Raw genomic sequence first — 57,671 nt, 5'->3', positions numbered from 1 at the left:
GTGCGTATTCGAATCATATAGCGGCTACAGCGGCAGCTGGAAAAATTGGCGGTTTCAAAACAATAGGCATTATTAGAGGAGATGAATTGGCGAATGATTTGGATAATGTTTTAGAAAACAACAAAACCTTAAAGTTTGCGAATAGTCAAGGAATGGATTTTAAGTTTGTTTCTAGAGAAGACTATAGAAATAAAAAGGAAGAGGTGTTTCTAAAGAAACTAAAAGAAGAATACGGTAATTTTTATTTGATCCCGGAAGGAGGAACTAATGAATTAGCCGTTAAAGGTTGTCAAGAGATTTTAACAGCTGAAGATGAAAAATTCGATTATATTTGCTCAGCTGTTGGTACTGGAGGAACTATTGCAGGTCTAATAAATGCGACCACAAAGGCGCAAAAAGTTATTGGTTTTCCTGCACTGAAAGGAAATTTTTTAGAAGGAGAAATAAGGAAATTTTCGAAGGAAAATAACTTTTGGCACTTGGAAAATGAATATCATTTTGGAGGTTATGGAAAGTTTAATGAGGAATTAATTTCTTTCATCAATAGTTTTAAGGAAAAAACGACAATTCCTTTAGACCCTATTTATACTGGTAAAATGGTATATGGAATTATTAATATGGTTTCAAACGATAAATTTCAAAGAGGATCCAAAATATTAATAATTCATACTGGAGGATTACAAGGAATAGAAGGAATCAATCAAAAATTGAAGCGAAGAAATATGGATTTGATTCAATAAAAAACATAAGAGTTTAATACCGGTGTCATAAAGATAACAACCTGAAAAGATAAAGAGTTTACGAAATGAAGCTTAAATTAAGTATAGCAATTATTTTAACGTCCCTATTGTTTGTAAGTTGTGGGTCAAAAAAGAAAGTAGTTACTTCTAATAGAAAGGTCGTAGTAGAGCAAAAGGAAGAAATGCCGGAGATACCTCAGTTAGAGCAAATCAAAAAAAGGTCAATCACAACTCCCAAAAATACGAATGAATATATTTTAAAGTTTGCCCTTATCGCGGTAAAGAAAATGCATGAACATAATATTCCAGCTAGTATAACCTTGGCTCAAGGAATTTTAGAATCAGGAAGTGGTCGAAGTGCTTTGGCAATTAGATCAAACAATCATTTTGGAATAAAATGTCATAGAGGTTGGAAGGGTAAAAGTGTAACTCATGATGATGACGAAAAAGGAGAATGTTTTAGAAAATACAAATATCCAGAGTCATCTTATGAAGATCATTCTCAGTTTCTACTAACTAGAAAACGATATTCAAATTTATTTCGATTAAAACGTACTGATTATAAAGGTTGGGCTTATGGCTTGAAAAGAGCGGGTTATGCAACGGATAAGAGATATCCTCAAAAATTAATTAGTCTTATTCATAAGTATGATTTAATGAAGTACGATAGAGTAAGGGCTTCTAAAAAGAAACAGAAAGGAAAAGGTAGCTATTACGAAGTTAAAAAGGGAGATACTCTATATTCTATTGCTAGAAGACATAAGATTTCCGTGAAATTATTAAAAGAAATTAATGGAATACAAAGTAATCAAATAAGTATAGGACAGGAATTATTGGTTCAATAACTATGAATAACCAAGTTGAAATTGTTGTTTTAAGAGCTCTTTAATTTCCAGTTTACAACTTCTGTAACCTAAAGCAGTACCGGTCTGTTTGTTTAGTTTTTTAAGCTTATTGTTTTTGTCTTCAATTGTTGACTTGTTGTATTATTTAATTTACTTCATCAGAAAAATAAGTTTTAACAGCTGTTTTTTCTGGATGTATTGTTGAGGCATTATTAGTGAGGGGTTTTTAGAATAAACAACTATTATTCATAGGAAATGCAAGTATTTTTATAAGCCCGAGCGTTCTTTAGCTTCACAGTATAATTCCTTTTATATTTTCCTTATTTAAAAAGAACATAACAGAAGTCATGTTCTCTTTAAATCTTCCTAATTAGAGGTGTTTAGCTACACTTTTTTTGAAGTTCGGCAATATTGTTACCAAATATAGTTTTTCTTCTTAGCTTGTTTTTTAATTGAATTGATAATAACACTTTCTAATTCATTCTTTTTAGAACTACCTTTTTTCTTTTGAGTTACGAAAGCATTCCTTTTTTTATTTAGTTCTTGAATTTTTTGCTGTATCACTTCCCTTTCATTTTTTTTCTCTTCAACATAACTTTTAATTTCTTCAGAAGACTTGTTTTTAAGATGACTAGGTAATTGTTCTTTTTTTAATGTTTTATAAGAAAAGTTCTTTTTATCAGAGGCATCAACTAAATCCCATGAAGAGTTTTTGTATAAGTTAGAACTTTTGGTAACAGCTCTCTTTACGGCAACAACTTCGTCTAACTCCTCAGCATTACTGTCTTGAAGTGCTTGTTTCTCGTACTTTGATTTACCAATACTTCCATAGTATAAATAAGTTTTGTTTAGTTTTTTATTCAGTATAATAATATCATTGTCATAAGGAGTAACAATATGAACAATGTTTTTGTTGTGATTTATAGTCATATAATCACCATTTCCATAATAGGCCCCTTCTTGCCAACTTCCAGAAATACCTTGGTTATAATCTCCGCAGAAAATAGTATTGATAACAATTTCTTTTTCTTTGGCATCTGAAATAGCATCTTTAAAATGAATCTTTCCTTGAGTGAAAGGCTCATTTCCAGCAATGAATATTAATTTTAAATCGTTTTTATTTTTACCCCATTCTAATTCTTTGATAGAAGTGAAAATAACCTCACCACAATATTCGCTTCCTCCATTAGTTTTAAGAGCGAAAAGACGTTCAGAAATATCATCCAAATCACTTGTAAAAGAGGTAACCTGTCTAATAAACCCTTTTTTTGAAGATAAACCGTCGTTACCATATTCATAAAGAGCAATCTTTAAGTTAGGTGTTTTTCCATGGCACTTGGCATATGAGAGTTCATTGACAATTTCCCATAATTGAGCTTTTGCTTGATTAATAAGTCCATCCATGCTATTACTTGTATCCAATAATAGCGCAACTTTAATAGTTTGTTGCTTATAGTTTTCAGAATGTTTTTTTTCATTAGCATAACCCTTTCCAAAGAAAAGTATACTTAATGTTATAAATGTTAAGATGTTTTTTTTCATGATTTTATGTTTTTAAATTGAACTTTTATGTAGTTTGGAATTGAATTATTTTATTTCGAAAATGACATGAATGCTTGACGTTAATGTGATGTTTTCAAACTGAACTTGCTCATTTTTATGACTTCTTGATTTAGAAAAACCAGATTCGTACATTTTAGAATTACTTACGTAATTAATTTGAGCGAAGTCGTTAACTTGATGTTCTATTTCATTTACACGTAGAGGTTTTCCCGTATCAGCATTGATAGCATTTAGCAAATAGTCAGACTTTTCTTTGGCTGCTTTTATTGCATTTATTCTGTTTTTCTTTTTGAATTCAGTAAGTTTAGAATGCGTAGCTTTAATTATAGATGTTCTTGTGATTTTTAGTTTTTTGAAAGTTTCGAAAACTTTTTTAATTTTTTCTGAAGATTTGATTAGCAAGGAATATTTTCCTGTAGAAAGAATCTCTTTGCTCCACCAACCAGTTTTTGATAAAACTGAATTAATATCAGAAATAAATAAATTCTCAGTAGGAACTTTTATAAGGTTTAGCTCTTTTTTTAATTCATCTTCCAGTTGTTCTAAGGTAAGTTTTTTACCTTTTTCCATTCTTTCCTCTAAAAAAATATCAATATAAATTTCATTAGGAGTTATTTCCATTTCTGATTTTCCTATGACATCAATTTGGGCTTTATCACTTAATGATTGTTGAGCAAAGGACAGCGTTGAAATAAATAAAGCCATCGTTATATAAAAGTTTTTCATTTTTTCATTTTTTGATCAGATTAACCGTTTTAGTAATAATTGTATCTGTGGTATTCTCTCGATTAATTATGAAGTAAAATTATAGGCAACTTTCTTTAAATAAAATTCAGAATGAGTGAAACGCGGTTTTTATTTAGTATACGAGTATTTTTTATGAGTAAACAAGGAGAGATTTGGGTGCAAAAAGCCTTCAATAGAGAAAGTCAATTTTTTTTATCCATTTTTTGATAATAAGTTTACACTTACAAGAAAATATCAAAAATGTTTAGATATATATTTATAATATGCCTTTTCATCATGTCCTCAACTTTAAAAGCTCAGGAGGAAAAATCTGTTAAATTTTCAATTAAAGTCAAAGTCATAGATAAAGAGACAAGAGAATCAATTGAAAATGCTGAGGTTACAGTTGCGGGTATTCAATATAATTATTCGAAAATAAATGAGAATTATAAAATCAACGCAAGATATAATGATGAATTAATAGTTCGTCATTTTGATTTTGAAACGGTGTATTATACGATCAAAGGAAATGATGAAATCATAATAAAGGTAGAGAAAGAAAATAAGTTAAAGGTGTTTAATAAGATATCTAAAAGTTCACGTTCTTTAAAAAAAAGAAAGTTCAAAAGTTACTTCAGCGAATATATCGACTCTGCTAAATTGTATAAAGAAAAAAGTCTGGATAAAAGTTTGTCGTTTATAGAGTTAACACTAAAAGAAGAATTAACACGTGGTAGAAAAGCGGAAGCCTTTAAAGTAATGGGTGATATTTACTTTTTTTGGAGGCAATATGATTTAGCTTCTCAAAACTACGATACTTCTTTAAAACAAAAGGATAATGTTGCTGTTCGTTTGTTATTAGCAAAATCACAATTTTTATCAAAGAAATATAAAGAAAGTGAGAAGACTTACATTTCTACAATGAACCAAATTGTTTCTAACTTTGACAAACTTACCTTATTTGAAGGCTTAGGAGATGTTTCAAGAGTCTTAAGAGAATGGTCAAAAGCGGAAACTAATTATAAAACTGCTTTATCAATCGCTCAGAACCTTCGGAATGCTTCTAAAATAACAGATTTAAATTCGAAGTTAGCCGAGGTATTTGCAAATTTAGGACAAAGAAAGAAAGCTGATTTGTTATTTCAAAATTCATTAGAATTGGCAACTCAAGAGAATGTGAAGAGGTCACTCGAGCAAGAGGAAAAAGTAGCCGATTATTTGAATTCTTCACAACGATATGATGAAGAAATACAGTTAAGAAAAGAAAGCTTGAAAAAGGCGGAAGAAATTACGGTTGAAGCAGATGATGCTGAAACTTTGGTAGATTCTATTACTTCTCAAAAGATTAGTTATAAAATAGGAAACGCCTACCTTCAAAAGGAAGAGTATGATGAAGCCATTCCTTTTTTTGAAAAGAGTATTAGTGATGCCGATAAAAATGAAGATTTAATTATAAAGAAGGATGCTACGAGAAAATTGTCGGAAGTATATGCCACTGTTGGTGATTATACAAAGGCATTTGAAAGTTACCGGGATTATGTAAAGTTGGTTGATACTCTATACGCGAAAAGAGAACAAGAAATACAGCAGGTAAAAAGATTTAGCAAACGGATTTCTGATAATCAGAATAGAATAGCAAGTTTAGAAAAAGATAAAGAGTTAGCGGATAGTAAAATTGATTTAGCCTACAAAGATCAACAGTTAGTTCAAGAGAGTAATAAACGGCAGGAAATTATAATTTATTCATTGATTACTGGAATGGTACTTATTTCTTTATTGATGTATTATATGTATCGTAATATTAGACAACAGAAATTGGCGAATAACCTGTTGGCACTAAAATCGATGCGTTCTCAAATGAATCCTCATTTTATTTTCAATGCATTGAACTCGGTAAATAGTTTTATAGCGGTTAATGATGAACGAAGTGCCAATAGATATTTATCAGAATTTTCAGTATTAATGCGTTCTGTTTTGGAAAATTCGGATGAGGATTTTATTCCTTTATCAAAAGAAACAGAATTGTTGCAGCTGTACGTAAAACTAGAGCATAATAGATTTCAAGATAAGTTTGATTATGAAATTAAGATAGACGATAAAATTCCTTTAGATACTTATATTATTCCTCCAATGTTGTTACAACCTTATATTGAAAATGCTATTTGGCATGGATTACGCTATAAGAAAGAGAAAGGATATTTATGCATATCAATGGAGCAAATAGATAATGATGTAGTGCGTGTTTTAATTGAAGACAACGGTATTGGAAGAAAGAGATCTATGGAAATGAAAACAAAAAATCAATTAAAGCAGAAGTCAAAAGGAATGAGTACTATCAAAAAAAGAATAGGAATTTTGAATGATATGTATCAAGATAAAATAGAAGTGAAAGTAGCAGATGCAACGGAAGCTGGAGAAGGAACCAAAGTAGAATTATTATTAAAAAAAATTAAACTATGAATATAAAAGCTATTATTGTTGAAGATGAAGCCATAAGCAGAGATATACTTAGAAATTATATTAAAAAGTATTGCCCAAACGTAACTGTTTTAGGAGAAGCTGGAGATATTGAGGAAGGGTATAATTTGATTAAAGAGTATAACCCCGATTTAGTCTTTCTTGATGTTGAAATGCCCTATGGTAATGCTTTTGATTTATTAGAAAGAATAGAAGACCGAACCTTTGAGGCTATTTTTGTAACGGCTTATGATCACTATGCAATTGAAGCTTTAAATAATCAAGCTTCCTATTATTTACTAAAACCAATTTCAATTGACGATTTAATAGTGGCAGTAAATCATGTTACTCAAATTAAAGAGAAAGAAACAGAATTGGAGAATACAATATTAACTCCAAAAGAGATAAAAACAGGTAAAATAACCATTCCTACACAAGACGGTTTCGAGGTTATTGATGTAAACGATATTTTTTATTGTAAAGCAGATGATAACTATACCGAAATTTATTTAGAAAACACGAAAAAGGTGGTGAGTAAAACGTTAAAGTTTATAGAGGAAACCTTGAAAGAATATTCCTTCGCTCGAATTCATAAATCTTATTTAGTGAATGTAAATGCTGTCTTAAAATATAAAAAAGGAAAAGGAGGAAGTGTGGTATTGAGTAATGGAAAGGAATTGTCAATTTCATCAACTAAAAAAGCGAATTTACTGTCTTATTTTAAGTAGTTTTAAAGTCGAAAGGCGATCGTATATAGGGAAAGATTTGTATAACTAACTATATCAATTGTTTTTAAATAAATTAAAATCACACCTTACAAACTGATAACTGATAACTGATAACTGATATATGAAAATAATAAAACCTGTTAACGGAAAACACCCTCAAATTCCTGAAGATTGTTATGTAGCCGAAAATGCTACGATTGTAGGAGATGTAAAAATAGGAGAAAAATGTAGCGTTTGGTTTAACGCAGTAATTAGAGGAGATGTTCATTATATCCATATTGGTAATAAAGTGAACATTCAAGATGGAGCAGTAATTCATGCTACGTATCAAAAGTCTCCAACCAATATAGGTAATAATGTTTCTATTGGTCATAATGCTATTGTTCACGGCTGTACAATTCATGATAATGTTTTAGTTGGAATGGGAAGTATAATAATGGACGACTGCGTTATAGAGTCAAACTCCATTATTGCAGCAGGAGCAGTCGTTACTAAAAATACGCATGTTGAAAGTGGAAGTATTTACGCAGGAGTTCCAGCAAAAAAAGTGAAAAATATTTCACAAGAACTGATTTCAGGAGAAATAGATAGAATAGCCAATAATTATGTGAAATACTCCAGTTGGTTTGAAGAATAACTAATCAAATTATATGAATCCCCCAAAATGAAAAAAAAAAGAATCAAACTTAATCATGAACTAACTACAAAATTTAAAAAATCCTTCACTTATAAGAACAAAAACAGCCCAAGAGGAATTGGTATTGAGTGTGAAATACCAATTGTTACTTTAAATGGAAATGCAGCTCCTTTTTCAACTATTAAAAAAATGTTTAGTTATCTTGAAAAAGTAGGGTTTGAGCTAATAATAGATCAACAAAGTAAAGAAGTTGAGTCCGCTAGGAAAATGAACCCTGATAGCGAAGAAAATTTTAGTTGTTGTTTTGATTCCATTACTACAGACGTTGGATATAGCATTATTGAAATAGTACTATCGCCTCAAATAAATTTATGGATACTTGAAAAGCATTTATCGAAACTAATAGATATTTTGAAAGTGTTTTTTAAGAGACATAATTGTTTAATGCTTGGATACGGAATTCAACCTTTGGGATATCCATCACTAGATTTAATGATGCCGAAAGAAAGGTATTTCTTCTTTAACAAATTTTCAGGAAATAAAATAATACCTGAAAATGAAGGATCGGATGCATGCCTTTTGACGATAACAGCTTCCAATCAATGTCATGTTGAAATAGAATCAGAAAATACGATTCCAGCAATGAATACTTTAAATGCATTATCGGGATTGCAAATAGCACTATGTGCTAATTCCCCCATATGGTTGGGGAAAGTGGAAAAAGGAATTAAAGCAAATCGCGAGGATTTATGGGAACATTGTTTTCCAAATAGAATAGAGCAAATAGGAATTCCTCCTAAGTTTCAAGATGAAGCTCATTATGTGAATTATCTACTTGGTTTTAAACCTTTTTTAATAGAAAGAGAAGGAAGGTTTTATAGAATTCTAAATAAAGAAACTTATGCAGAATATTTAGAAGATGATACCTCCTGTTTTGTAGAATCTCTGAATGGAGATATTGTAAAAGTAACTCCAAAAATAGAAGATGCTGATCAATTGTTTTCCTGCACTTGGTTTAACACACGGTTAGTACCAAAGTATGGTACAATCGAAAGTAGAATGTGTTGTCAACAGCCGCCTTCCGATACATTGTCTACAAGTGCACTTACCTTAGGTTTAATTGAAAATTTGGAAGTTGCTAAGAGATTTGAAGAACAATATCCATTGAGTTTTTGGAAAGAATTAAGGGTAACTACAATTAAAAACTCACTAAATGTTTTTATCGGTAGAGTGAGCATCGTTCCTCTAATAAAAGAATTATTAGACATAGCCAGAGATGGTCTTTTAAGGAGAAATATGAATGAAGAAGAATTTTTAAAACCTTTATACGATAGACTTAACAAAAGGGAATCACCAGCCGATTTTGCCATTGAAGTTTTTGAAGAAAGAGGAATAAATGCCTTCTTAAAAGAATTGTCTTTTTAATAAATGAAATGAATATGATTAAAACGAGTATAAAAGAAAAGGTGTTTTCTGAAAAAATCAATATAAATGAAGGCGTGAAATTGGAAAGGATTTCTGAAGCTACTTATCATAGAATCTTAAAATATTTTGAATCTGAGTATAAATTCAAAAACGGAGAAGAAATGCAAATAGGAAACTATTATGTAAAACTCGATAAAAGAATTTCAGATAGTTTCGTATTGTTTATAGAAGAAGTTTTAAGAGAAAAGTATCCGAGTATCTCTGCTATTCCTGGGTTTATGCCATCAAAAGAAACTCTTAGTGATACTGAGAAAAATGAAGGGTTTACTTTTGGTAGTTTTGACATGGCAGTTACAGAAATGGGCTTGCGAAATATTGAGTTTCAAGCGGTGGCCACCTATCCAATAAGCGCAGCTAAAATGAATACAATGGTACTTGATTCTATCTCAGATTCTAACACATTCGCTTTTGCTGATAACGCAAATACTAATTGGGATAAATTTATAGAAGTATATAATGAAATATTTCAAGTTAATGAAAAAGATCAGGTTGTATTGGTAGATAGGGAAGTTGAAAAACAAAAAACAAAATTCGAATTTTTTGCAACCAAAAAAGAATTAAATGTACCTATCAGAATAGTTGACGTAAAAGATGTTTTTGAAAACAACAATTCCTTGTATTATAGAGAAGAAAACTCTACTGTGAAAATAAATGCTTTTTACAATAGAGTATTAATAACGGAAGCATTATATCAGGATAACTATCCAGAAGATTTAGGACGTTGGAAATTTAGATTCGATAAAAAATACAAGGACTTAAAATATATAAATCACCCGATAAAGCAATTTGATATTTCAAAAAGACTGTGCCCTTTTATAAAACATGAGTACAATCCAAATTGTTATGAATTATCAAATACCGAACATCTTTTCAAACAGAAAGAGTTAAGTTATAAAGATTTTGTTTGGAAGCATAAATGGGGTGCAGCGGGAAACGATTTAATTTTAGAACCAAATGAAGAGGTTTTAGATGGTTTAAAAGAAGAAACATCCAATTATATAGCTCAAGAAAAAATCGCATATAAAGTATTTAAAACTGATGATCAACTTGAGAAAATAGTGGAACTAAGGTTTATGACGGCAATTCATAAAGGGCAGTTGGTTATTGTACCTATGGCCAGAGTAGGTCGTATTGAAAAAACAAAAGAAGGATCTATTAATTATAAAATTCATTTTTCAGACAATAATAAAAAAGGATATGGTTTTAGCCCAGTTATTATAAGCGATAATAATGTAGATTAAGTAAAAAAGCTCGGTTGTAAAACCGAGCTTTTACAAAACTAATTCCGAGGATATTATTTTCCTCATCTACTACTATTTATTTTCATCATGCTCCATCTTCCTATGCTTATCTCCTTTTTTATGCATTTTCTTCTTTATCCTTTGCATTTTACGATTAGACATTTTTTCAAACCTATCATATTGTTGAGTGTCTAAAATGTGCTTCATCTCTGATTTAAAAGCAATCTGCTTATCCAGTTTTGCCGTCATCATTTTATAGTGCTCGTCAGAGGAAGGTTTTTGCTTCTTTTTCCTCATTTCTTTTCTCTTAGCTTTTGCAGCCTTTCTTTCTGTGATTTGTTCAGCTAAAAGAGGTTTTATTTTTTCCTGTTGAGAAGCTGTTAAATCGAGTTTTAAGGTCATTTTTTTAACGGCTAACTCAGTTTGCTGATCTACAGTTAAAGTTTCCTCTAATTTTTCTTTCCTATGTTCTTGAGCTATGGTTGTTGATGTGAACCCTAAGGCTACTATTAAAATTGCTGCTATTTTTTTCATATGTAATACGTTATAAATTATATTTCTTTGTTGGGTATATTTTTGTTTTACCCGTTACATTGTGCCTGTATCAAATAATTTCTGTTAACAATAAATTACTTAAATTCTTTAAAAAATAAATTTGTTGTAATTTTTAATCTTTAAAATTTAATTACACTACTTTGACATTACTAAATCAAAAAGGTTTAAATTTGATGTAAATATTAACATTTTTTTAAGGTATTAATTAAAAATGTTATACGCTGAGACTTTAGTTTTAATGAGAAGAAAGGGGTACGAAATATGCCGACAGGGATCTTTATACTACTTAAGGCTATTCTTAGCGAACTAAACCTGATCTATTAAAAATTACCAGGTGAAACTAAACCAAAATTTATTTCGTAATGAAGCGATTTTTTAAAATTCTTATTAAATTAATAATTTTATTATTTGTAGCCATATTGGCTTTTTTCTTTTGGGCGTCTTCGCCAACTTTAGATAAATCAAACTATGCTCAGTTGTCAAAAAACAAGTATTCTGTATCCATTGATAACGATTCGGTGTATAGTATTGTAACTTATAATATTGGATACTTGAGTGGTATGACCAATAATAAAGCAGTAGATAAATCAAAAGAACTATTTGATGGGAATTTAGAAAAAGTACTTACTGAAATAAAAAAAGTGAATCCAGATATTATTGCCTTTCAAGAAATTGATTACGATGCTTCACGTTCATACAATGTAGATCAGGAGGAAGAAATTTTGAAATTGGGATATCCATATACAGCAAAGGGAATTAATTGGGATGAACACTACCTTCCTTTCCCTTATTGGCCGCCAAAAATGCATTTTGGGAAAGTAATTTCTGGACAATCAATTATAAGTAAATACCCTTTGAAAGATTATGAAAGAATTGTTTTAGAAAGAGTTTCTGATAATCCTTTTTATAGAGAAGCTTTTTATTTAGATAGATTATTGCAAATTGTAAAAGTGGTAATTGAAGGAAAAGAAGTAGTTGTGATGAATGTGCATTTAGAAGCTTTCGATAAAACAACAAGAATTAAACAATTAGATAAGGTTGTAAAACTGTTTAAATACTATGCTGAAAAGAACCCAACTATTTTATTGGGTGATTTTAATAGTGATCCAACTTATAAAGATGCGGGGATTAAAAAAGTATTTGATTTACCTAATATAGGAAACGCTGCTTATTCCGAATCGAACTATGATTTGACCTTTAACTCTGAAAAGCCTTTTGAAAGGTTAGATTATATTTTCTACACTAAAAATACAATCAAATATATTAAAGGGGAAGTATTAAAAAGTTTTGGGCAAGCTTCTGATCATCTGCCTGTTGAGATGGAGTTTTCTTTGAAGTAAAACCTTTTAGAAAATATTTCGAGAAAAAAACAGTAAAAATATTTGGATATTAAAACTTATTTTTAAAATATTTGCACTCGGAAAAGTTCAAAGACTTATTGACGATGTTATCAAGAAAGGTGGAGGGATTAGACCCGTTGAAACCTTAGCAACCCTTTGCTCTATGCAAAGAAGGTGCTAAATTCTACCTAAACATTGCTTTTAACCATAAAGTGAGTATAGGATAGATAACCCCAAAGAAGATTCATGAAATCTATAAGAATCTCTTTAAAATTTCTTAATAACATTTTTCTAGTAAGCAACATCTAATAAAGATGTGTTTTGACTTTTGGTTTAATTTAATATTAACTCAAAAAACAAGAAAAATGAGTACACAAAAATTTGCAACAAACGCATTGCACGCAGGACATGATGTAAAACAAACAGGAGGAACTAGAGCGGTACCTATTTATCAAACGACCTCGTATGTTTTTAATGATTCGGATCATGCAGCGAATTTGTTTTCGCTAAAGGAATTAGGATTTATTTATACGAGATTAAATAATCCTACAAACCAAATTTTACAAGAACGCTTGGCTGCCTTAGAAGGAGGAGTAGGAGCTGTGGTTTTTGCTTCAGGTACAGCTGCAATTTCAACGGGGTTATTAACCTTGTTAAAGGCAGGAGATCATATTGTTGCTTCTAGCAGTTTGTATGGAGGTACGTATAACTTATTGAAAGTTACTTTACCAAGATTAGGAATTACGACTACTTTTGTTGATGCTTCTGATCCTGAAAACTTTGGAAAAGCAGTTCAAGAAAACACAAGAGCGTTTTTCGTTGAATCTTTAGGGAATCCAAAATTAGATGTTCTCGATTTAAAAGCAATTTCTGCGCATGCAAAAAAAGCACAAGTTCCTTTTATAGTTGATAATACCGTAGCTACTCCAGCATTATTAAATCCGATTGAGCATGGAGCAAATATTGTAATTCATTCGTTAACAAAATACATTGGAGGGCAAGGTAATTCTCTAGGAGGTGTAATTGTTGATGGAGGAAATTTTGATTGGTCAAACGGAAAATTCCCTGAGTTTACGGAGCCTTCAGCTGGATACCATGGATTGGTGTATCATGAAGCTCTTGGAGCAGCTTCTTATACTTTTAAATTAATATTAGAAGGATTGCGTGATTTTGGTGGAGCCTTAAGCCCAACAAACGCTTTCCAAATAATTCAAGGATTAGAAACTTTAGAGGTAAGAATAAAAAAACATAGTGAAAATGCTTTAGCCATAGCCAAATGGTTGGAAGAACAGGAAGAGGTAGCTTGGGTAAATTATCCAGGATTAGAAAGTAGTAATTATAAATCGTTGGCTGATGAGTATTTGCCAAAAGGCCAAAGTGGTATTGTTACTTTTGGAGCTAAAGAAGGCTATGAGGCAGCGAAAACTATTGCTGATTCAACACAGTTGTTTTCACTTCTGGCAAATATAGGAGATACCAAATCGTTAATTATTCACCCAGCAAGTACAACCCATCAACAATTATCTGATGATGAGCAAGAAAGCACGGGAGTTACAAAAGATTTAATACGTTTATCTGTCGGAATTGAAAATGTAGAGGATTTAAAAGCAGACCTTAAAGAAGCATTTGCTAAAATATCGAAAGAAACATTAGCCTAACAAATTGTTTACTAAATACAATCAATGAGTTTAAGTAAAAATTTAAATCACGTAACCATTGAAAGTTACGTTACAGAAAGTGGTGCCCAGTTCAGTAATTTACCATTAAGTTATCAGTTGTTTGGTGAAGCACTGGGTACTGCACCTGTAATATTAATAAATCATGCATTAACGGGAGACAGTAATGTTGCTGGCGCAGACGGTTGGTGGAAAGATTTAATAGGGGAAAATAAAGTAATTGATACCAACGAGTATACGGTACTTTGTTTTAATATTCCTGGAAATGGTTATGATGATTTTTTAATTGATGATTATAAAAGTTTTATAGCTAGAGATATCGCAAAGATTTTTTTGCTAGGATTAGAAAAACTCAGTATTAAAAAATTGTTTGCTCTAATCGGAGGTTCCCTAGGAGGAGGTATTGCTTGGGAAATGGTGGTGTTGCAACCCAAAATTACTGAGCATTTAATAGCGGTGGCTACCGATTGGAAATCAACTGATTGGTTAATTGCTAATTGTCAGATTCAAGAGTTGTTTTTAACCAACTCAAACAATCCTGTACATGATGCGCGAATCCATGCGATGTTATGCTATAGAACGCCAGAATCGTTTAAGAAAAGATTTCAACGAACTAAAAACGAAGAATTACAAATTTTTAATGTTGAAAGTTGGTTATTACATCATGGAAAAAAGCTTCAAGAACGATACCAATTGGCTTCATATAAATTAATGAATCAATTATTAAAAACCATTGATGTAACAAAAGGTAGGGAAGGACTTAATGTATTAGAAACCATAGAGGCCGACATTCATATTGTCGGAGTCGATTCAGATCTGTTTTTTACTGCAGAAGAAAACAGAGAAACTCAAAAAGAATTAGCAGCGGTGCATCCAAATGTAACTTATGATGAAATTAATTCTGATCATGGACATGATGCATTTCTAATAGAATACGAACAACTAAAAAAAATTGTTGAACCTATATTCAATAAAAACAGCACGAATAAAAAAATGAAGGTTTTAAAGTTTGGAGGGAAGTCATTATCGAATGATGGAATCCTTAATGTAGTGTCTATCATAGAACAAAAAGTTAACGAAGGAGAAAAAATAACAGTGGTCGTTTCCGCAAGAGGAAATGCTACAGATTCTTTGGAGAACATATTAGAAAAGGCAGCTAAAAATGAAGTGTATAGCGAGCAATTTGAAGCCTTCAAAAGAGAACAGTCTTTAGTAACTCCATTAATTGATTTTTCTAAAGAGTTTGATCGTTTAGAAAGACTATTTGAAGGGGTGAGTTTATTGGGCGATTATAGTTCAAAAATAAAAGATGAGGTTTTAGCACAAGGAGAGTTATTATCGATTAAAACAGTTTCTGAACTATTAGAACAAAAAGGGATCAACGCTAATCCAACGGATGCGAGAACCTTGTTAAAAACAGATGAAAATTTTGGAAATGCGCAACCCATTAATGAAGTTTCAAAAGAAAAGGTAAATAAGTATTTTGAAACCCATAATGGAGATACCGTTAATGTGGTTACAGGTTTTATAGCATCTACTTTAAATAATGAAACAACTACCTTAGGAAGAAACGGAAGTAATTATACCGCTTCGCTATTGGCAAATTATTTGAATGCAGGAGAGTTACAAAACTATACACATGTAGACGGAATATTTACTGCAAATCCTGATTTAGTAGCCGATGCAAAGAAAATTGAAGAGTTATCGTTTTCAGAGGCAAATGAGCTGGCTAATTTTGGAGCTAATATTTTACATGCAAAAACAATCATTCCTTTATTAGAAAAGAACATCAATTTAAGAATATTAAATACGTTCAAACCGAATGATAAAGGAACCTTAATTACATCGAAATCTCGATTAAAAGGAATTAAATCATTATCAATTTTAGATAATGTAGCCTTATTGAATTTTGAAGGAAGAGGATTATTAGGAAAAGTTGGTGTTGATGCCCGAATCTTTAGAGCCCTAAGTACACAGGGTATAAGTGTAAGTATTATTTCACAAGGTTCTTCGGAAAGAGGAATTGGGTTGGTTGTAGATAAAGAAAATGCTGAAAATGCAGTAAAAGCTTTGGAACTTGAGTTTGAAAACGATTTTTATACTAAGGATGTAAATAAAATCTCAATTCTTGATGATGTGTCGGTAATTTCAATTGTTGGTCAAGATTTAAGTGAATTCCACCACCCATATAATGCCTTGATTAAAAACCAAATTGTTCCGTTACTTTTTAACAATACAATTACGGGTAAAAACGTAAGTTTAATTGTAAAGAAGAGTCAACTTCATAAAGCTTTGAACGTAATTCACGGGCAGGTTTTTGGAGTGGCTAAAAAGATTAATATAGCGGTATTTGGAAAAGGATTAGTTGGAGGTACATTAATTGACCAGATTTTGGGTAGTGCAAAGAATATTTTAGAAAGAAAGAAAATACAGTTAAATGTATTTTCAATTGCAAATTCAAAGCAAGTATTATTATCAACTAAAGGAGTTAATGAAGAATGGAGAGAAGCACTTGATGAAAGTGAAAAGAATAGCGATATTGTACAGAATGTTATAGAGTATGCTAAAGAGCATCATTTAGAAAATTTAATAGCTGTTGATAATACTGCAAGTTTAGATTTTACGACGAATTATATTCCTTTAGTAAAGGCAGGTTTCGATTTGGTTTCTTCAAACAAAATAGCGAACACCGTGTCTTTTGATTTTTATCAGGAATTACGTAGAACTTTAGAAGCTAATAATAAGAGTTATTTATATGAAACTAATGTTGGAGCTGGACTACCATTAATTGATACTATTAAATTATTACACGATTCAGGAGAGAATATTACCAAAATACGTGGCGTTTTCTCTGGGTCTTTAAGTTATATATTTAATAGATTTTCGGCAGATGATGTTGAGTTTTCGACAGTACTTCAAGAAGCCATTGATAAAGGGTTTACAGAGCCAGATCCGCGTGAAGATCTTTGCGGAAATGATGTTGCTAGAAAATTGTTAATATTGGCTCGTGAATTAGATTTGGAGAACGAATTTGAAGATATCACCATTGAAAATTTAATTCCAGAAGCCTATAGAGATATTACTTCAAATGAATTTTTATCAGACTTAACCAAACTAAATACGTTCTTCCAAGAAGCTAAAGAAAAACAAGAAGAGGGACATGTTTTGAGATATATCGGTGATTTACATGGAGATTTACAACAAACAAAAGGTCAGCTAGATGTTAAATTAGTTTCTGTACCTCAAAATTCTCCATTAGGAAGTTTAAAAGGTTCTGATGCAATTTTCGAAATCTACACAGAATCTTACGGAGAACAACCAATTGTAATTCAAGGAGCAGGAGCAGGAGCACAAGTAACAGCGAGAGGCGTTTTTGGTGATATTTTAAGACTAGCTAAAAGTGGAAATTAGGGAGTTGATAGTATAAATGTAATACCAGTAATTTTAACTGGTTAATTGTATAAGTACCAATAGAAGATATAAATTATATAAAATTACACCTCACAAGTTTTTAAAATCTTGTGAGGTCTTAAAGTTTAAAATACATAGATAATCTTGCGTTTTAAAAACGAACACGATACAAAACCTAAAAAATAATATGAGCAAAAATTTTGAAACAAAAGCAATACGAACGCAGACAGAAAGAACACAGTTTTCTGAGCATTCTGTTCCTTTATATCTGACATCTAGTTTTACATTTGATGATGCAGAAGATATGAGAGCTTCTTTTGCTGAAGAAAAAGAGAAAAATTTATATAGTAGATTTTCGAATCCTAATACAACAGAGTTTGTTAATAAAATAGTGGATATGGAAGGAGCTGAAGCTGGATATGCTTTTGCTACTGGAATGGCTGCTGTATTCTCTACTTTTGCAGCACTTTTAAATTCAGGTGACCATATTGTTTCTTCTCGATCGGTTTTTGGATCAACACATAGTTTGTTTACGAAGTATTTCCCAAAATGGAATATTGAAACAAGCTATTTTAAAATAAATGAACCCGAAAAAATAGAAAGTCTAATTCAACCGAATACAAAAATATTATATGCGGAAACTCCAACGAATCCTGCTGTTGATATTATAGATTTAGAGGTATTAGGTGAAATAGCAAAAAAGCATAATCTTTTGTTAGTTATAGACAATTGTTTTGCTACTCCTTATTTACAAAACCCGATTAAGTACGGAGCGGATTTGGTAATTCATTCTGCAACTAAGTTAATTGATGGGCAAGGAAGAGTACTTGGTGGAGTCACTGTAGGAAAATCTGATCTTATTAGAGAGATTTATTTATTCTCAAGAAATACTGGACCAGCAATGTCTCCTTTTAATGCTTGGGTACTATCGAAGAGTTTAGAAACCCTTTCGATACGTGTAGAAAAACATTGTGAAAACGCTTCGAAAGTTGCAGAGTTTTTAGAAGGACATGATCAAGTGAATTTTGTGAAGTATCCTTTCTTAAAATCACATCCACAATATGAAGTAGCTAAGAAGCAAATGCGTTTAGGTGGGAATATCGTAGCTTTTGAAGTTAAAGGAGGAATTGAAGCAGGTAGAGCATTTTTAAACAGAATTAAAATGTGTTCATTATCTGCAAATTTAGGAGATACAAGAACTATTGCAACGCATCCGGCATCAACTACGCATAGTAAGTTAAGTGAAGCTGACAGATTAGAAGTTGGAATAACTGATGGATTAGTACGTTGCTCTATTGGTTTAGAGAACGTAGAAGATATTATTGAAGATTTAAATCAAGCTTTAAACGGATAAGATGTAAGTTTTAGATATAGTTAAAGCAAGCCTTTTGGCTTGCTTTATTATTTTAATTAGTATGGGGCACACGTTCTAATTTAATTTCAGTATCGCTGATTTTTATCGCGAAATAGATACCTAAATCATGGTTTAGTTTTAGAGTTTCACTTTTACAAAATCCAAATTGTTGAAACTTTTTAACAAATAGTTTGAGGTGTTCTTTATCAACAATTTCATAAGTACCTGTCGATTGAGAAAAACAATCGTTACCACATTGAGCAGAATAATAACACGAAAAAGTACCATTCTTTTCAAAATAAATACGATGTCCTTCTGAACCTTTATTAATGTCAATTTGAGTTAAGATATAGCTGTTGATATCATTTAAATTTTGTCCAATTATTTTATCAATACTCCAATGATCATTAACTAAATCTTGAGCGAATGAAAAATTAGAAATTAATATTAATGTGATAAAAAGTTTTTTCATAGTTATTCGTTTAATTTCTATCAATAAATATTTTAATTTCTCTGACATCTATTCTTTTACCAAAAAAATATCCTAAAGGAAAACCATGTTTTTTTAAAATGAGAGAGTTCTTATTTTTAAATTGAACCCTATACTCTCCTCCTTTGTCAACAACAAAAGAAAGTACTTTCTTTACACGTTTATTTTTATAGAAATCTTGTACTTTTAGTGCTACTTTCTTAGGGATTACTTCGGTATTTTTATCTGTGTTTTTCAATAAAACTTCAAATTTTCCAAGCTCAATATACCAACCTCCAATAATGTAAATATCGTAGATTCCCATTCCTAAATAGATTTTCGGATTGTCTTCAATGAGGTCGATTGGTTCGTTCAAATACTTCAAATTTTGTTTTTATAAAAAAGGAATGAATATTATACAAAACCTTCTAAATTCGTTGGATTGATTTTTGAAAGTAGTGTGATTTGTGATACAACATATTTATGACGATCTAGAAAGTCGTTTGTAACTTGGGAATTATACTTTTCCTTTTTTCTTTAAAATGATAATTATATATAGAAAGATAAGAGTAATATAACCACCGATTAGCAGTGTTAATACGTACGATTTATTTCTCTGCATAACTACATAATCGGCAATACCTGCTTTCCAAAATATCCATTCATCAGCGATAGCAGATGCTATACTCCAATTTCCAGTTTCCAAAACAATGATCCCAGATTTTGAATTAACATCAATTCTAGCGGCGGTATTAATAGCGTTATTTCCACTACCATCATGCCCAATAATATGGGAGTTAGTATCGTTTTGACTATACAAATGAGGGCCTAATCCATAAACAGGAGTATTATTAATAAATGTTTCTGCTTTTTGCATAGTGTTCATTGTTTCTTTTGAGAGCACAGGGTTTTCAGAAACATTTGCCAATAAGAATTTTGATAAATCATTAGTACTGGTGTAAAGACCTGCAGCGGCAAGTGCAGTAAATTTATTCATAACTCTTGTAGCACCATCAGTTTTGTAAACCTTAGCAACTTCAAGATTCTGTCCTTGGTAACTGAACGTGGATTGTTGCATATTTAAAGGGAGTAACACTTCATTTTTAATGTATTCCTGAAACGATTTACCACTAACCTCTTCAATCAATAGTTGTAACAAAGTATAGCCAGCGCCTGAATACATATATTTACTTCCAGGTTCATAACCAACGATTGCTTTTCCTTCAGAGTTTCCTGAATCTTTCGCTTTTGTTAACGATTCTTCAATAGTTTGAATAGCTTCATTTGGAGGAAAACCTCCATAACCCAAATCATCAACTAATCCAGAAGAGTGTGAGAGTAGTTTCCTAACGGTAACTTTACTATTATCGTATTCACTTTCGGGTAAATGCCATCGAGTAAGATATTGATCAATAGGAGTATCTAAATTTACCTTTCCTTCTTCAACGAGTTTCATAACAGCAAAAGAACTCACCCATTTACTAATGGAAGCAACAGGAAATAGCGTGTTTTTAGTAACCTCATTACCTTCAGAAAAGTACCATTGTTCAGATACGTTTCCATTCTCAATTAAGGACATAGCGAAATTCCCTAAGTATTCATCATTGACTTTTTGTTTTACTGCTTCTTTAAAAGCCTCAGGAGTATTCTCATTAGTTAATGGTTTTAAAAGGAAACCATCCATAAAGCCATAACCTATTAATGCTGTCCAAAGTAATAAAATAACGATAATTACTGCAATGTGTTTAAGTGTTTTCATATTTTTTTTAGTTAATTTTTTTAAATTCAATTTCATTTAAGGATTGAGCGGATACTTTAAACCCAATCACCTCTTCGTTGTCATTTATGTTAAAATCTACCTTTCCGAAGTAATATTCATTTGTATAAAAGTTATCTTCCTTTAATATTTTAAGCAAGATAATATTATTAGAGTTGTGCTTGGCAACTAATTCATTATCGATAACTTTCAATTCATAAATAGTATTTAGCTCTTCATTTTTATAATGACCAACATATTTGGTTAAATTAATATTTATTTGATTTAGAGGCTTTTTAATGGATACTTTTTTACAATAACGAGCAATATCGGCGATATGGAAAACCATTCGATTCTTATGAAAGACAAATTTGGAATGAGGAATGTATGGGAATTCGTAGGTATTATTGGCTAAAGCTGTGAGAGGTGTTTTGGCATCGTTTCCAAATTGTTGCCAACATAACTTTCCTTTTTCAACAATGAAATTATAATAGTATCCTGGGTAAATTTCATAAGTGCCTTCAAAGTCTTTCAAGTTTGCTTTATTACTATTAGATGTGGGTTCCGTTAATTCTTCACTTAGAACTATTTCTAATGATTTATAAACAACATCTAGTCCTGTCATACCTCCTGCGTTTGAAAGGAAAACAAAAGATAACTTATGAGATGGGACATGCAAAATATAGGAACGATAGCTTTCAGTTCCTCCTCCGTGGAAAACGATTTCTATTCCTTTGTAAATATCCTTGTGTAAACCTAAGCCGTAATTTGTTTTAACTTGAGAATTGGTAATGGTAATTTCTTCCATTTTATTATAGAATACTCCCTTTCCAAGCTTAATTTTATGGTAATTGTTTGCCCATATACTCAAATCATGCATAGAAGTATATATTCCTGAAGAACCAATAGTTGATAGCTTTACTGGTTGCTGAATGAAGTCGCCATTGTGCTCTTGATATGAAAAAGCTTTATTTTTAATTATATTGCTTGTATACTTTACAGCATATGTATTATGCATACCTAGGGGTAAAAAGATTCTTTTTTTAAGCTGTTCTTCAAAAGGAGTTTTTTCAATACGTTCAATTATTTCCGAGAAGAGAATATATCCAGTGTTGTTATATTCGAACTTGTTTCCAGGTAAAAAAGTCGGCTTTTTTATTTTTAAAAGCATTGCAACAATGTCTTTATGATCCATGAAATTTTTCCCGCTAAGTTGAGCAAGTTCATCTGGATTTGACAAACCATGAGTGTGATTTACTAATTGTGTAATGGTGATTTTATGAGGCAAATGACTCAATTCTGGTAAGTAGTCTCTAATATCATCATCAAATGATAGTTTACCTTCTTCTTCTAGTAATAAACCTAAATAGGCGGTAAATTGTTTTGAGACTGAGGCAATATTAAAACGAGTAGTGTTGTTAATAGGTATTTGATATTCAATATTAGCCAAACCTTGACTTTTTTGAAAAATTTTTTGTCCATTTTTTAGAATAGAAAATATAGCTCCTGGTTTTTCTTTAGAAAAATAAGAATGAAAAAGTGCGTCAATTTTTCCCAGTTTTGCTTGAGTTATTTCTTGGGAATAAGTTCTAATAGATATGATAAAAAGGAATAAAACAAATTTTAATCGAAGACTCATAATATTAAGTTTTTTAATGATTTAAGTCAAAGATGAAGGTTAAAAACCAGCTAAGGGTTTTAGTAAAATAATTCGTCCCATATTTCTATTAAAAAAAGGTTCGAATAAAAGTCATACTTTTTTAAACTGCTGTTTTCCTGTATGTTGATGGGGTAGTAGCAGTGTTTTTTTTGAAAGCTGCATTGAACGAAGATTTAGAATTAAAACCAATATCGTACATTATTTCTTGAATATTTAAGTCTTTATTCTTCAAAAGAATCTTAGCTTCTTCAATACGGTGAAAGTTGATATAATCGTAAAAGTGTTTACCAACAACTTTGTTTATAACAAAGGAAAGATGTTTCTCAGGAATATTAATTTGTTTGGCTAATTTTTGAAGTGTAAGTGAGTCATCTAAATAAGGTTTGTTCTCTTTCATAAACCTTTTTAGAATGGCTATATCATCGTCGTATTTTTCACTTTCTTCGATGGTTTCTTTTTGAGGTAGTGGTTTTATGTCTTTGTGAATACCTGTAAATAAATGAGGTGTTCTCATTGTTTTTAAAACAAACCAACATATAATAGTTAAGGCAAATGAGAAAATAATAGTATTTAAAATAAGAAGTTTTTCTTTATCAAGAACCGCTCTTAGAAGAACTAAAGAATTGCCTATTAGAAATAATAAAGTAGTTGTTTTTAACCATTTGTAAGTTTCGTTTCCAGAAGTGTAATTCTCTAAATAAGTATTTCGATATTGTTTTAACGTATAAAGTATTGCAATGATATAAGAGTAATATTGAGTTTGAGTACTCGCTTCGTAAATCAAGTCTGTATGCCCTGATAAACCAACAGTTAAAAACAACCCTAAAAAAATAAGAAAAGGTATTCCGTGAAGTAATTCCTTGAAAGATATTTTTAAATCTTTATAGCAAGTCTTTTTCACATATAAGTAGAATAGCGGCATTTGCAGAAAAACAGTAGCTACCCGCGTAGCATTTAAAGCAGGAAAATTTATAAATACATTTTCTAAAAATATAGCAGTAAAATCAAAAGAAGTAACAATGAGAAACGCTGCAAAAAAATAGTTAGAGGCCTTGTTTTTTGAAGGTACAGTTATTATAAAAAGAGCCAATAGAAGTAATAAAAATACGGTAATTTTAGCAATATCATTTATCATAAATTAATCGGCTTGGTGAGTTCGTTCCACAAATTGTTTCCAAGTACTAAATATAATTTATTTTGTTTGACAGGATCAGTTTTTCGACATTCTATTTTTAATTTAAAGTTTGAGAGGTTATTTAATGATTTGATAAGCAAAAGCGATTTAAATCTAAATTCAAACCGCTTTAGTTTATTCCTAAAAATATAAATTTCCTTAATGCAGACTGATGTCAAACGAAACACCAGGTTGTAAATCGTAGCCTTCGGATAGCTCGACTACCAATACAGTATCTGAGTCTATTCGAACGTTAATCCATTCTTCATTGCTGCTAAATCCTGTAACGTTATGAGGTTGTGAAAAGGTAAAGTAATACCTATCTGTTTTTCCAGCAGGAAATAGTCCAAAGACATTGCTCCAAAAAGGATCTGTTGCTTCAGGAAGAACTGTATATGAAATACTGTTTTGGGTTAAGTTAATGTTGTATAATCCACTAATATCTCCGGCTGGAGTCCCATTTTGAGCCAAAGCAGTTGAGAATTCAGATGTTGAATTAGAAAGTGTAGCAAACTCATCATAAGCATCATCAGGTTGTCCAAAAAGAGAAGGATAGCTAACTTCAGGTTCTCCGGGGTCCTGTAATGTATTTCTCATGGTTATATCAACACCTTCGTTAAGAGGTGGAACGAAAATTGTAAATCTTTCAGCACTAAAAGTAGCACCATCAATCATAGCAAAGTAATCAGCAACTGTTGGGTCTTGTCCAAAAGCAGCTATTGAGGCATCGGCATCATCAAGAGTATCCCAAAAAACTATTACCGCATATTTTCCATTTTCATCAACACCACTTGTTCGCCTTATAAAACCTGGCTGAAGCGATGCAAAATCTCGTTCTATTTCGGAATCTCTTGAAATAAATGAATTCGCATCAATACCATCATTTAGGTTAAATGTAGTTACTTCTATTACATTTTTCGACTCTAGGTCAAATTCTATATTTGGAATAGCAAAAGTAGTATATCGTTCAGCGCTAAATGTAGCTCCGTCAATCATAGCAAAGTAATCAGCTACACTTGGATCAGACCCAAAAGCAGCAATTGAAGCATCTGCATCAGCCAAAGTTTCCCAAAATACCATTACTACATATTTTCCATTGGCATCAAAACCACTCATACGTTTGAGAAAACCAGGTTGTTGAGAAGCAAAATCTTCTTCTATCTCAGTATCCCTTATTTCGAAGGAATTTGAGTCTATATCTGAATTCAAATTAAAAGTGGTTACTTCAACAACAATAGAAGTTACTTCCTCAGATGGAACAGTGTGATCATCATCATTGCATGATGCAAAGAAAATTGAGCCAATAATGGCGACTAAAGTTAATTTTAAAACATTCATTTTTACAATTATTTATTTTGTGATTTATAAACAACAACAAAGGCCCAGATTTCAATAATTACGATAACAAGATGTATCAGAAAATCTGTTAAAGGAGATACAGGTGCATTTAAGATTGGAAATAAAGGATCTATGACCATCTCTTGGGCTTCTCGTGCAATGTTCATTATTAAAACAACAAGAAATTGTTTTGGGTTTTGGGTAACAAGCACATAAATAGAGGCAATAACCATAACAAAGGTTCTTGCTCCCATTTCGTATATGAGATTCAAAGTAGGAACTCCATTTATTTCAATTCCAGATTCTGTAATCAAATGATTATTGAAGAAATACATGTAAACCTGACCAAGCATAATTAAAGTAAGAATTACTTGAAGAACGATAACCCAGAAGGGAACGAGTTGTTTTTTACTTTGCGACATATTTAACCTAAATTACTTGTGTTATAATTGAACGGTGTAAAATTAGGAAGCTACAAAGTTGTCGTAGTTGTATTTATGGGGTTAAGAATTGTAAAAAAAGGAAATTAACTGTATTTACGTCGAAATTGCTCAGGTGTTAGTTTTATATGATGCTTAAAAAAGTTATGGAAATTTGAAAGGTCTTCAAAACCAGTTTGAAAAGCGCATTCCTTTATAGAGAGCTCTCTGTTCATAAGGACTCGTTTTATGCGTAAGAGATAATATTCATTAATATATGTTTTAGCCTGTTTTTTTGTAATGCTTTTGATAATATAATTAAGGGTTTTTCCTGATATACTGAGCCATTTAGCATAGTCTTGAACTTTGGAAGTATTAAAAATATGCTCAATAAGAAGGTCTTGGAATGCAAGAAACTTAATTAAATGTTGAGATTTTGTGTTTATATCATGATTAGTATTACTCTGTCTCTGTAAAATGGAAAAAATAGTATATAATTCTGCCGCGATTATTTGATTAGAGTGGGTATCATTAACAGCGAGATATTCTTTTTTAATTTGCTCAAATTTATTTTTTAAGCCTAAAAAAGTATCATTATCTAATTGTATTTTGGGAGTAATTAGCTCGTTATTGAAAAGTTGTAAAATATTGGTTAATTTTTTGATATTTAAAAAATTAAAAGCGTCATCATGAAACGGGAGTAAAAAACCTTTCAAATTTGATGTTTCAGAAAATCTGTGCACCTGACCGTTACCAATAAAAAGAACAGTTCCTTTTTCACAACTGTAGGAATTAAAATCAATAAAGTGGTCGCCATTACCATCAGTTACAAAAAGTAGAGCATAAAATTTGAGAATATGAAATTGGTAAGAAGAATGATCTTTGGTTTGTTTTGATTTTATATCTTCAATTTTTATAAGATCAATTCTACTTTTTGGGTTTTGTTTATTTATAAAGTCTATTGTTTTTTCAATTTTCATATTTCATTTATTCATTTGATTTTATTCTCATCGATTACCTTTTCTGATTTAAAAATATAAACTTTTGTTTATATAAGCTATTCTAAAAGTTTTATAGATAAGGTTTTAAATGTGGGGGGATTGAAGATTTTCAAAATCAAAAAAGCTATCTCTCAAAAAACTCTTTAAAAGTGTTTCCCCAGCAGTTATTATTGTTACTAGCATTAGGTTCACCATTTTCCGCAAGTAGCGCATTGTTATCACCTCTTTCAAGTTTCCATAACCAGGCTAGGGTAGAAGTATTTGTTTCTTCTGCAGCACTTAAAAAATGTTCAACTGACATTACCTCACCAACATTTTGAACTCCAATTTCACCAATAATAATCGCATAGTCATTATTTTCTAAACGATTAATTCTTGTGGTAATTTGTTCTTGATTTGTATTCACAAGCCATTTTTCATAAGCATGTAAGTCAAACAATATATTATATCTATTCTCCAAAAGTCCATTTCCTTTTTCTAAAATAGCATTTTCTGATTGTCCTTGCTCATTCCCAGGAACAATAATGATGTTTTGAAAATTCTCCACCCATCTAAGATTATCAACCATATCTTTCATATCGCTTAACCAAAGGCTATGACTATAATTGTTTTCGTTGTCCCAATGATAAGGTTCGTTCCAAACTTCTATCCAAACATCGGGTTGGTTTTTGAAGTGTTCAGCAATGAGTTTCATTTTTGTTTTATAAGCCTGATAGAATGACTGCTCGGAAGGATTTAGTCCGGTAAATAACGTTCGTTGTCCATTAGAGTTTACCCAACCAAAAGGGCATAAAATGGTAATTTTATTATGAGTTCTATTTTGATTAACAATGTTTTGAAGTGAATGATACCAAACATTATCGCTTCCCAAAAAGGGATTTCCGTCAATGGGTTGCTCTCGAAGATTACCAATAAACTCTCGAATGATTTCAACATTCCAAATATCCATTAAATCGAGATTACCAAGTCCATAGGTATGTAAAGCATTTACGCCTTTATATCTAACGATCGAATCGTTTTTTAAAAGATTTGTATTTTCAATTATAAATGGCCCTTCCAATTGTTCAGGAATTGGAGGGGATGGTTCTATAGATCGCTGTATTTCTTGTTCACTGTTACAAGAAGTTAAAATAAGGAAAAAGCAAACTATAAGAAATCGTCTATACACCATAATTCAAGAATCACTATGTTTCATCGTTGATTCTTATAAATATACGTTTTTTGATTTAGTTCGATTTTGATAATTAGTGTTTTAAAAATGAGTTAGGTGAATTAGTGTATGGAGTTTAATGCCTGAACTTTGTAATTGATGGATTTTTCGTTGAAATTTTCAGAGTTATTATATCTCCAATTTCAAACTCTTTTTTATAACCAATTGCCCGATAGTTTTTAGTTTTGAATCGGACAATATACTTTTTTTGTTCATAAACAAAATCACATTTTCCAGTTTGTACATAAAGACGATGGCCAACATGGAATCTTCTCTCAGAAACGATTTTGGCTCTAATTGACGTTGATTCATGACGAATGTATTTCAATTCATCTGTAAAAAATAGATAGATAAATGTTCCTAGAATTCCGATAAATAAACATACTTGAATAACACTAATAGTATCCGAATGTGAGTTTTGATTTAATGTGAATGCCTTTTTTCTATGAATTTTCAATTTATAGCAACAATATTATTTCGGCTTAAAATTAAAGAAAGCCCCAAACATCTTATAGACTTTTCATGAGTACATATTACGACTATATCATAGTTATCTTGGTGATTGTCTATTTGGAATAAAATTTGTCTAAGTAAAACGTAATTAATATTTTAAATATGGTGTTGATTTTTTAAATAAAAAGATCAGCATTACAACATGCTGATCCTTCTTCTAATTCTCCTTCTTTGTATTCAAAATTGATTAAAATTTCTTATCTATCAATAGTGTTAGAACTTGTTAAGTTTTTTCGTCTAGCTGCATTTTCTAAAACATATCGCATTCTTTTTATTTGTTCTTTAGTAAATACATTGAGGCATTTATCGTAGGTGATGTTCATATAATTATTTACTGGAGCTATTTTCCCATCACAGGCTAGTGGAGGATTATCGCAATTGTCAATTGGCCCGGCGACGGGTGCTGTATCTTGTATATGATCATCTTGTTGCTGACACCCCTTGCCTTCGTATCGTCCCCATACATGGAATAAACCTAAAAAGTGTCCCATTTCATGTGTAAGTGTTTTTCCTAAATTAGCCCCACTATCCATATCGGATTTTCCAAAATGGAGAGCATTAATCATAATACCATCGCCTAAAGCTTGTAAGGGGGCTTCTAATCCTGGTAAATTTGTGGTAGGAATAGTGGCCAAACCTAAAAGTTGATCTTGTGGGAAGCCACCATAAACCCATACATTTATATATTTTTCTGGATTCCAATATGCTATTTTAGGTAGCCAATCATGTGGGCGATCATTAACGTCTTTATCAGGAATATTTTCAAAATAGTTAATACGTGTTATTCCATTTGTCGGATTTCCATTAGGGGTTACTTCAGTAAGTTTAAACTGAATAAATGAGTCATCACTTATGGGTGAATTATTTTCGCCTAACGTTCCTTTTTTTCTTCTGAAGTCGTCGTTAAGAGATCTTATTTGTTCTTTTATTCGTTCAGTAGATAAATTGGAGCCTTGACCTATATTTTCACCTCCATGAATTATATGAACTACAATAGGGAGTATAAGTAGCTCTGGATTTTCTGGGGTTGGATTAATGGTGTTTTCATCTTTATTACAGGAAAAGATAATTCCTATAATAGCTAGCAGTAAGATCTTGTTTTTCATGACTAGTTTTTCTTGGTTGTAAACAGTTTTAACTATGGTTATATACCTAAGATGAGCAAGCTTGTATAAGGTTGCGTCGTATTTCATGAAAAAGTTTTTTAGTCAAAATTTCGTTAAAAACTATACTTGTAGTGATTTCTGGTAAAGATTGTTATTAGAGAGGGAAGTTTCTTTAATTCCAACTTTTTTAAACCCGATTCTTTCATAATAATTACAGAGCCCAACGTTTTTAGCATCTGCATCTAATCTTAAAAACTCAAATTTCGATGCTCTGGCTTTGGCTTCAATTTCTTTAATAATATAAGCCCCTAAGCCTTTACCATTATATGTTTCTTTAATTACTAATGAGTGAATGTATTTTGCCTTTTGAGATTGTTTTCCCCAGTAAAGTAAGTCTTCGTCCAAAATTCGCACCATTCCGATATTCTCATTTTGCGAAGTGTTGATAAAATAGAATTCACAATTAGAAATACCTTCCTCAACCCATTCAATTTTTTCTTTTGGTGGATTTTTCCAGTATTGCCAATGATCAACATTCATTTTACTGATTTTTTCAGCAGTTTCTTTAAATAGGTTTAGGACGCTGTTAAGATCTTTTTTTTGGATTTGTTTAAATAGGATTATCATCTAATCTTTTGAAAATGGTATTTATTTCGATAAAGATACAAATTAGTGTTAAGGATAAAGATGATCTTTAGTATTTTAAAAAGGTAGATCTATAAGATAAGATCTTCCTTTTTCTAATACAATAATTAATAAAACTTAATAAAAAATAGTTTAAAAAATGAAAGCTAGTCTGAAGTCCAGCGATGAGTGTTGCCAATTATCGTTTCCAATGCCGTTTACTTCAACACGTGGATTGGATAATTTGTATTCGGCGCTTGCTTCAATTGCCGAAAGAATTTTAGTTTTTAATGGGAAAGAATACCCAATAGCAGCTGTCCCATTAAGCCCTAGTCCAAAGAAATGCTGAAAATTCTGTCCTCCTTCTTCATTGATAAACCTATTTTTCGTCATTACGTTACCGATACCAAAGTTCCCTTTAAGGAATAAATTAGTTGTTGGAAGGGGGTAATATTTAAGACCGAAGTTGAAAGAAATATAGTTAAAGTAGTAAGCTTCTTCATTTCCATCAGAAGGTGTGCTTCCTGTTAAACTTAAATTGATTTCAGATCCCCACATCAGTCTTTCTACGCTTCGAATAGGCTTGTAAAAACCTAATCCAATATTCCAACCGAATAGATCAGCATAACTTCCTACATTTTTTCGATCGCCACTACTATTCTCAAAATAACTGAGATGCTGATCTCGAAGTTTTTTCGATCTCAAAAGTTCTTCCCCCTCTGATAAAGTAGGTTTTGAAACCCCAATTGAAACGAAAACTTGGGTTTTATTATATGGTTTGCTTGTTTTTTCTTGAGAATAGCTATTAAAAGTGAAGCAAATTAAAGCTAAGTTCAATGTAATTTTGGCAGTAGATAATTTCATCTAATTAATGGTTTTTATATGACTGCAAACCTACTACTGCTTATTTTGTTATACATTCACATTTGTTAATAAAATAGAAATAAATTGAATTATACTGATCGAATTCTACTCAAGGATTGTGGTTTAATACCTAAATAGGATGCTAGGTAATATTGAGGGATACGTTGCAATAACTTCGGGTTCTCCTCTATTTCCTTATGATACCTTTTTTTGGCACTTAAATGAGCAAAATTGGCTATGCGATTGTTTGCTTTAATTACAAGATTTTGTGATACTTCTGTCACTAATAGATTGAATTTTATTAATTCCGTTTTTAAAAAATCGAAATCCTGTTTTGATAGTACTACTAATTGTGTGTCTTCAATAACTTTAATATTCATTTTAGAAGGAATATTGTTGAGAAGACTCGTTAGTTGAGAAATCCAATCATTTTCAAAAGCAAAATCACAAACTCTTTCATCACCATCAGAATTTTCATAATAAATGACAGTCCCTGAGATAACAAAGGCAACCGATTTACAGTATTCACCACTTTTTAAAAAATACTCCCCTTTTTTCAATGACATTGATTCACTGTGAGAAGTTATGAGTTCAACTTCATCTCTAGAGAAATTATAACTCTCCGTTAGATAATGATTTAATTCTTTCAAATTATAGTATTGAAGGTGTTTTAATTATTGAATGTCTTTTTTGGTAGGTTTAATAATCATTCTAAAGTATTGATCTTTATATATGTAATAACCAAGCCAATTATAAAGCGTTCTCGCCTTGTTTTTAAAGTTTACAAGTCCCATAATATGAACGAAAATCCAAATAAGCCAAGCACTAAAACCTTTTATAGAACTCTTTTGATTAGGAAAGTCTAACACAGCTTTATTTCTACCAATAATAGCCATTGAACCTTTATCCGTATATGTAAAAGGTTTCCAGTTTTGATTTGATTTTTTTAAGTTCTGAGCTAGGTTTTTTGCTTGCTGTAATGCAGGTTGCGCTAATTGAGGATGTCCTTTTGGGTAGTGCTCATCGTCACTAATCATAGCACAATCGCCTAAAGCGTAAATGTTATCATAACCTACAACTTTGTTATAGCTGTCAGTTTTCAAGCGTTTCCCAGCTCCAAAACTTTCCTTTGCAAATCCAGGGAATGTTTTCGCAGAAACACCAGCTGCCCAAATAAGATTTCGTGATTTAATTTCCGTTCCATTTGATAATTGAACAGTTTCTCCATCAAAATCCTTTACTAGAGTGTTCATTATTAATTGAACTCCAAGTTCCTTTAATTTTTTTGAAGTATAATTCTTAGCTGAATCGGACATCGGAGCTAACACGGAGTTTTGCCCATCGATTAAACTGATCTCTCCCAAGTCTTCTTTATCTAACTCAGGATAATCTTTCATAATAATAGAACTTTTCATTTCGGCTAAAATCCCCGAAAGCTCAACGCCTGTAGGGCCCGCACCAGCAATAACAAAAGTTAAATACTTTTTTCTTTCTTCTTTATCATGAATACGAGTTGCGTGATCTAATCTTGTAAGAATAGTATTTCTTAGTGATAAAGCATCACTAATCGTTTTCATAGGCAAACTTTTTTCTTCAATACTTTTGTTTCCAAAGAAGTTCGATTCAGTTCCTGTGGCCATTACGAGAATATCATAACTAAATTCACCATTGCTCAAAATAATTTTATTCTCTTCAGGAACTATTTTTTCCAATGAGCCTAAACGAAAACGAGCATTTTTTAAGTCTCTAAGTATTTTTCTAAAAGGATAACTAATAGCCGAAGGCTCCATAAATCCGGTAGAAACTTGATAAATCAAAGGGGGAAAGAAATTATAATTATTACTATCAACCAATATGATTTGATACTCTTTTGAGTTTCCTAGCCTTTTTATCAGTTCTAATCCAGCAAATCCACCACCTACAACAACAAGTTTTTTTGGGTTATTCATCGTTAAGTTACCTTTCATTTTATATAACAAAGATCATCAAATAAAAATTAAAAACTCTTAAGCTGGTTTAAGAAAGTTGTTAAGATTCATTTAAAAATAGAGCTAGTTTCATTTAGTTTGAAGTAATGGTTCGTATGGTTTGTCGTTTACTTTTTTCCATTACTATATCGTTAAACAAAAAGTCAATGATTTCATCAAAGCATTGTGTAATTGGAAGACTAGCCCAATCATGCGAACCACCTTCAACAGTATATAGATAATAAGAAGTACCTAGTCCTGATAATCGTTTTGCTATTGCTTTAGATCCATAGAGTGTTAAATAACCCTTACTATCGGGAGTGCAATAGTGATGTGGAGCAATATTATATGGAACTAATCGATCACCAGTTCCATGAAAAAGTTGTGTTGGTATTGCACTATGTTCATTAATATTACTTAAAGAGGTAATGGCTCCTGCCATACCAATAACACCAGCATAAGAAAAGTCAGGAGGTAATACGCTGTCTTTATAAGTATACACCATATTGAGTACAGTTTCGGCACCAGCACTAGAACCCGAAAGAATAATTTTTGTTGGTTCAATTTTAAATTTACCGTTGTTTTCAAGAATATAATTTACAGCTACATTAACATCGTTAGAGGCTGTATTTATGGCATCTACTTTTTTATCCGCGCTTACATTACAGCCGAAACCAATTCCTTTCATCGTTAGCTGGTAAGATACGGAAGCCACTGCATATCCACGTTTGGCCAATTTCGTAGCAAAATTTACAAACTCAACTTCATCTCTTTTACCACCAGAGAAACCTCCTCCATGAACATAAACAACTAAAGGGGCTAATTGTTGGCTTTTTTCGGCTCTATAATAATCTAGTTGAAGTGTTTTGTTATTCTTAGAAAAATAAGTGTGTGTTGTTTTATTAACTTCTGAGTAAAGTGGGGTTTTATATAGTGTTTGGGCAATTGAAATTTTTATTGTATTAAATAAAAGAATGGTTAAAAATCTTCTAAGCATAATAGGTTAATTTGTAGTCTATAATTTTACTAAAGATCAAGTTAATTAAAATTTATGAGATAAAAAGATAGTAGTTGTGGTTTTAAGGTTGTTTATACAGGTTTAAAAAATATTCGTATTTTTAAGCGGGAGACTCCGGCAAATTAATAACCTAAAACTTAACACATGAAAAATTTCATAGTTAATTTGCTGTTTTTTTATTCAATTTTCACATTACATTCTCAAAGTCAATTGGAATATCCAATTGATCAAGCAGATAATTCATTTCAAGGACAAATTGATGTTTCAAAATTAGGTTCTGATCATTTAAACTTACCAGGCTCGAAAGGAGGTGATCATAAGGAACCATTAATCAAACCTACGGAAAAGCCAAATATTATTTTGGTGATATCGGATCAATTTCGAAGACAAGCTATGGGGTTTGTTAAGGATGGAGATCCAGTAAAAACACCTGAATTGGATAAGTATAAACGCGAAGAAGCGGTTTTTTTTAGTAATGGAATTGTTAACCGTCCTATTTGTGGACCCAATAGAGCAAATATTTTAACAGGTCAATACAATATCACGAATGGAGTTTATGGAAATAAAGTTCGACTTTCTAAGGAATCGAACACCTTGGGAGAAATTACTAAGCGTAATGGCTATAGAACTGCTTATATAGGTAAGTGGCATTTAGATGGGGCAGGAGGACCTGAAGGTTATGTCCCAAAATCACGAAGACACGGTTTTGATAAATGGATTTTGACCAGAGGACATTCACCTTTTAAACAAAAAGTTTATATAGATGACTCTCAAAAGGCAACAACAGCGTCAGAATGGGAAACTACTTGGTTAACGAAAAAACTGATTGGTTTTATTAGGAATAATAAGGAAAATCATAGCGATAAACCTTTTTGTGCTGTACTTTCTATAGGGCCGCCGCATACAGGAGGAGGAACTGGTTTTGAGGATAGGTACCAACCAGGTAAAAGAACAAGAGATGGAAAGATAAAATATGGGTATGGATATGCTGCTCCTAAAATATGGGAGGATTTATACCCCGAACCTAAACAACTTACAAAGAGACCAAATGCAACTGATATTATTGTAAAAAATACAGGTGAAAAAGATGAAGTGTGGCCGGTATTACCAGGATATTATGGGACGATAAGTTCTATAGACCATGAGTTTTTTAGACTTACAAAATACCTTAAGGATAATGACCTTTTTGATAATACTATTATCGTGTTTACTGCTGATCATGGAGAGATGTTGGGTTCACATGGAAGAATGACTAAAGGTGTTTGGTATGAAGAGTCCGTGGGAGTTCCGATGTTAATATCCTACCCAGCTAAAGTAGCCTCTAGGACAGAAAAAAGCCCAATGTCGTCAGTTGATATTTTGCCGACTGTTTTAGGGTTAGCAGACATTAATATTCCGGATTCGATAGATGGATTTGATTATTCGAAATCATTGAAAGGAGAGCATGATGTGCTGCCAGAATATGCCTTTTGTTCTTTTGATCAGGGAGGGGTAGGAAAAGGAGATCGTTCATGGAGATCTATTTATAGTGATAAGTATACCTACGTATTGGCTAATAGTAGTTGGAAAAACTTTAGAGACCTTGATCATATTCGTAAGGAAGATAAAATGGTTTTATATGATAAGGTAAAAGATCCTTATGAAATGGAGCCTATATATAAAGGAATGGGGTACGATGATGTTATCAATGATTTACATAAAAAATTAGTTGATCATTTAGATAAGATGAAGGATCCTTTTATAGAAATGCAATGGATACCAAGTAATAGTGAACCAAAATATATGTACAAAGATGCGCTGAATGCGATGATTCCGCAAAAAGGTATGCCCAAAACCAAAAAGTAAAAGTAGACAGCTTAGTATATTTTCGAATAGAAGACTATTAAATTGTAAACAAGGAAGATTTCTTTGTGTTAGAGGTTTAATTATCGGTTAGTAAGATGTTGAGTTAATCTATAGAAACCACAGCTGGTTCTGATTTTAGAGATGCTGTGGTTTCTTTCTTTAAACTTAATTTTTTAGTGAGATAACAATTTTTCTCTAAATATGATTTCCTGTTTTTTGTATGAGATTAGTTGTTTCATTTAGTTTTAATTGCTTGTTTTTTAAGTGTTTGTGTTCTTTTTAAAAAATATTTGTACTTTTACATGGGAGACTCCGGCAAATTAATAACCTAAAACTTAACGCATGAAAAATTTCATAGTTAATTTGCTGTTTTTTTATTCAATTTTCACTTTACATTCTCAAAATTCAAAGGATGTCTCATTTTTTGTAAATGTAGATACATCGTATGAGGAAGTGTCAGATTTCAAAACGAATGCTAACCATAAGAATTATTCAAAATCACAAGTTGTTTCTTTTGAAAAGAAATCAGCACAAGAACGGAAACCAAATATTATTTTGGTAATGACTGACCAGTGGCGAAGACAAGCGCTGGGGTTTATTAGAGATGGTGACCCAGTAAGAACTCCTAGATTAAATAGGTATAAACGAGAAGATGCTGTTTTCTTTAAAAATGGAATCGTTAACCGTCCTATTTGCGGCCCTAATAGAGCAAATATTTTAACAGGTCAATACAATATTACGAATGGGGTTTATGGGAATAAGGTTCGACTCTCCACAAAATCCAATACATTGGGAGACATAGCTAAAGCCAATGGTTATAGAACTGCTTTTATAGGGAAGTGGCATTTGGATGAAGCAGGGGCTCCTTCGGGATATGTGCCACCATCGAGGAGACATGGTTTTGACAAATGGATAGCGACTGTAGGGCATTCACCTTTTAGTCAAAAAGTTTATATTGATGATTCTAGAGAGCCAACAAGGGCAACAGAGTGGGAACCTACTTGGTTAACCAAAAAACTGATTACTTTTATAAAAGACAAGGAGAATAACAATGGAGATAAACCGTTTTGCGCGGTACTTTCTTTAGGGCCTCCGCATACTGGAGGAGGGCCAGGTTTTGAAGATAGATTTCAACCAGGGAAAAGAAATAAGGAAGGTGATATAAAATATGGGTATGGATATGCTGCTCCGAAAAAATGGGAAGATTTATACCCTAAACCTGAACAACTTCCTAGAAGAGTTAATGCTACCAAAGTTAGGGTAAGAAAAACGGGAGAGCAAGATGATGTATGGCCAACATTCCCCGGATATTACGGAGCTGTTAGCTCTATTGATCGGGAGTTTGCTAGATTGACAAAATATCTAAAAGATAGCAATCTTTTCAATAATACCATTATTGTGTTTACTGCCGATCATGGAGAATTGTTGGGGTCGCATGGACGTATGACTAAAGGGACGTGGTATGAAGAATCTGTTGGAGTACCAATGTTAATTTCGTATCCTAAAAAAGTGGACTCGAAAACAGAAGAAAGTCCAATGTCATCTATTGATATTGTCCCGACGATATTAGGGTTGGCAGATATTAACGTCCCAAGATATATGGATGGGTTTGATTACTCAAAGTCTCTAAAAGGTGAACAAGATATCTTACCTGAATATGCTTTCTGTTCTATGGATCAAGGGGAAGTTGCTGGAACTGATAGATCTTGGAGGTCTATTTATAGCGATAAGTATACTTATGCGCTGGCTAATAGTAGTTGGAGAAATTTTAGGGAACTTGATCATATCAGAGAAGAAGATAAAATGGTTTTATACGATAAGGTGAAAGACCCTTATGAAATGAGTCCTATTTATAGAGGAATGGGATATGATGAGGTGATTGATGATCTTCATCAAAAATTAGTTGATCATTTAGATAGAATGAATGATCCTTTTATAGAATTACAATGGATACCAAGTACTAGTGATACAAAATATACATATAATAATGCTTTACATGCAGTCATTCCTCAACCAGATTCAAATAGATCGAAAGAGAATAAAGAGTTGTCAGCAGAGGAGATAAGAAAAGATTTGGAAAGAAGTGAGTGCAATCATGGATATGATGAAGAAGGAGCGAAGAGTCATAAAAAAATTGTGTACCCATCACCAGTAGGTTCTCGAATAAATTTTCGATATCCTCAAGGAAATCTTAATGTTTTCAATTCTAAAGGAATGAATGTTCTCAGTTATACAAAGAAAGAAGAGATAAGCTCTTTAGATATTTCTAGTTTAAAACCAGGAGTATATTTTATCGTCTTTGATGGCTGGAAAAAGGAAAAGTTTATAAAAACTAAATAGAAAGGTATTTCATATAGTATAAGTAAAGAGTCTTTAATAGTTAAAGACTCTTGCTTTTGTATTTGTGCTTTTCAATATTTTTCGATACAATATCATTGAGTAATGAAACCTCACTTCCAAGACCAACGGTTAAAAGTTTTGGTCCCATTGGAGGAATACCATTAAATGGTCTAATGTAAGCTTCCCCACTAGGCGTTCTTTCAAAATAAGTATAAGTACTTTCTCCATCGATCTGTGTACATCCTTTCACACGTAAAATACTGTCTGGAATTTCTTTACAGATTGATTGAATACAATCGATATTCGGTAATTCAGGTAAATCTATAGAACATGAAGCCCAATGCGCTTTATGATGATCCATTTTCTCAGGTATAGAGTTTGTTGGTAACAACTCAGGTAATTTTGTAATATCTAGCTCATTTATATTAACGATTTTCGCATGTTGATTTATTTTTTTTACCTCTTTTATTACTGATTCTTGTCGTTCTATAGAGGCACGTTCTGTATGAGTAAGAACAATTAACGAAGAAACTTGAATTTGATTTCTTTCCAATTCATTGTTTTCTCCCCGCTTTTGCCAGTTTTTTACATCCACAACAGATATTTGAACGGGAGGGAGGAAACGATTATCTATACCAACTCCTAAAAATTCTGATAAAGCGCAAGCATCAGTAGTCCCATTTGCTTCAATCAAAGTAATGCCTTTTTTTCTTGAAGGAATATTATTAACAAAGTCTCTAAGTACATGAATACCACTGCAACAAATGCAACTACCACTAAGAGCTTTTATCTTTGTAGAGTCAATTATTTCTTTGAATTGCTGAGTATCAAGATATGCATTCTCATAATCATTCAAAATTAAATAGGGGCTCCATCCTTCGTTTATATAATTGTTAACGAGGTGTTTTAATAAGGTGGTCTTTCCAGCGCCTAAAAAACCAACCATTACAATTATTGCCTCTTTATTCGAAAGTTTTTCTGTCATGCTATATAAGTTTGCCTTGTTTAATAAATTATTAGGTTCTAACTAAAAACGAACAATCCGTATTCCAATCTATGGATTAAATAAAATTCCTACAATACTAAAGCAAATCAGTCATGTAGTCGTTCAATTTTACAATTTTTAACAAAATCCTTTAAGTTGATATTCATTCGAAGTTAAATTTGGCATTCATCATTTAAACGATTCATGAAATATTTGACTTCCTTGTCATTGATATTTTTAGACTTACACGAATAAAATAAGTGTCTATGCATAGTTTTTTCTAGTTTGATAGGGATTTTTATCATATTATTCTCAATGGCTTCTTTACCTAACTTTTTTGGAATAATACTGAATCCAAAATTGGTTTTTAAGGCCTCAATGATATTGGTGTATGAAGGAAGTATATAGCGTGGAATTATCTTTGGTTTTGAATGAAAGTGCTGTTCCCAAAATCTTTTAATTTCCTTTTGATCATTGTCATAAACAAACCAAGTTTGCTTTTGTAACCATTGATTCAGTTTTTTTCTATTAGCAATTAGTTGTTCAGGAATAATTGTTTTAGTTGAGCAAACAAGTTCGAAAGAATCATTAGAAATAGATTCAAATTTATGATCATAAGAATTGTACTTGGGTACACCTACGACTAATTGTACTTGGTCATATTCTAGCGCTTTAATAAGCTCCTTTTCCGTCCCAAATTGTACTGTAATAAACATGTCAAAAGAGTATATTTTATGGACTAACTCTTTCTCAAAAAAATCTATTGTACAGCCAATTGAAATGGCATGACGAGTTTTACTTGCTCGTTGATTAGAGTAATGTTCGACTTTTTTTAATTGTTCAAGAGGGGTGTTTATTTGGTTGTATAAAAACTTGCCATATTCGGTTGCTGTTAACTTTCGTGTAGTCCTTTCAAAAAGTTTTTTACCTATATGAGCCTCTAAGGCCAATAAATGTTTGCTGACGCCAGGTTGGGTCATGTTTAATTTTTTTGATGCTTCCGTAATATTATGACATTCATAAATCACACCAAAGGTTCGTAACCATTCTAAATTAATCATAATTTTTGTTATGAATAGATAAACAAAAATAATTAAAATTATGAATTTACTGCTTTTATATTTGCGTGAAAATTAAAAAATATGACAGAAACTTTAATTGTGAGTTATGCGCCCAGAATAGGTTCTTATAACAAAGTATTGGTAAATGAATTTATAAGTTTAGCCAATAGCAAAACTAAAATTAAACATTTGGATTTGGTTGAAAGCCCTCCAGATTTATTACTCAAAGAGAATCTAAATTTGATGATGGATTGGAATCAGGGAAAGAGAGCTTTTTCTAATGAAGAAAGACTGGTTTTATTGAATCATCATGCACTAATAGAAGAATTTCTCTTAGCGGATTATATTGTACTAGCTTTTCCTATTTATAACTTTACAATGCCTGCCACTGTAAAGGCCTGGATAGATGCCATAGTTGTTAGCGATAGGACTTTTTCATTTACTCCAGAAAAGGGTTTTAAAGGGACATGCGAAAATAAAAGAGCACTATCAGTTGTTGTGGCAGGCTTCGATTATAATAACTCCAATCATTTCAAGGAATATGCTTCCTGTACGGTGAAACAGAATTTTGATTTTATGGGAGTTCGTTCAAAGCAGGTCTCTGTTTTCGGGGTTGATCAGAATAAAGAACATTTGGATTCCATTTTGGATCAAGCGAAAGCTGAATTAAAAGCTACAGTTTCTGATTGGTTTGAGTCTTAGTATTTAAATAACTAGTCAAAGCATTATTAATGGCACTATTCTTTGGTGCCATTAAATTTTTATAGATTATAAATTCACTGCAAAACATTACCGAAATGATGGAATTGCTGATTTACTAAATAAGTAATAGAATTTATGCATTTCTATTTTTTAGAATAAGTATGTAATATTCGCTATGAAATATGTACCACCGACGCTTTTTTTATAGAAATAAAAACATCTAAATTAGAGGAAAGAGTAAAAGCTCTATATTTGTAGCATGCTTTCAAAGAAAACTAAATACGGAATTAAGGCACTTACCTTTATTGCTCGACAAGAAAAAGGAATTAAAGTGCAAATAGCTACGATATCGGAGCGTGAAAATATTTCACATAAGTTTTTAGAAAGTATATTACTTACATTGCGAAAAGCAGGAGTTTTAGGAGCGAAAAAAGGAAAAGGCGGAGGATACTATTTGTTAAAAGAGGCTGAAGATATTAAAATGACGGAAGTTATTCGAACCTTAGAAGGTCCAATTGCCATGGTTCCATGTGTTAGTTTAAACTTTTACGAAAAGTGTGATGATTGCCCTGATGAGGATGCCTGTTCGGTACATAAGTTGATGATTCAAGTGAGAGATAACACTTTGAATGTTCTACGAAATACAACTTTAGCTGACCTCGTATAGTTCTACTTAAATCTTATCGAATTGTTAATTTTTTAATTTTTTCTTTCATATTAAATTAGAGTCTGTATATTTGTCAACTCTAAAACCTACTAATCCGATAGGGTAAAAGGTATTTTTAAAAATGATTGTAGAACAAGTATTAGAAAATAAAACAAATTACGACGTAGATAAGGAATCCGAGAAGCCAATTAGAAGTGTTGTTAAATCAATTAGTTGGAGAGCCGTTGGAACTCTTGACACCATTCTAATTTCTTGGATTATTACAGGACAAGTAAAAACGGCCTTATCTATTGGAGGAATAGAATTAGTAACGAAAATGCTCTTATATTTTTTTCACGAAAGAGTTTGGAATAGTATAAAATGGGGTAAAAAATGAGTTTAGAAATGATTGATTTAAAAGTAGTAAACGAACAATTAAAAGACAAAACACCTAAAGAAATTGTGCAATGGGCTTTAGAGGTGGCTTTAAAACCTGTAATTACTACAAACTTTAGACCTTATGAAGGTTCTATTCTTCATTTAGTAACTTCATTAAATAATGAAATTGAAGTTATATGGTGCGATACGGGGTATAATACACCTCAAACATATAAACATGCTGAAGAGCTTATACACAAGTTACAGCTAAATGTTCAATTGTATGTTCCAAAACAAACAGTAGCTCACAGAAATGTAACCTTGGGATTACCAACAGTTGATGATCCAAATCATGCAATTTTTACTGAGCAAGTAAAATTAGAGCCATTTAAAAGGGCTATGAGAGAACATAAGCCTGATGTTTGGTTTACAAACTTAAGAAAAGGACAAACTGCTTTTAGAGATAGCATCGAAGTAGTATCCTTAAGTAAGGATGGAATAATTAAGGTAAGTCCTTTTTATCATTATACAGATAAAGAATTAGATACATATTTAGAAGAGTTTGATGTTCCGAACGAATTCAAATATTTCGATCCAACAAAAGTAGAAAGTAACAGAGAGTGCGGTTTGCATATTTAAAAAAATAGGAAGATGAATACGAAAGAAATTAGAGTAGGAGCCTTAGAAAGCGAGGCCATATATATTTTCAGAGAAGTAGTTGCTCAATTCGAGAAACCAGTGTTATTGTTTTCAGGAGGTAAAGATAGCATAACATTGGTGAGATTGGCTCAAAAAGCATTTTACCCAGGTAAAATTCCTTTTCCACTAATGCATATTGACACAGGACATAATTTTCCTGAAACTATTGAGTTTAGAGATCGTTTGGTTGAAGAACTTGGAGTGGAATTAATAGTAAGAAATGTTCAGGATAATATTGATTCAGGAAAGGTTAAAGAAGAAACAGGAAAGTATGCAAGTAGAAATATGTTGCAAACTGAAACATTGCTAGATGCGATTGATGAATTTGGATTTGACGCTTGTATAGGAGGTGCACGTAGAGACGAGGAAAAAGCTAGAGCCAAAGAACGTATTTTTTCTGTAAGAGATGATTTCGGTCAATGGGATGAGAAAAACCAGCGCCCTGAGTTATTTGATATGTTAAATGGGCGTATTGATTTAGGTCAAAACGTTAGAGTTTTTCCTATATCAAATTGGACAGAATTAGATGTTTGGTCATATATACAAAAAGAAGGTATTGAAATACCATCAATATACTTCGCGCACAAAAGAGAAACCTTCGTTAGAGATGGACTTATTTGGTCAGCAAATGATGAGGTAGTTTACAGAGAAGAAGACGAAAAAGTAGAAGAAAGAATGGTACGTTTTAGAACGGTTGGTGACATGAGTTGTACAGCAGCAGTATTGTCAAGTGCAGCCGATATTGATACTATTGTAGGAGAAATAAGAGTATCAACAATATCAGAAAGAGGAGCTAGGATTGATGATAAGCGATCTGAAGCAGCAATGGAGAAAAGAAAGCAACAAGGATATTTCTAAAAATTAACGTAACCTAAACAAACAAAAACAAAAGCGATGAATGTATTAAAAATAGCAACAGCGGGAAGTGTAGATGACGGAAAGAGTACGTTGATAGGACGAATTTTATACGATACAAAATCATTAACAGACGATAAATTAGAAGCTATTGAAGAAAAAAGTAGACAAAGAGGATTTGATTATTTAGACTTTTCATTAGCAACAGATGGACTAGTAGCAGAGCGTGAACAAGGAATTACCATTGATGTAGCTCATATCTATTTTTCTACACCAAAAACGAGTTTTATTATTGCCGATACTCCTGGGCATATAGAATATACTCGAAACATGGTGACTGGAGCGTCTAATTCACAAGCTTCTATTATTCTAGTAGATGCAAGAAACGGAGTAGTTGAGCAAACATACCGACACTTTTTTATTAATAATTTATTAAAAGTAAAAGATGTTGTTGTTGCTGTCAATAAGATGGATTTAGTAGATTTTTCAGAAGAAAAATTTAATCAAATTAAAGGAGAAATTGAATATTTAGCGAGTAAAAGCGAATATCAAAATCAAAATATAACATTTATACCTATTTCAGCATTACAAGGTGATAATGTTGTCACTAAATCAGATAGAATTAAGTGGTATAACGGACAAAGCTTATTAGATCATCTTGAAAGTTTAAATTCTGAAGATATTCAAGAAGCTTCGCAAGTGAGATTTCCAGTACAGAATGTAATCAGACCTAAAACTGAAGAGTATCACGATTTTAGAGGATATGCAGGGAAATTATACGGAGGGGATTTAGCAGTAGGTGATGAAGTAACTATTTTACCATCAACAACAAAATCTAAAGTAAAAAGTATTCACTTTTTTGATAAGGAGTATGAAGTAGCTAAAAGAGGAAGTTCAGTGAGTATTACTTTAGAAGATGATGTAAACATCAGTAGAGGAGATATGATTGTAAAGGCTGGAGAAGAACCTGAAGTAGTAAAGCAATTGGAGGCTACTATTTGTTGGATGGATAAAACACCTTTACAAGCGTCTGATAAGTATTATATAAAGCATGGTGTAAATGATGCTCAGGTTAAAATAATGAATATTTCTTCAACGATTGAAACGGATTTTTCTGGTAAAAAAGAATCTTCGGATAAATTAACATTAAACGAAATAGGAGAAGTTTCATTAAAGGTAAGTAAACCATTATTTGTTGATAATTATAAAAAGAACAAGGCTAATGGAGCATTTATTTTGGTAAACCCTAAAACCAATAACACCGCAGGAGTTGGTTTTATTAAATAAATGAATAACCGATGGCAATTATAATAACCGACGAATGTATAAACTGTGGGGCCTGTGAACCAGAATGCCCAAACACAGCAATTTACGAAGGAGCCGTAGATTGGAATTATAGCGAAGGAACTTCCTTAAGCGGAAATGTGAAATTACCAGGAGGAAATGAAGTTGATTCAGAAGAAGATCAAGAACCAGTTTCAGATGAATACTATTTTATCGTTCCTGATAAATGTACAGAGTGTAAAGGATTCCATGAAGAGCCACAGTGTGCGGCAGTTTGCCCAGTTGATTGCTGTGTGCCAGATGAAGATAATGTAGAATCGGAAGAAGAATTACTTGCAAAACAGAGTTTTTTGCACAATTAAAAAATACTTTGTGGCTAATTGTTTAGAGGCCTACAAAGAAAATTATTGAAAATCATGCAAAGTTTTAGATCAGAAATAGAAAACCCAGTTGTAGAAAAAGATATTCTAGAGTTAGAACGTAAAATACGCTTATTTAAAGAAGGTCAAATTGATGAAGAACGTTTTAGAAGTCTTCGTTTAGCTCGTGGAGTATATGGTCAACGTCAACTAGGCGTTCAAATGATACGTATAAAATTACCATATGGTAAAGTAACAAGTGAGCAACTACATAGAATAGCTGATGTTTCTGATGAGTATTCTCGTGGGCGTTTACATATTACTACACGTCAAGATATTCAAATTCACTATGTGAGTTTAGATAGAACTCCAGAGTTATGGGCACAATTAGAAAAGGATGATATTACGTTAAGAGAAGCTTGTGGAAATGCAGTTCGTAATGTAACAGCATCTGAAACGGCAGGTATCGACCCTAAAGAGCCTTTTGATGTAACACCGTATGCACATGAAACATTTGAATTTTTCTTAAGAAACCCTATTTGTCAAGAAATGGGAAGAAAATTTAAAATGTCATTTTCAGCAACTGAAGAAGATACTGCTTTAAGTTTTATGCATGATTTAGGTTTTATTGCCAAAACAAAAAAAGTAGGCGATAAAGAAATCAAAGGATTTAAGGTGTTGTTAGCTGGTGGACTGGGATCTCAACCACGTCAGGCAGATGTAATGTATGAGTTTTTAGAAACAGATTTATTAATTCCTACAATTGAAGGTGTATTAAGAGTTTTTGATCGTCATGGTGAACGTGCAAAGCGCGCAAAAGCAAGATTGAAATTTTTAGTAAAGAGTTTAGGTTTAGATGGATTCTTGGCATTAGTTGAGGCTGAAAAAAGAGCGTTAGCATATCAATCATACCCAATTGATACATCTAAATTTGAAGAAGAAATAACTTTCGGAACAGATCAAATTCCTCCAGTAGTTATTGAAAATATTGATGAATATAACCAATGGAAAAAAACCAATGTTTTAGAGCAAAAGCAAGAAGGTTTGTATGCTGTTGGAATCAAAGTTCATTTAGGAGATTTTTATACAGACAAAGCAAGACTATTAGCAGACTTAATTAAGAAATATGCTGCGAATGAATTACGTTTTACTTTACGTCAAAACATCTTAATTCGTCACGTAAGAGAAGAGTTTTTACCAGTATTTTATGCTGAATTAAAAGAGTTAGGTTTTACAGATACTGGATATAACAGTCTTTTCGATATCACAGCTTGTCCTGGTACGGATACTTGTAACCTAGGAATTTCAAGCAGTACAGGAATTGCGACTGAGTTAGAAAAAGTATTAAAAGCAGAATACCCTCATTATGTAAATAATACAGATATTACCATTAAAATCAGCGGATGTATGAATGCTTGTGGTCAACACAATATGGCACATATCGGATTTCAAGGAATGTCAGTAAAAGTAGGACCATTATTGGCTCCAGCCTTACAAGTATTAATAGGAGGTGGTGTTGTTGGAGATGGCCAGGGTCGTTTTGCGGATAAATTGGTGAAAATACCAAGTAAGAGAGGTCCTGAAGCGTTAAGGTCTTTATTAAATGATTTCGAAACTAATAAAGAAGAGAATGAAGATTTCTTAAGTTATTATGATAGAAATGGAAAAACGTATTTTTATGATTTACTAAAGGAATTATCGGATACTTCAAGTTTAACAGATGAAGATTTTATCGATTGGGGACATAATGAGAAATATGTGAAAGCTATTGGAGTAGGAGAATGTGCTGGAGTGGTAATTGATTTAATAGCAACGTTATTGTTTGAAAGCGAAGAAAAGTTAGAAAATGCAACCCAAGCATTAAATCAAGAACAGTGGTCAGATAGTATTTATCATGCTTATGCTGCTATTGTAAATACTGCGAAAGCTTTATTAACTTCTGAAGGATCAAAAACAAATACACAAGCTGGTATTATTACTAATTTTGACAAGGTATTTGTAGAAACAAACAAAATAGAGTTACCAACAACATTTTCAGAGTTGGTGTATCAAATAAATGAAAAGGAGCCAACAGAGGCTTTTGCAAAAAAATATTTAGAAGAGGCTAAAACTTTTTATGCAACAATCGATGCATATAGAAAAGTTGAGGTTGAATTAGAGAATTAATTAAGCAGGGCGATTTCGAGTTAAATAGTTGATTATTGCCTAATAGATTATCGCCCTGTAATTAAAATTGAACAAGAATGAACAAGCAACCTAAATTAACAGTAGTAGGAGCCGGACCGGGCGATGTAGAGTTAATCACGTTGAAAGCTATAAAAACATTAAAACGAGCAGATGTTGTTTTATATGATGCTTTGGTGAATCCAGAACTTTTAGAGTATGTGAATCCAATGGCAGAGTTAATTTTTGTAGGGAAACGTAGAGGTTGTTACCGATATCAACAAGAACAAATTAATGAGTTAATTGTTGCTAGAGGGCATTCTCATGGACATGTGGTTCGCTTAAAAGGTGGAGACCCATTTATTTTCGGTCGTGGAGCGGAAGAAATGGAGTATGCCGCAGAACAAGGATTGTTAGTTGAAATGGTTCCAGGAATATCATCGTCATTGGCGGTACCAGCCTACCAAAATATCCCTTTAACAAAAAGAGGGAATTCTGAAAGTTTTTGGGTAATTACAGGAACAACCAAACAACACAAGTTATCAAGTGATGTTGCTTTGGCGGCTAAATCAAATGCAACTGTGGTCGTGTTAATGGGAATGGGAAAGCTATCGGAAATAGTAGCTTTGTTCAAACAAGAAGGTAAAGAAGAATTACCAGTAGCAATTATTCAAAATGGAACCACACCTCAAGAAAAAATAGGAATCGGAACAGTTGAAACTATTGAAGAGGTTGTTGCTCAAAACCAATTGAGTAATCCTGCAATTATTGTGTTGGGAAGTGTCGTAAGCCATAGAGAGAGGTTGTTGAGTTTACAAAAGGAAATATCTTTAGATACTACTTTAGAACATTCGGTTGAAATAGAAAAAAAAGAACCAAAGAAGGTTGATAGCAATAAACCTTATGTAGTAAAAGAAGATAGAAACAACTTGTATCCAATTTTCTTAAAAGTAAAACAATTGGAAGTTTTAATTGTTGGTGGAGGCTTTGTAGCAGATGAGAAACTTTCGTTTTTATTAAAGTCAAGTCCTAATGCAAAAGTGACTATGGTTGCTCCTTTCTTCCGTGAAGATACTTTAAGAGAAGCAAAAAAAGGAAATGTAACCATTGTTAATGATGTGTACCGTCAAAAGTATATAGAAGGAAAACATATTGTAATTGCAACCACTGATAAACCTGAAATAAATGTAGAGGTATATGAGCATTGTAGAGAGCGATCTATCTTGGTAAATGTAGCAGATAATCCACCATATTGCGATTTTTATATGGGAGGAATTGTTACTAAAGAAAATGTAAAAGTAGCTATTTCTACCAATGGAAAATCACCAACAACTGCAAAACGATTACGTCAGTTTTTTGAGGAAGTAATTCCAGATGATATTAATCAATTGGTGAAAAATTTAAACGATTATAGAAAAACCATCAAAGGAGATTTTGAACAAAAGGTGGAAGAGCTAAATAAACTTACTGAAAATTTAGTTTCAGGCCACAGCACAAATTCCTCAGATAAATAGTAGATACAACAAATAAAAAGATTCCAAAATAGGAGTAATAAAACTCACCTCCTGAGTTAAATAAAGAGAAATGATAAAGACAGATATATTAATTATTGGAGCAGGACCAACAGGTCTATTTACAGTATTTGAAGCAGGATTATTAAAATTACGTTGTCATTTAATTGATGCCTTAGCACAACCTGGTGGGCAATGTTCTGAAATTTATCCGAAAAAACCGATTTACGATATCCCCGCTTACCCAGAAATTTTAGCAGGAGACTTAACTAAAAATTTAATGGAACAAATTAAGCAATTTGAACCAGGATTTACTTTAGGAGAGCGCGCTGATACTATTGAAAAACAAGAAGACGGTACTTTTATTGTAACAACAAATAAAGGAACTAAGCATCATGCACCAGTCGTAGCAATTGCAGGTGGGTTAGGTAGTTTTGAACCTCGTAAACCAAAACTTGAAAATATAGAGAAGTACGAAGATAACGGAGTTGAATACATCATTAAAGAACCAGAATTATATAGAGATAAAGATGTAGTTATTGCAGGAGGTGGAGATTCAGCTTTAGATTGGTCTATTTTCTTAACAGATGTAGCAAAATCAGTAACGTTAATTCACCGAAGAAATGAATTTAGAGGAGCATTAGATTCTGTAGAAAAAGTACAGGAACTAAAGAACCTAGGAAAAATAAACTTAATAACTCCAGCTGAGGTAAAAGGAATTTTAGGAGATGATAAAGTAACTGGGGTTGCGGTTGAACAAAAAGGTAAAGAACCTTTTATCGTAGACACTGATCACTTCATTCCGTTATTTGGATTGGCACCAAAATTAGGGCCTATAGCAAATTGGGGATTAGAAATTGAGAAAAATGCTATTAAAGTAAACAATGCATTAGATTATCAAACAAATATTCCAGGAATATATGCTATTGGAGATGTAAATACTTATCCAGGAAAATTAAAGTTAATCCTGTGTGGTTTTCACGAAGCAACGTTAATGTGTCAGAGTGCTTATCAAAGAATTCACCCAGACAAAAAATATGTAATGAAATATACCACGGTAGGTGGAGTAGAAGGATTTGATGGAACAAAAAAGGAAGCGCCAAAAGCAGTGGTTAAAGCAATTGAATAATGGAGCAAGATGTAAATATAAAAATAACTGATCGTGAAGGTGTAATGCATGAGGTACTTGCACCGACTGATATGGCAATGAATTTAATGGAGTTAGTACGTTCTTACGAACTAGCTGATGAAGGTACGATAGGTGTCTGTGGAGGAATGGCCATGTGTGCTTCTTGTCAGTGTTATGTGAAAACAGAACATAACCTACCAGATATGACTGATGATGAAGACGCAATGCTTGCAGAAGCATTTGATGTTCAAGATAATAGTAGGTTAGGTTGTCAAATTCAAATAACACATGAATTAGAGGGATTAGAAATAGAGTTAGCACCAGAAAGTTAATTACATTTGCAATATAAAGGGAAATAGAAAATGCAATTCAAACAATACAGCTTATCATTAAAAGACGACGTAGCAAATTTTACGAAACAACTGTTTTATTCGTTATTTGATGATGTATGCCAGAATAAGGCCGGATATTTAAAAGATAGTTTTATCAAGATTTTAAATGGATTATGTATTGAAAATGCAGAAAGTGTATGGGAAATATATCAACAATCTTTTTGTGAAATACGAGAGAAGTTAGATTTAGATGCTCGAGCTTTCGAAAAAACCGATCCCGCCTGCAAAAGTTTGACAGAGGTGTATTTGGCATACCCAGGGTTTCATGCTATTGCAGTACACAGGTTAAGTCATGAATTGTATAAAATTAATTTACCTATTCTACCAAGGATGATGAGCGAATACGCCCATGGTTTAACCGGAACTGATATTCATCCAGGTGCAGCTATTGGAGATTCGTTTTTTATCGATCATGCCACTGGAATTGTTATTGGAGAAACAACGGTAATTGAAAACAATGTAAAAATATACCAAGGAGTCACTTTAGGTGGTTTGCAAGTTAAAAAAGAACTGGCATCTGTAAAAAGACATCCTACTATTGAAAATAATGTAACTATTTATGCGAACGCTACAATTTTAGGAGGAAATGTAGTTGTGGGATCCGATAGTATAATTGGAGCAAATGTTTGCGTAATCGAATCAGTCCCTGAAGGATCAATTGTTACATATGAGTCAGAAAATAAAATTACTACCAGAAAGTCATATGCAAAAGTGACTTTGAATAAAAAAGACTAGACAGATGAAGACTAAAACGATTACAGATAGCATTGGAAATACACCTTTAGTAGAGATTTCATCGCTCATAAATAAAGAAGGTGTTCGACTCTTATTAAAACTAGAAGGGAACAACCCTGGAGGAAGCGTAAAGGATAGAGCCGCTTACAATATGATTGCAGAAGCAATTCATAGAAAAAATATAAGAAAAGGCGACTATTTAGTTGAGGCCACTAGTGGAAATACAGGAATCGCGTTAGCTTTAATGGCAAAGGTTTTAGGTGTGAATATGGTTTTGGTAATGCCTGAAAACGCAACGGAAGAAAGAGTAAAAAGCATGAGGTCATATGGAGCTGAAGTAATTTTAACTCCTGCTAGTGAGGGAATTGAAGGCTCTCGTGATAAAGCATTGAAGCTTAAATATAAGGAAGGTTATTTCATGCTAAATCAATTTGAAAATAATGATAACTGGAAAGCACATTATAAAACTACTGGACCTGAAATTTGGAGAGATACAGAAGGAGAAGTAACACATTTTGTATCTGCTATGGGAACAACAGGTACAATTATGGGAGTTTCTTCGTATTTAAAAGAACAAAATCCAAATGTTCAGATTGTAGGAGCTCAACCAAAAGAAGGTTCACGCATTCCTGGAATTAGAAGATGGTCTCCAGAGTATTTGCCTAAAATATTTGATAGAAAAAAAGTAGATCGAATTTTAGAAGTTAGTGCAGACGAAGCAACTGAAATGACTCGTAAATTGGCAAAAGAAGAAGGAATTATGGCAGGAATGAGTAGTGGAGGAGCATTGAATATTGCCTTAAGACTTGCAGACGAAATCGACCAAGGAGTTATTGTGGCAATTGTATGTGATCGAGGAGATAGATATTTGTCTTCTGATTTGTACGATTACGGTATATAAAAAGATATATAAGTTTTAAAATATTATTATTATTAACGAGTTATCAATTCGGATGATGACGTATTAACAACTGTATCGAGAAGTATTAAATTACTTCTCGATATTTTTTGTTAAAATAGTATGTATAGTTGGAGTCCGATTATGAAGACGTAGGTAAAATTAACTCCTAAACAAACTTAAATGTAATTCATCACCCATTTGGGGTTCGTAAGAACTCGAATGTTCTATGAGCTTTAATCCATGGGACTCAAAAGCCTTTTTATAACTCTTATTTAAAAGCCATGGAGGGCCTTTTTTAAAAGTCCGTTTTTCTTTCTGAACTTCTGTAACCATAAGAAGTTGTCCATCTGGAGCTACAAAATCGGCGATATTTTTGATTAAGGTATCTTCATATTTTGGAGGAAGTGCTTGGATCGTGAAAATTTCTAAAACAAAATCAAACTTTTGATTCCATTCATGAATTCCCTTTAATAAATCGGCCTGAATAAAAGAAACCTTAGAATGAAGAAAACGTTTTTTGCAAAGTTCTATGGCACTATGAGAAACATCAAAGGCGGTAACTTCAAAGCCATTCTTTTCAAGTTCAATAGCATCATCACCCATTCCACAACCAATAACTAAGGCAGTTTTACCGATTCCAATATTAGAGTTTAAGTTTATCCAAGTTTGAAATACTGGATGTGGAGCCATATTCGCCCAAGGAACTCCTTCACCTTGTTCGTTCGATTCAGAATAGAGTGTTTCGAACCAATCAACAGGTTTAGTTTCCTCTATTCCCAGTTTTTTTCTCATTTGTTCGTCCATAGTTCGTAATTTTGAATGGTAAAAGGTATTAATACTCGTCGATAAACAAACCTCCCATTAACAATTGTAATTATTTCTGAAAGAAACTCTAAGTCTGTTAATATTTTTTGTCATCGCTTACTCTTTTCTTCAGGGAGTAAGTCATTTTTAAACGGGTTTTTAGTAAATGGAAAAACAAGCTGTTTTAAGAATCCTTTGGGGAATGAGGCATCTACCAACCCAGTTCCTTTTGGCCATTTCTTTTCAGGGAGGTAATAAGTACCAAAAATTTTATCAATAAAAGGAAAGACTACCGCAAAATTGTTTCCATAATGTTCAGGTTCCTCACAATGATGCCAATGATGATATTGAGGAGTCGTTATTATATATTTTAAGAAACCAAAATTGATTCTTGTATTAGCATGGATTAAAACTGCGTGGATAGCGATAAATAATATATACACGTTGAAGGTTAATGTTGAAAAACCTAATACATAAAGTGGAATATACGACATGCTTCTTGTGAAAAATATGTCTATAAAATGGGTTCGTGAACCAGCGAGCCAATCCATGTTTTGTGTTGAATGGTGAATGGAGTGAAATCTCCATAAATAATGATGTGAATGAAATGTTCTATGCGCCCAATATTGAAATATATCGGTGATCAGTAATGCTAAGAATAATTCAACCACAAAGGGTAATTCTGAAACCCATAAATGAATTTGATCAAGGTCCATCCAACCAAAAAAAGCAACGGCAGGCTTTTTTGTAATAACTCCGAATAATTGAATGGCTAAATGACTTATTCCAAAATAAATAAGATCGGTACGCCATTCTTTATGAAATTTAGATTGCAACCTATTCTTTGGAAAAGCCAGTTCTATGGGTACAAACAACAGTGCCATTATAAATAAATCTAGAATAAGCCAATCTAAACCAACACTCCAATCGAGTTTATCTACGGCTCTACCTTCAACAGTAAAACCACCAAATACAATAGTTAAAACACCTAAACAAATTCCAATGACTGCTTTTTTTTTGTTTTTATTAAGTAACAAACTAATCAATGCGAAAAGAAAGGTGGCAATAATGGCTCCAAGCATTAGGTTTTCAACCATGTCTGCCGAATAGATCTCCCGAAACTCTGGGGTTGTTAATTGTTCAGGAAATTTAAAGCATAAGATTCCAATTAATGATAGTGCTCCAAGGAATATCGAAATAGCTCCGCTAATTCTTCCTTCACCTACTTGCATTCGTGAAATTTTGTTGTTCATTTTTTGGTTAGTATCAATTTTTGTTGCGTAACCAAAAATATGCTTAATCTTCTTAGAGAACAATTATTTAGAATATTATTTATTAGGGGTAGGTTGTTGTAATACTTTATTAATTCGATGGAGTAAAACCCAATGAATTATCCATAATATAATACCGATTAAACCTGATATTTGACCCGCTATATTGGGAATGAATGAAAATAGTTGAGCGACTGACCAACCAATACCTAAAGTTAAACCGAAATCGCCGAACTTGGTTAGGTTCTTGTTCGTTTTCATTTCGTTTTTAAGTGAATTGGAGACGTCAATTACAATAAAAAAGTCTTCAATAAAATTAAAAGGAATAAGGTACATAAACCAGATGCTTTTAGGCTTTCTTGTTCTATTATCAGGTTTTACATTTTGTAAAACTTTTTGTAGTGTATAGCAATAAAAAGCAATGGCGGTAAAGAAGCCAACAACTAAAATAATACTGGGGATTATTCCCATATATTGGAGTTCACTTAAACCTCCAGGAGCTTGACCGTTTTGGAAGTATGGAAATGAAGCTATAAGGACTAATAAAGCAGTTAGTATAATTTTTATAAATGTGTTCATTTGGTATATTTTTCAATTAAATATTGTTGCAGAATACTTAAGTTATCTGGATTAGGATTGGTAGTATAGTCTAATGTAATTCCGTCAATTGTAGCGAGCAAAATAGCCGCTTCCGTTCGAGAATTCTGTTTGTATTTATCTTGTAATAAGACAGAAAAGAGTTCTAATAATTCATGTTTTTGTTTCTCTAATAAAGAAATAATTTTTGATGGTGTTTGTGGATGGACGATTAATAGAGTACAAAGTCTAATAATTTTAGTGTTCACTTTTAAGCTTTCAAAAAATGATGTAAAGAATGAATGAAAGCTTAGTTCTTTAATCTCCATCATTTCAGAGGTTAACCTTGTAATCGTATTTTCAATAGTAGCCACTAATAACTCTTCTTTATTTTTAAAATGGTTATAAGTTAATCCTTTAGAAACATTGGCTCGTTTCGCTATTTTATCAATAGAGGTTTCTGTATACCCATTCTCAGCGAAAAGTTCTAATGCGGCTAAAATTATTTTTTGTTTGTTATTCATATGACTGACTGTTCAGTCACAAATGTAATGAAATAGTTTAAATACATTGTTATAGTAGTGTTAATAATGTTTAGGTAAGATTTTAGAAATTGTAATGCGATCTCAATTATTGCGTTAAATATTTGGGTAAGGCTAAGTTTATTTCAGTGAAATAAATTTTCAAAGGATAAATCTGTAAAGGTTTATATGAAGAAAGTAAAATAGTAAAATTCAGGACTCATGAATACTTTGATATGAAGTTATAAAGCCCATCATATTTGTTCTTAATAAAAAAGAACAGGATTAAACAAAAAGGAGAATGAATTGATGAAGAAGGTTGGTATAAGTGATAGACTCCAACAGTTTAGTTGGAGTCGTATACTTGATTCTAAATTAGTTTACTGACTAATAAAAGCTTCTAATTTAGTGAATGCTTTTTCACGATAAGGTATTAGTTCTTTATAATCATCACTTTCAAATACATCATTTAAGGAATGAATATTTTGGAATTCCATTATTGAAACTAAATTAGGAGTGGATTCTCCTATTAAGGTTTTTGTTATCATAAATTTATGAACTGGTTTGGCATTGACTTTCTTGTAAAGAATTTCTGTTTTTTCAAGATATTTTGATAACTCTTCTTTTCCTTTTGGATTTATTGTCGCAACGATTGTTAAATAAGTTTTTTCCATATTTCATTACTAGATTATTAAACTTTTTTTTATTGATAATACTATTTGAGATATACTTTTTCCAGATACTCTTTTACGGTTTGAGGTTTTCTTCCTAAAATTATTTTTAAATTGTTATTGTATAATTCCAAGTCCCCTTCGGCTTGTGCAACGGAAAATGTGGTTAACAAATTGATATATTCTTTAGGAACACCAAATTCTTCCAGAGTTTTTCGATAATTATCTGCGTTTGGTGAGTTGTACATGATATCATTACCCGTTATTAGACTTAAAATGTCTGCTACTTCTTTAAACGAATAAGGGTCAGTATTTGTTAATGGGTATACTTTGTTTTCATGACCTCCAGTTGTTAATATTTGTGCGGCAGCTTCGGCTAATTCTTCTCTTAAAACTGCACTCGATTTTCCCGCTTTAGCTGGTAGAGAAATTACACCAGTATCTATAACGTTTTTTCCTAGAAATAAAGTTATGTTTTCAAGATAAGGAGCATTTTGGAGGATAGTATAGTTTATACCGCTTAGTTTTATCCAATTTTCAGTTTTTAAATGTGCATGTTGTAAGTAAGCTATGGCAGAATTTTCTACATTAATATTTCGAATAAAGGACGTATAAATTATATGCTTAACTTTTGCCGATTGTGCGGCTTTTACAATATTTTTATGTTGTGCAGTTCTGGCCATAATATCACTTCCTGAAACAAAAAGTAATTTATCAATTCCTTCAAAAGCTAGTAATAAAGAATCATAATCGGAATAATCTCCTACTTTCAACTTTATACCTTTTTCTTTTAAATCTGCGGATTTTTCTTCACTTCTTACTAAAGCTGAGATGTTAGACGGAGAAACTCCTTTATTCAATAAAAATTTGATAACACTTTTACCATAATTACCTGTTGCACCTGTTACTAATATCATAATCTGTTTTTCTGATTTGCTATGGAGCAAAATTACTATCTTTGATATATATTGTATAGTAAGTATCTATAAAGTATCACTATACAAAAGTATACTGAAATTGTTTTTTATGGAATTAGTGAAGACCTACCCTGATGTAAAAAAGTGTCCTACAAGTTATGTGTTAGCTATAAACGATACGTTAAATGTAGTGAGTGGTAAATGGAAAATGCCCATTATTGCATCTTTGTTATATGGTAATAAACGTTTTAAAGATATCCAGGAAAGTATTGATAATATTACCCCGAGAATGCTTTCTAAAGAATTGAAAGAATTAGAATTAAATAGTCTTTTGACTAGGAAAGTATATGATAGTAAACCTGTTCTAATTGAATATGAACTCACAGATTCCGGAAGAAAGATAGTGATAGTTTTAGATGCGATGGTAGAATGGGGGTTAGCACATAGAAAGTCCGTTTTGTAAATGGTGGTACCGTTTTTCATGAAATAACTTTTTTTGAGTTTATTGAATTAGCTTTTTAATAAACCAAATAATTCCTAGACAAAGATACAACTATGGGTAAGTTTCCTTAGGTTATAATAGATCATCATTAAGTTGACTTCCTTTTCGGTTTGATACAGAGTCAAATTTTAAATTTGCTGGAGTTTATTAATAAGTACCAACTTTTCGTTTAGCACTTAACTTTTTTTTTGTGACAAACTCCTTTTTTAATGCCATAATCTAAAAGGAAATACTCCCCAATAAATTAAAACAACTGCCCACTGTAAGATACATAAAGTTCCAATAGCATCTATTGTAAACGTTTTGTTTCTCCATATTTTTAGACTACCAAAAATCATTGCTATTGGTAAAACTCCTGTTACAATTGCTAACAAAACATTTGCTAATGTGAAATCTCCTAAGTTTAGGAAAGATTGATTAAGAAGAAAGGGAATCGGAATTAAAAGTCCTAAAATAGATAAAAATGGAAACGTTATTACCTGGTGTTTTTTAAACAGTTTTTTCTGAAACAGGAAATAGAATCCACGCAAGAAAATAAAGATTATAC

55 protein-coding genes, 1 pseudogene and 1 riboswitch (2 of these 57 cut by a window edge) are annotated in these 57,671 nt (G+C 32.0%); of the genes and pseudogenes, 28 read left to right on the top strand and 28 right to left on the bottom strand.

The window, feature by feature from the left end; all coding sequences use genetic code 11:
* Positions 1–740, top strand: partial view of a 1-aminocyclopropane-1-carboxylate deaminase/D-cysteine desulfhydrase gene (locus BLW23_RS20395; protein WP_093673395.1) — the 3' portion only. Its footprint begins 187 nt before the window's first position; the window shows 740 of its 927 coding nt (coding positions 188–927); its start codon lies off the left edge, out of view; it ends in the stop codon at positions 738–740.
* Positions 741–805: 65 nt separating this feature from the next.
* Complete coding sequence (locus BLW23_RS20390) at positions 806–1,585, top strand: glucosaminidase domain-containing protein (RefSeq protein ID WP_093673393.1); 780 nt, start codon at positions 806–808, stop codon at positions 1,583–1,585.
* Between the two features lie 414 nt (positions 1,586–1,999).
* Here BLW23_RS20390 and BLW23_RS20385 read toward each other — a convergent pair whose 3' ends face one another.
* Entirely contained in the window at positions 2,000–3,127 is a 1,128-nt protein-coding gene (locus BLW23_RS20385) for a vWA domain-containing protein (RefSeq protein ID WP_093673391.1), read from the bottom strand.
* A gap of 45 nt (positions 3,128–3,172) precedes the next feature.
* The gene (locus BLW23_RS20380) at positions 3,173–3,874 is read right to left on the bottom strand and encodes an SIMPL domain-containing protein (protein ID WP_093673389.1); all 702 of its coding nucleotides are present in this window, start codon (positions 3,872–3,874) and stop codon (positions 3,173–3,175) included.
* A 297-nt stretch (positions 3,875–4,171) separates the two neighbouring features.
* Here BLW23_RS20380 and BLW23_RS20375 point away from each other — a divergent pair, with 297 nt between their 5' ends.
* From BLW23_RS20375 to BLW23_RS20355, 5 genes are all read left to right on the top strand, one after another.
* Positions 4,172–6,334 (top strand): tetratricopeptide repeat-containing sensor histidine kinase, encoded by a 2,163-nt coding sequence (locus tag BLW23_RS20375; protein WP_176829896.1) that lies wholly within the window; start codon positions 4,172–4,174, stop codon positions 6,332–6,334.
* Positions 6,331–7,059 carry a LytR/AlgR family response regulator transcription factor gene (locus BLW23_RS20370; RefSeq protein ID WP_093673385.1) on the top strand — a complete coding sequence of 243 codons (729 nt, stop codon included), beginning with the start codon at positions 6,331–6,333 and terminating at the stop codon, positions 7,057–7,059. Before BLW23_RS20375 ends, BLW23_RS20370 begins: the two co-directional genes overlap by 4 nt.
* 121 nt (positions 7,060–7,180) lie before the next feature.
* Positions 7,181–7,696: a gamma carbonic anhydrase family protein gene (locus tag BLW23_RS20365; protein WP_093673383.1), complete on the top strand. Its 516-nt coding sequence runs from the start codon at positions 7,181–7,183 to the stop codon at positions 7,694–7,696.
* A gap of 27 nt (positions 7,697–7,723) precedes the next feature.
* Positions 7,724–9,121 carry a glutamate-cysteine ligase family protein gene (locus tag BLW23_RS20360; protein WP_093673381.1) on the top strand — a complete coding sequence of 466 codons (1,398 nt, stop codon included), beginning with the start codon at positions 7,724–7,726 and terminating at the stop codon, positions 9,119–9,121.
* A gap of 14 nt (positions 9,122–9,135) precedes the next feature.
* Positions 9,136–10,422 carry a hypothetical protein gene (locus tag BLW23_RS20355; protein WP_093673379.1) on the top strand — a complete coding sequence of 429 codons (1,287 nt, stop codon included), beginning with the start codon at positions 9,136–9,138 and terminating at the stop codon, positions 10,420–10,422.
* A gap of 72 nt (positions 10,423–10,494) precedes the next feature.
* On the opposite strand, the gene BLW23_RS20350 is transcribed toward BLW23_RS20355, so the two are convergent.
* Positions 10,495–10,956: a hypothetical protein gene (locus BLW23_RS20350; RefSeq protein WP_093673377.1), complete on the bottom strand. Its 462-nt coding sequence runs from the start codon at positions 10,954–10,956 to the stop codon at positions 10,495–10,497.
* A gap of 383 nt (positions 10,957–11,339) precedes the next feature.
* On the opposite strand from BLW23_RS20350, the gene BLW23_RS20345 reads away from it, so the two are divergent.
* The 4 genes from BLW23_RS20345 to BLW23_RS20330 all read left to right on the top strand — a co-directional run bounded on the left by BLW23_RS20345 (position 11,340) and on the right by BLW23_RS20330 (position 18,758).
* Entirely contained in the window at positions 11,340–12,317 is a 978-nt protein-coding gene (locus tag BLW23_RS20345) for an endonuclease/exonuclease/phosphatase family protein (RefSeq protein WP_093673375.1), read from the top strand.
* Between the two features lie 104 nt (positions 12,318–12,421).
* A riboswitch (SAM riboswitch) is annotated at positions 12,422–12,551 on the top strand.
* 131 nt (positions 12,552–12,682) lie between these two features.
* A complete protein-coding gene (locus BLW23_RS20340; RefSeq protein ID WP_093674379.1) occupies positions 12,683–13,975 on the top strand; it encodes an O-acetylhomoserine aminocarboxypropyltransferase/cysteine synthase family protein in 1,293 nt (430 codons plus the stop codon).
* Between the two features lie 24 nt (positions 13,976–13,999).
* Positions 14,000–17,404 (top strand): bifunctional aspartate kinase/homoserine dehydrogenase I, encoded by a 3,405-nt coding sequence (gene thrA, locus BLW23_RS20335; RefSeq protein WP_093673373.1) that lies wholly within the window; start codon positions 14,000–14,002, stop codon positions 17,402–17,404.
* A gap of 187 nt (positions 17,405–17,591) precedes the next feature.
* Positions 17,592–18,758: a trans-sulfuration enzyme family protein gene (locus BLW23_RS20330; RefSeq protein ID WP_093673371.1), complete on the top strand. Its 1,167-nt coding sequence runs from the start codon at positions 17,592–17,594 to the stop codon at positions 18,756–18,758.
* A 52-nt stretch (positions 18,759–18,810) separates the two neighbouring features.
* On the opposite strand, the gene BLW23_RS20325 is transcribed toward BLW23_RS20330, so the two are convergent.
* The 16 genes from BLW23_RS20325 to BLW23_RS20250 form a co-directional block, all read right to left on the bottom strand.
* The gene (locus BLW23_RS20325; protein ID WP_143032243.1) at positions 18,811–19,230 is read right to left on the bottom strand and encodes a hypothetical protein; all 420 of its coding nucleotides are present in this window, start codon (positions 19,228–19,230) and stop codon (positions 18,811–18,813) included.
* 10 nt (positions 19,231–19,240) lie between these two features.
* Positions 19,241–19,603: a hypothetical protein gene (locus BLW23_RS20320; protein WP_143032242.1), complete on the bottom strand. Its 363-nt coding sequence runs from the start codon at positions 19,601–19,603 to the stop codon at positions 19,241–19,243.
* A 141-nt stretch (positions 19,604–19,744) separates the two neighbouring features.
* Entirely contained in the window at positions 19,745–20,986 is a 1,242-nt protein-coding gene (locus BLW23_RS20315) for a serine hydrolase domain-containing protein (RefSeq protein ID WP_093674377.1), read from the bottom strand.
* Positions 20,987–20,993: 7 nt separating this feature from the next.
* Entirely contained in the window at positions 20,994–22,622 is a 1,629-nt protein-coding gene (locus tag BLW23_RS20310) for a serine hydrolase domain-containing protein (RefSeq protein WP_093673365.1), read from the bottom strand.
* A 121-nt stretch (positions 22,623–22,743) separates the two neighbouring features.
* On the bottom strand, positions 22,744–23,778 hold the full coding sequence (locus BLW23_RS20305) for a helix-turn-helix domain-containing protein (protein WP_093673363.1): 1,035 nt from the start codon (positions 23,776–23,778) through the stop codon (positions 22,744–22,746).
* A gap of 198 nt (positions 23,779–23,976) precedes the next feature.
* Positions 23,977–25,155, bottom strand: a complete 1,179-nt coding sequence (locus BLW23_RS20300) for an antibiotic biosynthesis monooxygenase family protein (RefSeq protein ID WP_093673361.1) — start codon at positions 25,153–25,155, stop codon at positions 23,977–23,979.
* An 8-nt stretch (positions 25,156–25,163) separates the two neighbouring features.
* Positions 25,164–25,577: a hypothetical protein gene (locus BLW23_RS20295; RefSeq protein WP_093673359.1), complete on the bottom strand. Its 414-nt coding sequence runs from the start codon at positions 25,575–25,577 to the stop codon at positions 25,164–25,166.
* A gap of 104 nt (positions 25,578–25,681) precedes the next feature.
* Positions 25,682–26,554: an AraC family transcriptional regulator gene (locus BLW23_RS20290; protein WP_093673357.1), complete on the bottom strand. Its 873-nt coding sequence runs from the start codon at positions 26,552–26,554 to the stop codon at positions 25,682–25,684.
* A gap of 145 nt (positions 26,555–26,699) precedes the next feature.
* The gene (locus BLW23_RS20285; protein ID WP_255362852.1) at positions 26,700–27,746 is read right to left on the bottom strand and encodes a cellulase family glycosylhydrolase; all 1,047 of its coding nucleotides are present in this window, start codon (positions 27,744–27,746) and stop codon (positions 26,700–26,702) included.
* 115 nt (positions 27,747–27,861) lie between these two features.
* Positions 27,862–28,242, bottom strand: a complete 381-nt coding sequence (locus tag BLW23_RS20280; RefSeq protein WP_093673355.1) for a hypothetical protein — start codon at positions 28,240–28,242, stop codon at positions 27,862–27,864.
* A 253-nt stretch (positions 28,243–28,495) separates the two neighbouring features.
* Positions 28,496–29,404 (bottom strand): M43 family zinc metalloprotease, encoded by a 909-nt coding sequence (locus BLW23_RS20275; protein WP_176829895.1) that lies wholly within the window; start codon positions 29,402–29,404, stop codon positions 28,496–28,498.
* A 120-nt stretch (positions 29,405–29,524) separates the two neighbouring features.
* On the bottom strand, positions 29,525–29,944 hold the full coding sequence (locus BLW23_RS20270) for a GNAT family N-acetyltransferase (RefSeq protein ID WP_255362851.1): 420 nt from the start codon (positions 29,942–29,944) through the stop codon (positions 29,525–29,527).
* 237 nt (positions 29,945–30,181) lie between these two features.
* Positions 30,182–30,892 (bottom strand): hypothetical protein, encoded by a 711-nt coding sequence (locus BLW23_RS20265; RefSeq protein WP_093673349.1) that lies wholly within the window; start codon positions 30,890–30,892, stop codon positions 30,182–30,184.
* Between the two features lie 89 nt (positions 30,893–30,981).
* Positions 30,982–31,542: a Crp/Fnr family transcriptional regulator gene (locus tag BLW23_RS20260; protein WP_143032241.1), complete on the bottom strand. Its 561-nt coding sequence runs from the start codon at positions 31,540–31,542 to the stop codon at positions 30,982–30,984.
* Between the two features lie 24 nt (positions 31,543–31,566).
* Positions 31,567–32,841 carry an NAD(P)/FAD-dependent oxidoreductase gene (locus BLW23_RS20255; RefSeq protein WP_093674373.1) on the bottom strand — a complete coding sequence of 425 codons (1,275 nt, stop codon included), beginning with the start codon at positions 32,839–32,841 and terminating at the stop codon, positions 31,567–31,569.
* Between the two features lie 112 nt (positions 32,842–32,953).
* Positions 32,954–33,856: an alpha/beta hydrolase gene (locus BLW23_RS20250; protein WP_093673345.1), complete on the bottom strand. Its 903-nt coding sequence runs from the start codon at positions 33,854–33,856 to the stop codon at positions 32,954–32,956.
* 165 nt (positions 33,857–34,021) lie between these two features.
* On the opposite strand from BLW23_RS20250, the gene BLW23_RS20245 reads away from it, so the two are divergent.
* Entirely contained in the window at positions 34,022–35,722 is a 1,701-nt protein-coding gene (locus BLW23_RS20245) for a sulfatase-like hydrolase/transferase (protein WP_093673343.1), read from the top strand.
* 342 nt (positions 35,723–36,064) lie between these two features.
* Complete coding sequence (locus BLW23_RS20240) at positions 36,065–38,062, top strand: sulfatase-like hydrolase/transferase (protein ID WP_093673341.1); 1,998 nt, start codon at positions 36,065–36,067, stop codon at positions 38,060–38,062.
* Between the two features lie 40 nt (positions 38,063–38,102).
* On the opposite strand, the gene BLW23_RS20235 is transcribed toward BLW23_RS20240, so the two are convergent.
* Together BLW23_RS20235 and BLW23_RS20230 are read right to left on the bottom strand one after the other, a co-directional pair.
* Positions 38,103–39,047, bottom strand: coding sequence for a GTP-binding protein (locus BLW23_RS20235; RefSeq protein ID WP_093673339.1), 945 nt, complete (start codon positions 39,045–39,047; stop codon positions 38,103–38,105).
* Between the two features lie 173 nt (positions 39,048–39,220).
* Positions 39,221–40,108, bottom strand: a complete 888-nt coding sequence (locus tag BLW23_RS20230) for a LysR family transcriptional regulator (RefSeq protein ID WP_093673337.1) — start codon at positions 40,106–40,108, stop codon at positions 39,221–39,223.
* Between the two features lie 81 nt (positions 40,109–40,189).
* Between BLW23_RS20230 and BLW23_RS20225 the strand changes: the two genes are divergently transcribed.
* From BLW23_RS20225 to cysM, 14 genes and pseudogenes are all read left to right on the top strand, one after another.
* Positions 40,190–40,810: an NAD(P)H-dependent oxidoreductase gene (locus BLW23_RS20225; RefSeq protein WP_093673335.1), complete on the top strand. Its 621-nt coding sequence runs from the start codon at positions 40,190–40,192 to the stop codon at positions 40,808–40,810.
* 259 nt (positions 40,811–41,069) lie between these two features.
* Entirely contained in the window at positions 41,070–41,477 is a 408-nt protein-coding gene (locus tag BLW23_RS20220) for an RrF2 family transcriptional regulator (RefSeq protein WP_093673333.1), read from the top strand.
* Positions 41,478–41,598: 121 nt separating this feature from the next.
* Positions 41,599–41,853, top strand: a complete 255-nt coding sequence (locus BLW23_RS20215; RefSeq protein ID WP_093673331.1) for a DUF2061 domain-containing protein — start codon at positions 41,599–41,601, stop codon at positions 41,851–41,853.
* Entirely contained in the window at positions 41,850–42,473 is a 624-nt protein-coding gene (locus BLW23_RS20210; protein ID WP_176829894.1) for a phosphoadenosine phosphosulfate reductase domain-containing protein, read from the top strand. The genes BLW23_RS20215 and BLW23_RS20210 overlap by 4 nt, the downstream gene beginning before the upstream one ends.
* A 12-nt stretch (positions 42,474–42,485) precedes the next feature.
* Entirely contained in the window at positions 42,486–43,391 is a 906-nt protein-coding gene (gene cysD, locus BLW23_RS20205; RefSeq protein ID WP_093673329.1) for a sulfate adenylyltransferase subunit CysD, read from the top strand.
* Positions 43,392–43,427: 36 nt separating this feature from the next.
* Positions 43,428–44,675 (top strand): sulfate adenylyltransferase subunit 1, encoded by a 1,248-nt coding sequence (locus BLW23_RS20200; RefSeq protein WP_093673327.1) that lies wholly within the window; start codon positions 43,428–43,430, stop codon positions 44,673–44,675.
* 11 nt (positions 44,676–44,686) lie between these two features.
* Positions 44,687–45,034 carry a 4Fe-4S dicluster domain-containing protein gene (locus BLW23_RS20195; protein ID WP_093673325.1) on the top strand — a complete coding sequence of 116 codons (348 nt, stop codon included), beginning with the start codon at positions 44,687–44,689 and terminating at the stop codon, positions 45,032–45,034.
* Between the two features lie 54 nt (positions 45,035–45,088).
* On the top strand, positions 45,089–47,197 hold the full coding sequence (locus BLW23_RS20190) for a HEPN domain-containing protein (RefSeq protein WP_093674369.1): 2,109 nt from the start codon (positions 45,089–45,091) through the stop codon (positions 47,195–47,197).
* A gap of 77 nt (positions 47,198–47,274) precedes the next feature.
* Positions 47,275–48,021, top strand: a pseudogene (gene cobA, locus BLW23_RS20185) (uroporphyrinogen-III C-methyltransferase); the annotation flags it as partial.
* Positions 48,022–48,123: 102 nt separating this feature from the next.
* Complete coding sequence (locus BLW23_RS20180) at positions 48,124–48,708, top strand: precorrin-2 dehydrogenase/sirohydrochlorin ferrochelatase family protein (protein WP_255362870.1); 585 nt, start codon at positions 48,124–48,126, stop codon at positions 48,706–48,708.
* Positions 48,709–48,778: 70 nt separating this feature from the next.
* Entirely contained in the window at positions 48,779–49,834 is a 1,056-nt protein-coding gene (locus tag BLW23_RS20175; RefSeq protein WP_093673323.1) for an NAD(P)/FAD-dependent oxidoreductase, read from the top strand.
* Entirely contained in the window at positions 49,834–50,166 is a 333-nt protein-coding gene (locus BLW23_RS20170; RefSeq protein ID WP_093673321.1) for a 2Fe-2S iron-sulfur cluster-binding family protein, read from the top strand. Before BLW23_RS20175 ends, BLW23_RS20170 begins: the two co-directional genes overlap by 1 nt.
* A 30-nt stretch (positions 50,167–50,196) precedes the next feature.
* Positions 50,197–50,961, top strand: coding sequence for a serine O-acetyltransferase EpsC (gene epsC / locus BLW23_RS20165; protein WP_093673319.1), 765 nt, complete (start codon positions 50,197–50,199; stop codon positions 50,959–50,961).
* 4 nt (positions 50,962–50,965) lie between these two features.
* Positions 50,966–51,862 (top strand): cysteine synthase CysM, encoded by an 897-nt coding sequence (cysM, locus tag BLW23_RS20160; RefSeq protein ID WP_093673317.1) that lies wholly within the window; start codon positions 50,966–50,968, stop codon positions 51,860–51,862.
* A gap of 159 nt (positions 51,863–52,021) precedes the next feature.
* Here cysM and BLW23_RS20155 read toward each other — a convergent pair whose 3' ends face one another.
* The 6 genes from BLW23_RS20155 to BLW23_RS20130 form a co-directional block, all read right to left on the bottom strand.
* Positions 52,022–52,666 carry a class I SAM-dependent methyltransferase gene (locus BLW23_RS20155; RefSeq protein WP_093673315.1) on the bottom strand — a complete coding sequence of 215 codons (645 nt, stop codon included), beginning with the start codon at positions 52,664–52,666 and terminating at the stop codon, positions 52,022–52,024.
* Between the two features lie 110 nt (positions 52,667–52,776).
* Complete coding sequence (locus BLW23_RS20150; protein ID WP_093673313.1) at positions 52,777–53,919, bottom strand: sterol desaturase family protein; 1,143 nt, start codon at positions 53,917–53,919, stop codon at positions 52,777–52,779.
* Positions 53,920–53,994: 75 nt separating this feature from the next.
* Positions 53,995–54,516 (bottom strand): hypothetical protein, encoded by a 522-nt coding sequence (locus BLW23_RS20145; RefSeq protein WP_093673311.1) that lies wholly within the window; start codon positions 54,514–54,516, stop codon positions 53,995–53,997.
* Positions 54,513–55,037 carry a TetR/AcrR family transcriptional regulator gene (locus tag BLW23_RS20140; RefSeq protein WP_093673309.1) on the bottom strand — a complete coding sequence of 175 codons (525 nt, stop codon included), beginning with the start codon at positions 55,035–55,037 and terminating at the stop codon, positions 54,513–54,515. The genes BLW23_RS20145 and BLW23_RS20140 overlap by 4 nt, the downstream gene beginning before the upstream one ends.
* A gap of 377 nt (positions 55,038–55,414) precedes the next feature.
* Positions 55,415–55,708: a DUF1330 domain-containing protein gene (locus BLW23_RS20135; protein WP_093673307.1), complete on the bottom strand. Its 294-nt coding sequence runs from the start codon at positions 55,706–55,708 to the stop codon at positions 55,415–55,417.
* 41 nt (positions 55,709–55,749) lie between these two features.
* On the bottom strand, positions 55,750–56,622 hold the full coding sequence (locus BLW23_RS20130) for an SDR family oxidoreductase (RefSeq protein WP_093673305.1): 873 nt from the start codon (positions 56,620–56,622) through the stop codon (positions 55,750–55,752).
* Positions 56,623–56,731: 109 nt separating this feature from the next.
* On the opposite strand from BLW23_RS20130, the gene BLW23_RS20125 reads away from it, so the two are divergent.
* On the top strand, positions 56,732–57,085 hold the full coding sequence (locus BLW23_RS20125) for a winged helix-turn-helix transcriptional regulator (RefSeq protein ID WP_093673303.1): 354 nt from the start codon (positions 56,732–56,734) through the stop codon (positions 57,083–57,085).
* A gap of 245 nt (positions 57,086–57,330) precedes the next feature.
* Here BLW23_RS20125 and BLW23_RS20120 read toward each other — a convergent pair whose 3' ends face one another.
* Positions 57,331–57,671, bottom strand: partial view of a serine hydrolase domain-containing protein gene (locus tag BLW23_RS20120; protein WP_093673301.1) — the end only. 1,462 nt of this gene lie beyond the right edge of the window; the window shows 341 of its 1,803 coding nt (coding positions 1,463–1,803); the start codon falls outside the window, past its right edge; the stop codon is at positions 57,331–57,333.

This window comes from Tenacibaculum sp. MAR_2009_124 (assembly GCF_900105455.1).
GTDB lineage: Bacteria > Bacteroidota > Bacteroidia > Flavobacteriales > Flavobacteriaceae > Polaribacter.
Note: the sequence above shows the minus strand (reverse complement) of the source record. Positions and strands in the feature narration are given on the sequence as shown.

What these genes read in the sequence shown, in the direction of transcription:
- BLW23_RS20390 (WP_093673393.1), top strand. Translation starts at nt 806, where the DNA reads ATGAAGCTTAAATTAAGTATAGCAATTATTTTAACGTCCCTATTGTTT.
- BLW23_RS20385 (WP_093673391.1), bottom strand. Translation starts at nt 3,127, where the DNA reads ATGAAAAAAAACATCTTAACATTTATAACATTAAGTATACTTTTCTTT.
- BLW23_RS20380 (WP_093673389.1), bottom strand. Translation starts at nt 3,874, where the DNA reads ATGAAAAACTTTTATATAACGATGGCTTTATTTATTTCAACGCTGTCC.
- BLW23_RS20375 (WP_176829896.1), top strand. Translation starts at nt 4,172, where the DNA reads ATGTCCTCAACTTTAAAAGCTCAGGAGGAAAAATCTGTTAAATTTTCA.
- BLW23_RS20370 (WP_093673385.1), top strand. Translation starts at nt 6,331, where the DNA reads ATGAATATAAAAGCTATTATTGTTGAAGATGAAGCCATAAGCAGAGAT.
- BLW23_RS20365 (WP_093673383.1), top strand. Translation starts at nt 7,181, where the DNA reads ATGAAAATAATAAAACCTGTTAACGGAAAACACCCTCAAATTCCTGAA.
- BLW23_RS20360 (WP_093673381.1), top strand. Translation starts at nt 7,724, where the DNA reads ATGAAAAAAAAAAGAATCAAACTTAATCATGAACTAACTACAAAATTT.
- BLW23_RS20355 (WP_093673379.1), top strand. Translation starts at nt 9,136, where the DNA reads ATGATTAAAACGAGTATAAAAGAAAAGGTGTTTTCTGAAAAAATCAAT.
- BLW23_RS20350 (WP_093673377.1), bottom strand. Translation starts at nt 10,956, where the DNA reads ATGAAAAAAATAGCAGCAATTTTAATAGTAGCCTTAGGGTTCACATCA.
- BLW23_RS20345 (WP_093673375.1), top strand. Translation starts at nt 11,340, where the DNA reads ATGAAGCGATTTTTTAAAATTCTTATTAAATTAATAATTTTATTATTT.
- BLW23_RS20340 (WP_093674379.1), top strand. Translation starts at nt 12,683, where the DNA reads ATGAGTACACAAAAATTTGCAACAAACGCATTGCACGCAGGACATGAT.
- thrA (WP_093673373.1), top strand. Translation starts at nt 14,000, where the DNA reads ATGAGTTTAAGTAAAAATTTAAATCACGTAACCATTGAAAGTTACGTT.
- BLW23_RS20330 (WP_093673371.1), top strand. Translation starts at nt 17,592, where the DNA reads ATGAGCAAAAATTTTGAAACAAAAGCAATACGAACGCAGACAGAAAGA.
- BLW23_RS20325 (WP_143032243.1), bottom strand. Translation starts at nt 19,230, where the DNA reads ATGAAAAAACTTTTTATCACATTAATATTAATTTCTAATTTTTCATTC.
- BLW23_RS20315 (WP_093674377.1), bottom strand. Translation starts at nt 20,986, where the DNA reads ATGAAAACACTTAAACACATTGCAGTAATTATCGTTATTTTATTACTT.
- BLW23_RS20310 (WP_093673365.1), bottom strand. Translation starts at nt 22,622, where the DNA reads ATGAGTCTTCGATTAAAATTTGTTTTATTCCTTTTTATCATATCTATT.
- BLW23_RS20305 (WP_093673363.1), bottom strand. Translation starts at nt 23,778, where the DNA reads ATGATAAATGATATTGCTAAAATTACCGTATTTTTATTACTTCTATTG.
- BLW23_RS20300 (WP_093673361.1), bottom strand. Translation starts at nt 25,155, where the DNA reads ATGAATGTTTTAAAATTAACTTTAGTCGCCATTATTGGCTCAATTTTC.
- BLW23_RS20295 (WP_093673359.1), bottom strand. Translation starts at nt 25,577, where the DNA reads ATGTCGCAAAGTAAAAAACAACTCGTTCCCTTCTGGGTTATCGTTCTT.
- BLW23_RS20290 (WP_093673357.1), bottom strand. Translation starts at nt 26,554, where the DNA reads ATGAAAATTGAAAAAACAATAGACTTTATAAATAAACAAAACCCAAAA.
- BLW23_RS20285 (WP_255362852.1), bottom strand. Translation starts at nt 27,746, where the DNA reads ATGGTGTATAGACGATTTCTTATAGTTTGCTTTTTCCTTATTTTAACT.
- BLW23_RS20275 (WP_176829895.1), bottom strand. Translation starts at nt 29,404, where the DNA reads ATGAAAAACAAGATCTTACTGCTAGCTATTATAGGAATTATCTTTTCC.
- BLW23_RS20270 (WP_255362851.1), bottom strand. Translation starts at nt 29,944, where the DNA reads ATGAATGTTGATCATTGGCAATACTGGAAAAATCCACCAAAAGAAAAA.
- BLW23_RS20265 (WP_093673349.1), bottom strand. Translation starts at nt 30,892, where the DNA reads ATGAAATTATCTACTGCCAAAATTACATTGAACTTAGCTTTAATTTGC.
- BLW23_RS20255 (WP_093674373.1), bottom strand. Translation starts at nt 32,841, where the DNA reads ATGAATAACCCAAAAAAACTTGTTGTTGTAGGTGGTGGATTTGCTGGA.
- BLW23_RS20250 (WP_093673345.1), bottom strand. Translation starts at nt 33,856, where the DNA reads ATGCTTAGAAGATTTTTAACCATTCTTTTATTTAATACAATAAAAATT.
- BLW23_RS20245 (WP_093673343.1), top strand. Translation starts at nt 34,022, where the DNA reads ATGAAAAATTTCATAGTTAATTTGCTGTTTTTTTATTCAATTTTCACA.
- BLW23_RS20240 (WP_093673341.1), top strand. Translation starts at nt 36,065, where the DNA reads ATGAAAAATTTCATAGTTAATTTGCTGTTTTTTTATTCAATTTTCACT.
- BLW23_RS20235 (WP_093673339.1), bottom strand. Translation starts at nt 39,047, where the DNA reads ATGACAGAAAAACTTTCGAATAAAGAGGCAATAATTGTAATGGTTGGT.
- BLW23_RS20230 (WP_093673337.1), bottom strand. Translation starts at nt 40,108, where the DNA reads ATGATTAATTTAGAATGGTTACGAACCTTTGGTGTGATTTATGAATGT.
- BLW23_RS20225 (WP_093673335.1), top strand. Translation starts at nt 40,190, where the DNA reads ATGACAGAAACTTTAATTGTGAGTTATGCGCCCAGAATAGGTTCTTAT.
- BLW23_RS20220 (WP_093673333.1), top strand. Translation starts at nt 41,070, where the DNA reads ATGCTTTCAAAGAAAACTAAATACGGAATTAAGGCACTTACCTTTATT.
- BLW23_RS20215 (WP_093673331.1), top strand. Translation starts at nt 41,599, where the DNA reads ATGATTGTAGAACAAGTATTAGAAAATAAAACAAATTACGACGTAGAT.
- BLW23_RS20210 (WP_176829894.1), top strand. Translation starts at nt 41,850, where the DNA reads ATGAGTTTAGAAATGATTGATTTAAAAGTAGTAAACGAACAATTAAAA.
- cysD (WP_093673329.1), top strand. Translation starts at nt 42,486, where the DNA reads ATGAATACGAAAGAAATTAGAGTAGGAGCCTTAGAAAGCGAGGCCATA.
- BLW23_RS20200 (WP_093673327.1), top strand. Translation starts at nt 43,428, where the DNA reads ATGAATGTATTAAAAATAGCAACAGCGGGAAGTGTAGATGACGGAAAG.
- BLW23_RS20195 (WP_093673325.1), top strand. Translation starts at nt 44,687, where the DNA reads ATGGCAATTATAATAACCGACGAATGTATAAACTGTGGGGCCTGTGAA.
- BLW23_RS20190 (WP_093674369.1), top strand. Translation starts at nt 45,089, where the DNA reads ATGCAAAGTTTTAGATCAGAAATAGAAAACCCAGTTGTAGAAAAAGAT.
- BLW23_RS20175 (WP_093673323.1), top strand. Translation starts at nt 48,779, where the DNA reads ATGATAAAGACAGATATATTAATTATTGGAGCAGGACCAACAGGTCTA.
- BLW23_RS20170 (WP_093673321.1), top strand. Translation starts at nt 49,834, where the DNA reads ATGGAGCAAGATGTAAATATAAAAATAACTGATCGTGAAGGTGTAATG.
- epsC (WP_093673319.1), top strand. Translation starts at nt 50,197, where the DNA reads ATGCAATTCAAACAATACAGCTTATCATTAAAAGACGACGTAGCAAAT.
- cysM (WP_093673317.1), top strand. Translation starts at nt 50,966, where the DNA reads ATGAAGACTAAAACGATTACAGATAGCATTGGAAATACACCTTTAGTA.
- BLW23_RS20155 (WP_093673315.1), bottom strand. Translation starts at nt 52,666, where the DNA reads ATGGACGAACAAATGAGAAAAAAACTGGGAATAGAGGAAACTAAACCT.
- BLW23_RS20150 (WP_093673313.1), bottom strand. Translation starts at nt 53,919, where the DNA reads ATGAACAACAAAATTTCACGAATGCAAGTAGGTGAAGGAAGAATTAGC.
- BLW23_RS20145 (WP_093673311.1), bottom strand. Translation starts at nt 54,516, where the DNA reads ATGAACACATTTATAAAAATTATACTAACTGCTTTATTAGTCCTTATA.
- BLW23_RS20140 (WP_093673309.1), bottom strand. Translation starts at nt 55,037, where the DNA reads ATGAATAACAAACAAAAAATAATTTTAGCCGCATTAGAACTTTTCGCT.
- BLW23_RS20135 (WP_093673307.1), bottom strand. Translation starts at nt 55,708, where the DNA reads ATGGAAAAAACTTATTTAACAATCGTTGCGACAATAAATCCAAAAGGA.
- BLW23_RS20130 (WP_093673305.1), bottom strand. Translation starts at nt 56,622, where the DNA reads ATGATATTAGTAACAGGTGCAACAGGTAATTATGGTAAAAGTGTTATC.
- BLW23_RS20125 (WP_093673303.1), top strand. Translation starts at nt 56,732, where the DNA reads ATGGAATTAGTGAAGACCTACCCTGATGTAAAAAAGTGTCCTACAAGT.